This window comes from Streptomyces sp. NPDC047880, assembly GCF_040706515.1.
Classification (GTDB): Bacteria; Actinomycetota; Actinomycetes; order Streptomycetales; family Streptomycetaceae; genus Streptomyces.
In genome coordinates this window covers 57198-113136 of sequence record NZ_JBEZOK010000022.1, presented here as the reverse complement: position 1 = coordinate 113136, position 55939 = coordinate 57198, and the positions used below count along the sequence as shown (strand labels likewise).

The window sequence follows — 55939 nt, the reverse complement described above, 5'->3', positions numbered from 1 at the left end:
GAGAGCTCATGGATCTTCTCTGGAATCTGGGGCACCCCGTGAACCCTACCGAGTCCGTTGACACAGCCCCGGCGGCCGACCATGCTAAGCAGTCGCTTAGACATACGAGCACGCAGACTCCCTGGACATGAGAGGCCTGGAAGAACATGGCAGAGCCGAGGATCTTCACGTCCGTCGACGACCTGAGGGCGGCGGTGGGCGAACAGCTCGGGTACACCGACTGGCTCGACATCGACCAGAAGCGGATCGACCTCTTCGCGGAGGCCACCGGTGACCACCAGTGGATCCACGTCGACGCGGAGAAGGCCGCCGCCGGCCCCTTCGGCACCACCATCGCGCACGGCTATCTGACCCTGTCCCTGCTGCCTCTCTTCGGACCACAGCTGATCGCCGTCGAGGGCGTGAAGATGGGCGTCAACTACGGCACGAACAAGGTGCGTTTCCCCGCCCCCGTCCCGGTCGGCTCCCGGCTGCGCGCCACGGCGAGCATCAGCGCCGTCGACGAGGTGCCGGGCGGCGTCCAGGTGGCCGTGGCCTTCAGCGTCGAGCGCGAGGGCGGCGACAAGCCGGTCTGCGTCGCCGAGTCCGTGGCGCGCTACTACTTCTGAGGCCGGGGCACCCGGCTTCAGGCCGCCGGGTTCCGGGCCCCGACCATCCGCAGGACGAGGTCGGCGTACAGATCGCCGACCTCCTCCGGCGTCCGGGGCCCGCCGACGCTGAACCACCGTGCCACGTCGATGCAGAGGGAGAGCACGGCCAGCGTCGTGCCGTGCACGTCGATGACGTCGAACTCGCCCGACTCCACGCCCTCCTCGATGATCCCGCGCACCTCGCCGTCCACCTCCCGGCGCAGCGCCAGGATCTCGGCACGGGCGTCGGGTCCGAGCGAGTCGAGTTCGTACTGCACGACCCGCGCGGTGGTACGGCCGCCCGCGTGCCAGCGCACGAAGGAGCTGACCGCGTCGGCGAGCCGCTCGGTGGGGGTGCCCTCCCGCCGGGATGCCGTCCGCAGGATCTCCAGGGCCTTCTCGTGCCCGATCCTGCTGATGCGGTGCAGCAGCTCTTCCTTGGTCTTGTAGTGGATGTAGAGCGCGGCCGGGCTCATCCCGGCGCGGCCCGCGATGTCGCGGGTCGTCGTGGCGTGGTAGCCACGCTCGGCGAAGGCCTCCACCGCGGCCACCAGCAGCCGCCGCGCCGCATCGGGCGTGACCTCGCCCCACGCCTGCGCCTCGCCGCCGGCCGTCTCCTCCGCCGTACCCATCGCTCGCCCCTCTCCACTGGCAGGAGCAACACCATACCGCCGAAGGTGAGCGGGCGCTTAGTGCGCCCGCTCAGCGCTTCTCGAAGGGCGCGTACCCCGGGGCCGTCCCCTCCTGCCGGTCCCGGATCACCTTGGACAGGGTGAAGGAGGAGGTGACCAGGTACAGGACGGCGATGGCGAGGAAGGCCCGCACCCAGGCGTCGGCGCTCAGCTGGTAGATGCCGATGGCGGTGGCCGCCATGGCGACGGCGAAGGAGGCGACGGCCTGTCCGTAGAAGGCGGCCGTGTTCTGCTGCTTGCCCGGTGTGTCACTCATGGGGGAAAGCATCGGCGGACGTGGCCCGCGCCACATCCGCCGAGGTACTCAGGCAGGTACTCAGAAAGCCGACACGCCCGTCAGCGCCCGCCCGATGACCAGCTTCTGGATCTGGCTCGTGCCTTCGTAGAGGGTCATCACCCGGGCGTCCCGCAGCAGTTTGCCCGCCGGGTACTCGTCGATGTAGCCGTAGCCGCCGAAGACCTGGAGCGCGTTGTTCGCGGCGCGGACGGCGGCCTCGGAGGCGAACAGCTTGGCCTTGGACGACTCCACGGCGAAGGGCTGCCCCCGGTCGATCAGGTCGGCGACCCGCCAGGTCAGCAGCCGCGCGGCATCGACGTCCAGGGCGATGTCGCTGAGCAGCTCCTGCACGAGCTGGTGGTGAGCGATGGTCCTGCCGAACTGCTCCCGCTCCCCCGCGTACCGCACGGCCGCGTCGAGGGCGGCCTGCGCGATGCCGACACAGCCCGCGGCGACCGACATCCGGCCCTTGGCGAGGGCCGACATGGCGATCGAGAAGCCCTTGCCCTCCTCACCGAGCAGGGCGGAGGCCGGTACCCGCACGTCCTCCAGGACGAGTTCGGCGGTGGCCTGGCCGCGCAGCCCGAGCTTGCCGTGGATGGTGCGGCGGGTCAGGCCGGGCGTGTCGGTGGGGACGAGGAAGGCGGAGACGCCCTTGTGGCCGGGGGCGTCCGTGGAGCGGGCGAAGAGCAGGCCCACATCGGCCCAGGTGCCGTTGGTGATGAACGTCTTGGTGCCGTTGAGGACGTAGTCGTCGCCGTCCCGTGCCGCCCTGGTCGCCAGGTTGCCCGCGTCGGAGCCGGTGCCCGGCTCGGTCAGGCCGAAGCAGCCGACCGCCGCACCGGAGGTCAGACCGGGCAGCCAGCGCCGCTTCTGCTCCTCGCTGCCCCAGGCGGCGACCGTCTTGGCGACGAGCCCCAGGGAGACGGAGACGATGCCGCGCACGGACGAGTCGCCCCGCCCCAGTTCCTCCGTGACCAGGCAGTATGCGAGGTGGTCGCCGCCGGAGCCGCCGTACTCCTCGTCGATCGTCAGGCCGAGGAAGCCGACCTCGCCGAGCTTCTTGACGATGCCCCGGTCGACCTCCTCGGCACGGTCCCAGGCGACGACGTGCGGGGTGATCTCGCGCTCCACGAAGTCCCGCGCGAGCTGACGGACCGCGCTCTGCTCTTCGCTGAGCTCCAGATTCACCACAGGTCACCCCACTGAAAGCCAAAAGCTGTACGTTTAAATTAGCACTGCTAGTTTCTCCGTGCAGCCCTACTATGTGCGCCATGGCCCGACCGCGCAAGCCCTTGCTCAGCACCGACCGGATCGTCGAGACGGCCCGCGCGCTCGTCGACGCGGAGGGTCTGGCCGCCGTCTCCACGCGGCGGCTCGCCGCCGAACTGGGAGTCAGCGGGCCCTCGCTGTACAACCACTTCCGCACCAAGGACGAGATCCTGGAGGCGGTCGCCGACTCGGTGAGCGGCCAGGTGGACCTGTCGATGTTCCAGGACGGCCGGGACTGGCGGACCGCGCTGCACGACTGGGCCGTCTCCTACCGGGCCGCGCTGCGCGACCACCCGAACATCGTCCCGGTGCTGGCCCGCGGCCCCGGCCGCCGCCCGGCCGGACTGCGCCTCGCGGACGCCGTCTACGGCGCGATGGTCGCCGCCGGCTGGCCGCCGGCCCAGGCCACCTCCATCGGCGCGCTGATGCGGTACTTCGTGATGGGCTCCGCGCTCGGCTCCTTCGCCGGGGGCTTCGTGGACGACGCGAGCGCCTACGACCCGGCCGACTATCCGCACCTCCAGCAGGCCCACCGCCTCGCCGAACAGCAGGAGAAGATCGACGAGAGGGCCTTCGAGACCGGACTGACGGCACTGCTGGACGGGCTGGCGCGGCAGTACGAGCAGGTGCGGCGCACGGCCTAGCGACGCTTCGGCGCCGGCCGAACCGTCCGTGTCCGATGCTGGAGGCATGACCACGAGGGATCCGCAGGCGACGGCCCTGGCCCGGCTCGCCGCGCTGTTCGCGGACGAGACCCGGGCCGCGTGCCTGCTGGCGCTGCTCGACGGACGGGCCTGGACCGCCGGCGAGCTGGCGCGGCACGCGGGGGTCGCCGCGTCGACGCTGAGCGAGCATCTGAGCCGGCTCGTCGCGGGCGGGCTGCTCACCGAGGAGCGGCAGGGCCGGCACCGGTACGTCCGGCTGGCCGACGCCCGGGTCGCGCAACTGCTGGAGGACCTGGCCGCCCAGGTCACGCCGGACCGGGTGGAACGGCCGCGCACCCTGCGGGCGTCGAGCGCCGGCTCGGCGATGGCCCGCGGCCGCACCTGCTACGACCATCTCGCCGGGCGGCTGGGCATCGCGGTCACCGACGCGCTGACGGCACGCGGGCTGCTGGAGCAGGAGAGGGGGTTCGCGCTCACCGACGCGGGGCTGGCCTGGTTCGCGTCAGCGGGCATCGGCCTGGAGCGGCGGGGCCGGCGTCCGCTGGCCCGGGCCTGCCTCGACTGGACCGAACGCCGGCCCCACCTGGCGGGCATGGCGGGCGCCGCTCTGTGCCGGCACGCCCTGGACACGGGCTGGTGCGTGCGCATCGGCTCGGAGCGCGCCGTGAAGGTGACGGCGGCCGGTGAACGCGCCCTGTTCGACCTGCTGGGCGTGGAGTCGGCGGCGCTGCGGTAGCCACGCCCGGCACGGCGCCTCCAGCACGGCACAAACTCCAACCGCACACGGCACCCCGGCCGACCCGGCACGGCACAAACTCCAGCCGCGCACGGCACCCCGGCCGACCCGGCACGGCACAAACTCCAGCCGCACACGGTGCCTTCCCGGTTGCGTGCGGTGTCCCGTCCGAAATCCGCGAGCCTTCGGGCCCCTCCCCCTCCTAGCCTCTCCTCCTAGCCTCTGGAGCATGATGTCGAACTCCCCGTCCCGTCCCGGCCGCCGCGCGGAGCTGACGGCCGCCGGTGCGGCCGCGGTCACCGTCGTGCTGTGGGCGTCCGCCTTCGTGTCGATCCGCAGCGCCGGTGACGCCTACGCGCCGGGCGCCCTGGCCCTCGGGCGGCTGCTGGCCGGGGCACTGACGCTGGGGGTGATGTGTCTGCTGCGGCGGGAGGGGCTGCCACCGCGCTCGGCCTGGCGCGGGATCGCGATATCCGGCGTGCTGTGGTTCGGCTTCTACATGGTCGCCCTGAACTGGGGCGAGCAGCAGGTCGACGCGGGGACGGCCGCCCTGGTCGTGAACACCGGGCCGATCCTCATCGCGCTGCTCGGGGCCCGGCTGCTGGGCGACCCGATGCCGCCGCGGCTGCTGGCGGGGATGGCCGTGTCGTTCGCCGGTGCCGTGACGGTGGGTCTTTCGATGTCGGGCGAGGGCGGTTCGTCGGTGCTCGGGGTGGTGCTGTGCCTGCTGGCGGCGGTCGCGTACGCCGCGGGTGTCGTGGCGCAAAAGCCCGCGCTGGGCTCGGCGAGCCCCTTGCAGGTGACGACGTTCGGGTGCCTGGTCGGCGCGGTGCTGTGCCTGCCGTTCGCCGGGCAGCTTGTGCAGCAGGCCGCCGCGGCGCCCGTCCCGGCGACGCTCAACATGGTCTACCTGGGCGTCTTCCCGACCGCCCTCGCCTTCACGACGTGGGCGTACGCCCTGTCCCGGACGACCGCGAGCCGGATGGGCGCGACGACGTACGCGGCGCCCGCACTGGTCGTGCTGATGTCCTGGCTGTTCCTCGGCGAGGTGCCGGGGCTGCTCACCCTGGTGGGCGGTGTGCTGTGCCTGGCGGGCGTGGCGGTGTCCCGGTCGCGGTCGCGGGCGGCGGCCCGGGCGGTGGCTCCGGGAGCGGTTCCGGAGCCACTGCCCGAGGAGACCGGGGACTCAGCCCGCTGACTCGGCCTTCGTCTCGGATTCGGCCTTCGGCTCCGGTTCGGCCTTCGTCTCCGGTTCGGCCTTCGCCTGCGGCGCGTCCGGCGCTTCGGCGCCGCGCGCCCGGTCCGCGAGGATCTTGATCGACACCAGGGCGATCACCGAGAGCACGACGATGTAGCCGGACACGGCCATGGACGTGCCGGTGGCCTCCAGCAGCAGCACCATCATGAAGGGCGCGAGCCCGCCGCCCGCGACGGCCGCGATCTGGTAGCCGAGGGAGGCGCCGGTGTAGCGCATCTCGGGCGTGAACAGCTCGGCGAACAGGGCGGCCTGGGGCCCGTACATGATGCTCAGGAAGCAGCTTGCGACGAACGTGCCGACCGCGAGCCACAGCAGCGAGCCGGTGTCGATCAGCAGGAAGAGCGGTACGGCCCACAGGGCGATGCCGGCCGCCCCGAAGGCGTAGATCCGGATGCGGCCCACCCGGTCGGAGAGGGCTGCGGCGGCCGGGATCAGCACGAGCTGGGTGAGGCTGACACAGAGCGAGACCAGGAGCACCGAGCCCTTCTTCATGTCCAGTTCCCGGGTCGTGTAGTCGAGGACGCCGGTGATGAGGATGTAGAAGGTGGCGGTGTTCACGGCGAAGGAGCCGCCGGCCAGGAACACCGTGCCCAGGTGGCCGCGCAGGATGGTGCGCAGTGGCGAGCTCTGCTCGGTCTTCTCCTTCTCGGCGAGGGCCCGTTCGGCTTCCCGGAACGCCGGGGTCTCCTCGACGCGGGTGTGGATGTACCAGGCGAGGCCGAGCACCAGCAGACCGACCAGGAACGGCACGCGCCAGCCCCAGGCGGCGAACGCCGAGTCGGTGGTGAGAGCGCCGGCCAGCAGGAAGACGGTGTTGGCGGTGACCACGCCGATGGGGACGCCGAGTTGTACGACGCTGCCGTAGACACCGCGCTTGCCCTCCGGGGCGTACTCGGTGGCCAGGAGCATCGCGCCGCCCCACTGGGCGCCGACGGCGACGCCCTGCGCGACCCGGAGCAGGACGAGGAGGATCGGGGCGGCCACGCCGATCGTGTCGTACGTCGGCAGCAGGCCGATGGCGGTGGTCGACACGCCCATCAGGGTGAGCGCGAGGACCAGCATGGGCTTGCGGCCGCGCTTGTCACCGAGGTGGCCGGCGACGATGCCGCCGATGGGCCGGGCGAGGAAGCCGACGGCGAAGGTCGCGAACGAGGCGAGGACGCCGGCCGTGGCGCTGCCGGAGGGGAAGTAGAGGTCGCCGAGTACGAGGGCGGCCGCGATGCCGAAGACGAAGTAGTCGTACCACTCGACGGCCGAGGCGAGCGCCGCCGCGGTGGCCACCCGGCGGCGGTTGCCGACGGCGGGTGAGATTGTGACGGGCTGAGCGGAAGGTGCCGTGTCCATGCGGTGCACGCTCCGGGGGGTGCGGGGACGGAACGGGGGGTGGCTCGGGTTCCGGGAACGTACTGACCGGACGGTATGCCCGTCAACGGGTCGTGCACCAGGACTTTTACCTGTACGTGGCATCGACCGCGGGTCCGGGCATGCCACGGGCCCCGGCCTCGCGGGGAGGCCGGGGCGCCGGGGGCTCAGGGCTAGAAGACGACCAGGGCCCGGCCGCCCTTGCCCGCCAGCATGTTCTCGAAGGCCGCCGGAATGCCGTCCAGGGAGATGCGTTCCGTCACCAGCGCGCCCAGGTCGAGGCGGCCCGCCCGGATGTGGCCGGCCAGGACCGGGAGGTCCACCGCCGGGTCGGAGTTGCCGTAGACGCAGCCGGAGAGGGTGCGGCCCCAGTGGAAGATCTCCAGGGCGTTGAAGGTGACCTGCTGGTCCTTGCCGCCGATGCCGACGACGGTGGTGCGGCCGCCGCGGCGGGTGGAGTCCCAGGCCGCCCGGATGCTGACCGCGCGGCCGGCGCACTCCACGGCCACGTCCACGCCCTGCTTGCCGGTGAGGCCGCGGATGTCGCGGGCGGTGGTGCCGGAGGCGACGACGTAGTCGGTGGCACCGGCCGCCCTGGCCAGTTCCTCCTTCTCCGGGGACACGTCCACCGCGACGATCTGCGAGGCGCCCGCGATCCGGGCCGCCTGGAGGGCGGACAGGCCCACTCCCCCGACGCCGAACACCGCGACCGTCTCGCCCTGCCGGACCCGGGCCGAGTGGTGGACGGCGCCGTAACCGGTGAGGACGGCGCAGCCGAGGAGGGCGGCGTCGGTGAGCGGGACGCCGTCGGGGACCGGCAGCACGCAGGCCGCGGAGACGACCGTCTCCTCGGCGAACGCGGCGACGTTCAGGCCGGGGTGGAGGTCGGTGCCCCCGGCGGTTCGGGCGTAGACGTCGCCGGTGCCGCTGAGTGCCTTGGCGCACAGCCACACCTCGCCGAGCGAGCAGGCGTGGCATGCACCGCAGGACGGGGCCCAGTTGAGGACGACCCCGTCACCGGGTGCGACATGGGTGACGCCCTCACCGACGGCGACGACGGTGCCGGCGCCCTCGTGGCCGAGGACGGCGGGGACGGGCACGCGCATGGTGCCGTCGGACAGGGACAGGTCGGAGTGGCAGACCCCGGCGGCGGCGAGCCGGACGCGGACCTGGCCGGGTCCGGGGTCGGGCAGCTCAATGCCGGTGATCTCCAGCGGGGAGCCGACGGCGGGCAGGACGGCGGCGCGGACAGCCATGACGGTGGGAACTCCCTGGCTAGAACAGGCTGGAACTGGCTGGAACTGGCTAGAACTGGAGGGACTTGGTCTGGAGGTACTCGGCCAGGCCGTGCACGCCGAGTTCGCGGCCGACGCCGGAGTGCTTGTAGCCGCCGAAGGGCGCGAGGGGGTTGAAGCGGCCGCCGTTGATGTCGACCTGGCCGGTCTCCATGCGGCGCGCGAAGGCCACCGCCTCGGCATCGTCCCCGGCCCAGACGGCACCGGCCAGGCCGTAGACGGTGCCGTTGGCGATGCGCAGGGCGTCCTCCTCGTCCTCGTAGGCGAGGATCGACAGGACGGGGCCGAAGATCTCCTCCTGCGCGATGGTCATGTTCTCGGTGACATCGGCGAAGACGGTCGGGCTGACGAAGTAGCCGTTCTCGCGCGGGGCTTCGGGGCCGCCGGCGACCAGCCGGGCGCCTTCCGCCATGCCCTTCTCGATGTAGCCGCGCACCCGGGCCTGCTGCTTGGCGTTGACGACCGGGCCGATGCGGTCGCCGTACTTGGCGGCGGCCGCGGCGGCGAGCTCGACGGCCTCGTCGTACTGTTCGCGGTGGACCAGCATCCGCGTCCAGGCGCTGCACGTCTGGCCGGAGTTGGACATGACGTTGGCGACCCCGACGTTGACGGCCTTGGCCAGGTCGGCGCTCGGGAGGATGACGTTGGCGGACTTGCCGCCCAGCTCCAGCGCGACCTTCTTGATCTGCCCGGCGGCGATCGCGGCGATCTGCCGGCCGACGGCGGTGGAGCCGGTGAAGGAGACGAGGTCGACACCGGGGTGCTCGGCGAGGGCCTGGCCGGCGACCGGGCCGAGGCCGGTGACCAGGTTGAAGACACCGGCCGGGATGCCCGCCTCGTGCACGGCGTCGGCGAACAGGCGGGCGACCAGCGGGGTGTCCTCGGCGGGCTTCACCACGATCGTGCAGCCCGCCGCGAGGGCCGCGGCGACCTTCGCGACGATCTGGTGCAGGGGATAGTTCCAGGGCGTGATCGCGGCCACGACTCCGACCGGCTCCTGGTGCACGACCGAGTTGCCGGTCTTCTCCTCGAAGGCGTACGTCGCCGCCAGTTCGGCGTACGAGCCGGCCACCGCGATCGGCACACCCGCGTGGACGGCCTGCGAGAACTTCAGCGGCGAGCCGAGTTCGGCCGTCACGGTCTCGGCGATCTCGTCCGCGCGGGCCACGAGCACGTCCCGCAGAGCGGCCAGACGCGCCGCGCGCTCGGCGGGCGGGGTCGCGGCCCAGCCGGGCAGGGCGGCGCGAGCGGCCCGTACGGCAGTGTCGACGTCCTGGGCGGTGCCCGCCGGGACCGTGCCGATGACCTGCTCGTCGACCGGGTTCACGACCTCGATCACGTCCGGGCCGGCGGCGGGGCGCCAGGCGCCGTCGATGTACATGCCGTGGTGTGCCTTCATCGCGCTTCCTCCGGGGGCGGGGCGTCGTCGTCCGGCACATAAACTAGCGACGATAGTTTTCTGGCGCCAGACACCACCGGTCATCAGAGCACGCGGACGGTCACAGCCGGATGTGCCGCTCCTCACTCCCCCAGGTCGGGAAGACGGTCCGGGTGCGGACAGATCCGGTCGCCGTGCTGGTCGAAGACGAAGAGGTGGGCGAGGTCCACGAGGAGCGGTACCTGCATCCCGTGACGGAGGGCCAGGTCCGGGGTGGTGCGGACGATGAGATCGCCGGGCAGGCGCACGTCGGCGGTCGCGGGGGCGGCGGTCTCGGGACGGTCCACGGCGATCACGGGTCCGGCTCGCCCGGCCCCGGTCCGCTCCCGCAGCCGGGTGAGGACCGAGCCGTCGCGGCGCCGCCGCCGGGCGGGGCGGCCGGGGCGGGGGCGCGGGGCCTCCAGTTCGGGGACGACGGCCGGGCTGGATCCGGTGTTGAAGTGGACGAGGATCTCGTGCCCCTGGAACTCCACGTGCTCGACGAGGCCGGTGATCGGCACCTCGCCGGGGCGGGCCGCGCTGTGCTTGGCGATCCGGACGGCCTCCGAGCGCAGGCCGACGATGACCTCGCGGCCCTGCTGGACCCGCAGCAACTGGTGGTCGAGGGAGAGCGGCTCGGGCAGGCGCAGGAACTGCTTGCCCAGGCTGATGGTCATCGCCCCGTCCAGCGGGGCGCGCACCAGGCCGCGCAGCAGGTTGATGCGCGGGGTGCCGATGAACGCGGCGACGAAGACGTTGCCGGGCAGCGCGTAGACCACGCGGGGGGTGTCGACCTGCTGCAGCACGCCGCCGCGCAACACCGCGACCCGGTCACCGAGCGACATGGCCTCGGCCTGGTCGTGCGTGACGTAGATCGTCGTGACGCCCAGTTCCTGGGTGAGCCGGGAGATCTCGGCCCGCAGATGGGTGCGGAGCTTGGCGTCGAGGTTGGACAGCGGCTCGTCCATCAGGAAGGCGGAGGGGTGGCGGGCGATGGCCCGGCCCATGGCGACCCGCTGGCGTTCGCCGCCGGACAGCTGGCCGGGCAGGCGGTCGAGGAGGTCCTCGATGCCGAGCATGCGGGCGGTGGCGTCGACGCGGGGTCGGGGGTCAGCGCCCGGGGACTCGATGCGCAGCGGGAAGCCGATGTTGTCGCGGCCGGTCATGTTCGGGTAGAGGGCGAAGTTCTGGAAGACCATCGCCATGTCCCGGCCGGAGGGAGGCAGGTCGTTGGCGTATTCTCCGTCGAGCAGCAGCCGGCCTTCGTCGATCTCCTCCAGCCCGGCGATCATTCTGAGCACGGTCGACTTCCCGCAGCCGGACGGGCCGAGCAGCACGAGGAACTCGCCGGGCGTGATGTCCAGCGACAGCCGGTCGACCACGCGGGCACCCCGCGTGTAGGCCTTGCTCACGTCGTGCAGGGAGATGGCGCGTGTCATGAGGGGCCCCCGAGGGGTCATCAGGGCGCTGGTGCTCCGCGGTCGGAAGCCCCGTGCGGGTCGTACGGGGCTGTGGGTCACGGAAATTAACGGAATGTGTGCGGCCGGGGGAAGACACCGGACAGGATCGGGGGCTCCGGTCCATCTGGTGAGAAGGCGGACGGACCGGTTCGGCCGTCGGCGTGGACCGGTCCGGGTCGGCGGATGCCGGTGAGGTGGGCGAGGACGACCGGGTTCCGGAGCAGCCCCTCTTGCGGTCGTAGCCGCCGCAGGTGACCAGCCGCGGGTCGGGGCGGTCCCACCTCAGCGGCCGAAGAGGGCGCAGCACCGTCCTGCGACGCGTCAGATGTCGCTCTTCCGGCGCGGCGGCACCCCACGCGCAAGGCCCTTCCGCCCCGTACGTCTCCCCCCACCCGGGCCCTCCGGCCCGTCCGGCTCCTCCGGCTCCCGCGGCGTCCGGACCGCGACCCCGGACGACAGCAGCAACAGCACGCCCAGCATCACGAACGGCGCCGCCACACCCGCGACCCCGGCGATCAGACCGGCCGCGGCGGGCGCGGCGACCTGCCCGAGCCGGTTGCCGGTCAGACGCAGGGCCAGGGCGGTGGAACGGGCGTCGTCGGGCGCCGCCTGCACGACCGTCGTCATCGACAGCGGCTGACCGACCCCCAGGCAGAAGCCCAGCGCGACCAGCAGCAGTCCGAGCGCCCACACCGGCACCGGCACGGCGATGCCCGTGCACAGCAGGGCCGCCAGCAGACAGGTGAGCGTCAGCAGCAGGGTCCGGCCGAGCAGCCGCAGCAGGGGCGTCAGCACCAGGCGGCAGGCGATCGTGGCCGCCGCGCGCAGACTGAGCAGGACACCGATCACGGACGGCGCGATGCCGCGGTGCTCGCCGACCACCGGCAGGTAGGCGGTCAGGATGTCGGTCGCGGACAGCACGGCCAGGCTGATGAGGATGCCCGCCGGTACCCCGCGGGTGCGCAGGATGCCGCGGACGGGGACCCGGGCCCCCTTGCCCGCCCCGGACGCCGACGGCGTGCGGCGATCCTCGATGCGCCACAGCGAGGTGAACGCGACGGCCGCGGTCGCGCCCGCCACGACCAGGGCGAGCGCGCTGCTGCCGGCCATGTCCTCGCCACCGATCAGCGCACCCGCGGCGACCGGCCCGACCAGCTGGCCGAGGGCTGCGCCGATGGTGAAGTGGCCGAAGTTGCGGTCCTGTTCGTGCGGCGCGGACTGGCGGGCGACGAGGGACTGGGAGCCGATGACGAAGCACAGGTGCCCGAGGCCCATCACCCCGCTCCACAGGGCCATCGTCCACAGGGAGCCGGCCAGGCCGCTGAGGGCGCAGCCGCCGGATATGAGCACCACGCCGACCGGCAGCAGCGGCGCGCAGCGGCCGTGGTCGGTGCGCCGGCCCAGGGGCACGGCGGCGAACAGCGGCAGCAGCGCGTAGACACCGGCGATCACACCGACGGCGCGCTCGTCCGCGCCCAGCGCGAGGGCCCGGTAGGAGACGGCGGGCCGGGCCATCGACACCGCCCCCTGCGCGAAGGAGAAGGCGATGACGAGGCGGAGCAGCCAGCCGCGGTTCCCACCGGGCCTCACGATGACGTCCTCCATGAAGTGGCTCAGATGATCCCGAACAGCATGCCCGCGCCGAGGATGACCAGGCAGGTGAGGGCGGCCCACTTCACGACGAACCTGGTGTGGTCGCCGAACTCCACCTTGGCCATGCCGACCAGGACGTAGACGGCCGGGACGAGCGGGCTGGACATGTGCAGCGGCTGGCCGACCAGTGAGGCGCGGGCCATCTCCAGCGGGGTGACGCCGTGCGCGGCACCCGCCTCGGCGAGGACGGGCAGGACACCGAAGTAGAAGCCGTCGTTGGACATGAAGTAGGTGAGCGGCAGGCTCAGGATGCCGGTGACGAGGGCCATGTGCGGGCCCATGCTGCCGGGGATGACGTCCACCATCCACTTGGCCATGTGGTCGACCATGCCGGTGCCCTGGAGGACGCCGGTGAAGACGGCGGCGGCGAAGACCATGCCGGAGACGTTCAGGACGTTGTCGGCGTGGGCGGCCAGGCGGGCCTTCTGGTCGGGGATGTGAGGGAAGTTGACGGAGAGGACGAGCGCGGCGCCGATGAGGAACAGCACCGGGATCGGCAGCCATTCCATGATCATGGCGGTGAGCAGGCCGACCGTGAGCAGCGCGTTGAACCAGTACAGCTTGGGACGCAGGGTGGGACGGTTCGGGTCGAGGCCCTGGAAGCCGTCGTCGCCGGAGGCGGCGGAGGCGGCGCCGCCCGGGGCACCCGCGGGGGCGTCCGTGCCGGAGCCCGCGGCGGCCGTGCCGCCCTTGTACATGGAGACCTTGCTGTCACCGGAGGCACCGGAGCCGACGAGGACCGTCTCGGTCTCCTGCTCCTCCTCCAGCACCTCGTCCAGGGTCAGCACGCCCAGCCGGCGGCGCTCGCGCACACCGAGCACGTAGGACAGGACGAAGACGAAGAGCAGGCCGACCAGGAGCGCCGGGATCATCGGGACGAAGATGTCGCTGGCGTCGAGCTTCAGCGCGGTCGCGGCGCGGGCGGTCGGACCACCCCAGGGGAGGGTGTTCATCACGCCGTTGGCCATGGCGGCCACACCGGTCATCACGACCAGGCTCATCTTCAGGCGCTTGTACAGCGGGTACATCGCCGAGACGGTGATCATGAACGTGGTCGAGCCGTCGCCGTCCAGCGACACGATCGCGGCGAGCACGGCGGTGCCGACGACGATCCGCATCGGGTCGGCCTTACAGAATTTGAGGATGCCGCGGACGATCGGGTCGAAGAGACCGACGTCGATCATCACGCCGAAGTAGACGATCGCGAACATGAGCATCGCCGCGGTGGGGGCGAGGTCGGTCACGCCGTCGAGGACGTAGTCGCCGAGCTTGGCGCCCTTACCGACGAACACGCAGAAGAGCGCGGGAATCAGCACGAGCGCCGCGATCGGCGACATCTTCTTCATCATGATCAGGACCAGGAAGGTCGCGATCATGGCGAAGCCGAGGATGGTCAGCATGAGTGGATACCTAACGTTCGCCCTTGAACATCCCACCAGGGCCGGCGGTTCCCGAGACGTTAGGTCCCGTCAAGCAGCGTTAACAAGACGTTGACCTGCGAGCAATAAGCGCAAAACTGCTGGTCACAGCTTTGCTCAGGTCAGAGCGGTGAGCTTTTCGGTCATGGCGGCGGGTGCGGCGGAGCTCGCGGGGGCGACCTCGACGGGTACTCCGTTGAGGACCGCGTTGCCCGACAGCGGGTCGAGGAGACGGCCGTCGAGGAGCTGGTTGACGTTGACGCCTGGGTCCGTGGAGGCGTGCCGGAGACGGGTGCCGGAGCGGTTGTGGCCCCAGCCGTGCGGCAGGCTCACCACGCCCCGGCGGATCGCGTCCGTGACCTCGGCAGGTGCGACGACCTCTCCCCCGGCGCCCTTCACGCGCACGGCGGTCCCGTCCTCGACACCCAGGCGCTCGGCGTCCTCGGGGTGGATGTGCAGGGTGCAGCGGTTGGAGCCGCCGGTGAGGGCGGGCACGTTGTGCATCCAGCTGTTGTTGGAGCGCAGATGGCGGCGGCCGACCAGGACGAGTCCTTCCGGGCGTTCGGCGAGGGCGGCGCGCAGGCGGGGCAGGTCGTCCGCGATCGGGCCGGGCAGCAGCTCCACCTCGCCGCTGCGGGTCTTCAGGGGTTGCGGCAGGCGGGGCCGCAGCGGGCCGAGGTCGATGCCGTGCGGGTGCGCGAGCAGCTTCTCCAGGCTGAGCCCGTCCGGTCGTACGCCGAAGCCGTCGCCGTAGGGGCCGAGGCGCAGCATCATGTCGAGCCGGCGCTCGGGGCCGGTGTCGCCGGTGAGCCGGCCGGCGAGCTCGCGCGGATCGCCGCCGTGGACGGGTGAGTGCGGTTCCTCGACCGCCTTGCCGAGGGTCTGGTCGATGACCATGTGGTCGACCGCGGCGGGATCGGCTCCGTGCATACCGGTCACGGCCAGGGTCAGCCGGGCGAGGATCTCCGTCTCGGCCATGCGGCCGGGCTCCAGGGGGACCGCCGGACGGGTGTAGCGGACCTGGTTGCGTACGGCGAGCGTGTTGAAGGCGAAGTCGTGGTGGGGGCTCTGGGAGGGCGGGGGCGGGGGCAGGACGACGTCGGCGTGGCGGGAGGTCTCGTTGAGGTAGGGGTCGACACTGACCATGAAGTCGAGCGAGTCGAGGGCCTTGTCGAGCCGTTCGCCGTCGGGCGCGGACAGCACGGGGTTGGTGGCCACGGCGATCAGCGCCCGCACCGGCTCGCCCTCCTCGGTGGCGGTGTCGATCTCCTCCGCGAGGGCCGAGAGCGGCAGTTCGCCCTTGGCTTCGGGGTGTCCGCTCACCCGGGAGTGCCAGCGCCCGAGGGCGAAGCCGCGGCCGGGGCCCGCGGGCCGTGGCGTCTTGTCGGTGGCGGCCTGCGGGAAGAGGGCACCGCCGGGCCGGTCGAGGTTGCCGGTGAGGATGTTCAGGACGTCGACGAGCCAGCTGGCGAGGGTGCCGTGCGGGACGGTGCAGCTGCCGATACGGCCGTAGACGGCGGCGGTGGGGGCGGCGGCGAGTTCGCGGGCGAGGGTGCGGATGTCGCCGGCGTCGACGTCACAGGCCTCGGCGACGGCTTCGGGGGTGAACTCCTCCAGTTCCGCGGCCAGTTCCTCCACACCCCGCACGTGCGGTGTCGGCTCGACGAGGCCCTCGTCGTAGAGCACCCGTGCCATCGCCGCCAGCAGCAGGGCGTCGGTTCCGGGCCGGACGGCGATGTGCCGGTCGGCGAGCTTGGCGGTGCGGGTGCGCCGCGGGTCGATCACGACGAGGGTGCCGCCGCGGGCCTTGAGCGCCTTCAGCTTGCCGGGGAAGTCGGGGGCGGTGCACAGACTGCCGTTGGACTCCAGCGGGTTGGCGCCGATCAGGAGCAGGTGGTCGGTGTGGTCGAGGTCGGGCACCGGGATGGCGTTCGCGTCGCCGAAGAGCAGGCCGCTGGAGACGTGCTTGGGCATCTGGTCGACCGTGGAGGCGGTGAAGATGCTGCGGGTGCCGAGCCCGGCGAGCAGGACGGGCGGGTAGAGGGCGCCGGCCATGGTGTGCACGTTCGGGTTGCCGAGCACGACCCCGACGGTGTTCGGGCCGTGGCGCTCCACGAGCGGCCGGACACCGGCCGCGACCGCGTCGAAGGCCTCCTCCCAGGTGGCCTCGCGCAGCTCCCCGTCGCGGCGCACGAGCGGCGTGCGCAGCCGGTCGGGGTCGGCGTCGACCGCGCCGAAGGAAGCGCCCTTGGGGCAGATGAACCCCCGGCTGAACACGTCGTCGCGGTCCCCGCGGGCGTGGGTGACGCGCGTGCCCTCGATGGTGAGGGTCAGGCCGCACGTGGCCTCGCACAGGGGGCAGATACGCAGGGCGGTGCGGGGCACGGGTCCTCCCGGGGGCGGCGGCTACGGTGACGCGCTGACGCGCCCGAGCATACCGAGCGGTATGAACGGCGGGGAGGCCCTGACGGGATCGGGGTCGGCTGAGCACCCCCAGGAGGCCGGTCGAGGACCCCGCCGAGGGCGGCCGAGCACGCCGGTGAGGTCGGTCGGGATTGCCGGTGAGGCCGGTCGAGCACGCCGGTGAGGCCGGCCGGGGATGCCGGTGAGGGCGGTCGTGCACCCCGGTGAGGCCGGCCGAGCACGCCGGTGAGGCCGGTCGAGCATGCCGGTGAGGCCGGTCGGGATTGCCGGTGAGGGCGGTCGTGCACCCCGGTGAGGGCGGTCGAGCATGCCAATGAGGCCGGTCGGGGATGCCGGTGAGGGCGGTCGAGCACTCCAACGCGGCCGGCCGAGGGCCAGGGCGAAGTCAGTCGAGCACCCGGGCGAGATAGGCCCGCAGCATCTCCCGCGCCTCGTCGATGATCCGCTGGTCCCCCTCCGGGGCGACGCGGAACGCCAGGTGCACGAGGGTGTCCGCGGTCTCGACCGCTATGAGGAAGACGCGGCGCAGGTCCTCGTCGGGTTCACGGCCGAGGTGACCGGCGAGGAGTTCGGTGAGGCGGTCGGCGACGCGGTGGTTGGGTTCCGCCTGGCGGGCGCCGACCGGGATCTGGTTGCCGAAGTCGACGAGGGAGAAGCCGGGCGCGGTGCGCTTCATGTCCAGGTACTCGTCCAGGACGGCGTCCATGGCCGTACGCCAGCCCCCGTCCTCCCCGGCGTCCCGCAGGCGCTGCGTGACGCGCTCGGAGTACCGCTCGAGGTTGCGCTGGGCCAGGGCGTCGGCCATCTGGCGCTTGTTGCCGAAGAACCGGTAGACCGAGCCGATGGGGACCGAGGCCCGCTGGGCGACGGCTCGCGTGCTCAGGGCGTCGTAGCCGACCTCGTCGAGGAGGTCGGCGCAGGCGTCGAGGATCCTGGTCAGGCGTTCGGCACTGCGCCGCTGCACGGGCGCACGGCGGAGCGATGTCGCGTGGGGCACGGACTTCATGATGCCCCTCGGACGCGCTCCGGTGAACCTCGCCCCCCGGTCTGCGCGTCCTGCGTCCGGGCCTTGCGCCGGGAGGCGGCATCGGGGCTCATCCCCGGGCCCGGCTCCGACGCGGTGATGTCGGCCGTGCTCTCCACGGGTGTGCCGTCCACCGCCCACACGGTGCCGTCGTCGGCGTAGAGACGGGCCGTGACGCGGTGCGTGCCGCGCGGCACGAGGCGGGTGTCCAGCCGGTGCGCGGGGGTGCGGAGCCGGGCCACGGGGCGGCCGTCGACGAAGAGGCGCGCGAGGCCGCGCCCGGCCACCGGGCGGGCCGCCGCACCGGCCGGTGAGAAGCGGAAGTTGCGCAGGGTCAGGTGGACGTCCCAGCCACCGGCCGCGTCGGGCTGCACCTCGATCCCGACGCCGGGGGCGTCCTCGCGCTCCACCTCGCGGTAAGGCCGACCGTCCTGGTCCCGGTCCTGGAGGATCTTGCCGGCCGGTGCGGGCGACGCGCCGCCTCCCCGGGCGTCGTCGGAGCCGCAGCCCGCGGATCCGGTCACGAGCAGGACACCGGCCACGAGCGCGGCGCAGGGTCTCCGTGTCCACGACATGTTTGGGAGCGTAGAACACGCGTCCGGCCCCGCGGATCATTCTCAAGTCGGGTTCCGGTCATCCGTGAAGAGGAGGGCGCGTGCCCCTCTTGCGTCGGGGAAATCGCAATCCTACGGTGTCGCATAGGAATCGGATGAGCCTGTCACAGCCGCAAGGGAGCAGCGATCATGGGCGATGGGGGTACCACCCGCGCGAGCACGTTCGAGCGCGGGGAAGCACGGAAGACCGCCGAAGGGCTGGCCTACCTCTCCGGCTTCGGCAACGAGCACAGCTCGGAGGCTGTCCCGGGCGCGCTGCCCGAGGGCCGCAACTCACCCCAGCGGGCGCCCCTCGGGCTGTACGCGGAGCAGCTGAGCGGTACGGCGTTCACCGAGCCGCGGGCACACAACCGCCGCTCGTGGCTCTACCGCATCCGCCCCTCAGCCGCGCACCCGGCGTTCACCCGCACCGACAACGGCGCGATCCGCACCGCCCCCTTCACCCAGACCGTGCCCGACCCCAACCGCCTGCGCTGGAACCCGCTGCCCGACCCGGCGCCCGGGACCGACTTCCTGGCGGGCCTGTGGACCCTGGGCGGCAACGGGGACGCCACCCAGCGCACCGGCATCGCCGTGCACCTGTACGCGGCCGACACCTCCATGGGCAGGGTGTTCAGCGACGCCGACGGCGAGCTGCTGATCGTCCCGGAGCGCGGCGGGCTGCTGCTGCGCACGGAGTTCGGTCTGCTGCATGTGGAGCCGGGACATGTGGCGCTGATTCCGCGTGGTGTCCGCTTCCGTGTCGAACTGCTCGATGAATCCGCCCGCGGCTATGTGTGCGAGAACTACGGCGCGCCTTTCACGCTCCCCGACCTGGGGCCGATCGGCGCCAACGGGCTGGCCAACGCCCGGGACTTCCGCGCCCCCGTCGCCGCGTTCGAGGACGTGGAGGGGCCGGTGGAGGTGGTGAACAAGTTCTGCGGCAACCTGTGGACCGCCACCTACGACCACTCCCCCCTCGACGTGGTCGCCTGGCACGGCAACCATGTGCCGTACGTCTATGACCTGCGCCGCTTCAATGTGCTCGGCACCATCACCTACGACCACCCGGACCCGTCGATCTTCACGGTGCTGACGTCGCCGTCGGACACGCCGGGCCTGGCCGGCGTCGACTTCGTGGTGTTCGCGCCGCGCTGGCTGGTGGGCGAGGACACGTTCCGGCCGCCGTACTTCCACCGGAACGTGATGAGCGAGTACATGGGCCTGATCGAGGGCGCGTACGACGCGAAGGCGGAGGGCTTCGTGCCGGGCGGCGGCTCGCTGCACAACATGATGTCGGCGCACGGCCCGGACCGGGAGACCTTCGACCGGGCGAGCGCCGCCGAGCTGAAGCCTCAGAAGATCGACGACGGCCTGGCGTTCATGTTCGAGACCCGCTGGCCGCTCACCCTCACCCCGCACGCAGCCCGGGCGGAACACCTCCAGCAGCACTACGACGACGTCTGGCAGGGCCTCGAGCGGCACTTCCGCCCCTTGCACTGATCATTTCCTACCGGTACGGATGGCCCCGTGACCTCCTTCGCCCCGGACTCGATCGTCCTGAACCGCAAGCTGCCGCTCTGGTACCAGGTGTCACAGTCGCTGCGGGCTTCCATCCTCGGCCGCTCGCCGCAGGACCCGCTGCGGCTGCCCACCGAGGAGCAGCTCGCCGGGCACTACGGCGTGAGCGTGCTGACGATGCGGCAGGCGCTGAAGGAGCTGGAGGACGAGGGGCTGATCACGCGTCACCGCCGCCGGGGGACGTTCATCGAGCCGCACGCGCGCCGGGGTTCGCCGGTGCGTCTGCTCGGCTCGGTGGACGCGATCGTGGCCCAGCAGTCCGGCATGACGACCGAACTGCTGGAGCACGGCAGCGCACCCGTGCCCGGCGAACTCGCCGAGTACTTTCCGGACGTGCGGGTGGTCTCGACGTACCACCGGCTGCGGAGCGACGAGAAGACCGGTGAGCCGACCAACCACGCCCGCAACTACGTCCGTCCCGAACTGGCCGCGCGGCTCGACCCGGACGACCTCGTCCGGTGGCCCATGACCAAGGTGCTGCGGGACGTGGTGGGCGCGGACATCAGCCGCATCACGGACACGGTGGAGGCGCGGCTGGCCGACCCGGAGACCGCGAAGCTGCTCCAAGTCCCCCTGCTCAGCCCGATCCTGCACTACACGGGCGTGACGTACGACAGCGAGGGGCGGACGCTGGACGTGGCCGTCATCCAGTACCGGGGCGATCGGTTCGCCTTCACGGTGACGCTGGAGGCGTAGAGAGGGGCCGCGGGCCCTCGGGGGGCGGTAGCACCCACGGCGGAACCGTACAGGGCCCGGCCCCGCGCCCCTCGGGCGCGTCGTACGATGCCCGGCGTGACGCACGACGACGCTCCGCTGCTGGCGGACCTCATGCCGTGGTCCGTCGCACCGCCGCGGCTCGGCCGGGGCTGGCCGGCGGCGCCGGACGCGGCCTCCCTGAAAGCCCGCTGGGACGCCCTGGTGAAGGCCGAGGGGCCCGACCGCGAGTCCCTGTTCGAGCCGACCCGCTCGCGCACGCTGCACACGGCCGTCGGCCGGTTGCCCGGCCGGACCGGCAGCGGCACCGAGAAGCTGGTGCGCGCCTCGGGGCCCTGCCCGGAGCCGGTGCGCGTCCTGCTCGCCCCGTATGACGAGCAGTGGCTCATCCCCGACCAGCGGCTGATCGACGCGGCCCGCCCGGAGCTGTGGCGGGTGGCGGACGAGCGGCAGGTCTTCGTCGCGGAGGCGCCCGGGGCCGACCCGCCCCTGCTCGCCACCTCGCTGCTGCCGCTGCTGCGCCCCGGCCGGATCCGCCCGCTGTTCCGGCGCCCCGGCGGCCGCGAGCCGAACCTGGCCCCGGGCCTGCTGGAACACCTCGGCGCCCGCCTGGGCGGCGTCCCTGCGCCACTGGACGTCCTGGCCTGGATCACGGCCGCGGCCCGCCCTGACCTCACCGTCCCGCTCACCGGAGACGCCGCCGCGTGGGAGCGGGGTCTCGGACGGGGCCGCCGGCTGCTGTGGCTGATGCGCCGCGACGGCGACCGCCCGAAGCTCCCCGGCGGCCGCCGCCCCTACGTCCGCGCCCCGCTGCCCTCCCGGCCGGTGGCGCTGCACTACGACCGGGACGAGGAGGCCCTGCTCCTGGACGAGGGCCGCATCTCCCCGGTGCCGCCGGAGGCCTGGGACTTCGAGGTGGGAGGGGTCCGCGTCCTCCAGGAGTGGTTCGCCACCCGCGTCGCCGTCCCCGAGCCGGGCACGCTGGCGGCGATCCGTCCCGCCACCTGGCCGCAGGCCTGGACGTCGGAGCTGCTGGAGCTGATCACCGTCCTGGCGCTCCTGGCCGAGCTGCGCATACCGGAGGAGCCGGAGGTCCCCGACCCGGTCACGGTGACGGAGCTGTCCGAGGCGGGCGTCCTGCCGGTGCCGGGCGCGGCCCGCCGCCCGGCGTCGGTGCTGGAGGGGCCCGAGGAGGGCCCCGAGGGTCAACTGGCGCTGCTCTAGGCGCAGCAGGGCCTCCCTCCACCGCAGCTCCGGGTCCTCCGGAGCGACTCCCGGGCCTCTGGAGCGACTCCGGGGCCTCTAGCGCAGCTCCGGGTCGAAGGCGTCCAGGACGCGTTCGAGGGCCCGCCGGAACACCGCCTCCAGGTCGACCGGCCCGCTCTGCTCCGTGAACGCCGCGGCCAGCCGCGGATAGGCGCCGGTGGCGATCTGGCCGCCCAGGTAGGCCATGCGGACCGCGTTCTCCTCCTCGGCCGACCACGGCATGGAACGGGCGCGTTCGGCGGTCGCGATGTCGTTCCCGGTGTACGTCGTCACGACGCCGTTGAGCAGCGCGACCAGCTCCGTCTTCGTACCGGCCGGCACGTCGAGCGGTTCGAGACAGGCCAGACAGTGCTCCAGGTAGCGCAGGGTGTTGGGGCTGAAGCCGAACACCCCCGCCATCAGACGCGGCGCCCAGGTGTGGCGGTGCATGATGGCGCGCGTCTCCTCGGCGTTGCGCAGCATGTCGGCGCGCCAGTCGCCCGTGGGCTCGAACATCTCGTGCTCGGCACCGATGGCGTCGATCATCAGCTCGTACAGATCCTCCTTGCGGGGGACGTAGTTGTAGAGCGACATCGTGCCGCAGCCCAGCTCCGCGGCGACGTGCCGCATGGTGACCCCGTCCAGCCCGTCCGCGTCGGCGATCCGCACGGCCGCCGCCGCGATGTCGGCGCGGGTGAACGCCGGTTTCGGCCCACGGCCGGTGCGCTCGGGGCGCGCCCAGATCACTTCGGGTACGGCAGCTCGGCCCGCCATCGATCATCACCTCGGCCACCATCCTAGTTACGTACAGCGTACGTAGTGCGCTATGGTCATGCCATGACTTCTACGTACGCTGTACTTAGTGAAGGTCTGGAGAAGCGGTTCGGGCAGGTCCGTGCCCTGCGCGGGCTGGACCTCGCGGTCGCCGAAGGGACGGTCTGCGGGATCCTCGGGCCGAACGGGGCGGGGAAGACGACGGCCGTAGGGCTGTTGACCACACTGCTGCGGCCGGACGCCGGCTCCGCCCGCGTCGCGGGGCACGACCTCGTCCGCGAGGCCGCCGCCGTACGCAGGAGGATCAGCGTCACCGGGCAGGACACCTCGATCGACGGGGACCTCACCGGGCGTCAGAACCTCCGCCTGTTCGGCCGGCTGCACCGGGTGCGCGGTCCGGCCGACCGGAGCGCGGAACTCCTCGAGCGCTTCGGCCTGACCGAGGCCGCCGACCGCCCCGCGTCCACCTACTCCGGCGGGATGCGCCGCCGCCTGGACCTCGCGGCGAGCCTGATCCGCCGTCCCGACGTGCTGTTCCTGGACGAGCCGACGACCGGCCTCGACCCGGTCAGCCGCACCCTCATCTGGGACGTGGTGCGCGGCCTGGCCGACGAGGGCACGACCGTGCTGCTCACCACGCAGTACCTGGAGGAGGCCGACCGACTGGCCGACGACATCGCCCTGGTGGACCGGGGACGGGTCACGCAGACCGGGTCTCCGGCGCAGCTCAAGTCGCTGGTCGGGGCGCACGCCGAGGTCGTCGTGCCGGACGCCGGCGTCCTCGCGAAGGCGGCGGCCGTGCTCGACCGGCTGACCGGCGCGCAGCCGTCGCTCGACCACGAGCGCAACGCCGTCGGGGCGGTCAGCACGGACCCGACGCTCACGATCCCGCTGCTGGTGCGCGCCCTGGACACGGCGGGCGTGCCGCTGCTCGACGTGAGCCTGCGCCCGCCGACCCTCGACGACGTGTTCCTGCGCCTGACGGAGCCCACACCCGCGACGACAGAGAAGACAGGGAAGCCCGGGACGACCGGGAAGCACGGGACGACCGACGAGAGGGAGCGTGCCGCATGAGCATGCTGGCGTACGACGGGACCGCGATGCTGGGCCGCCAGCTGCTGCGGCTGCGCAACAACCCGGGCCTGCTGATCCTCACCCAGACGATGCCGATCAGCATGCTGCTGTTCTTCGGCTACGTCTTCGGCAGCGCGCTGGCGGTACCGGGCGAGGCGTACCGGTCGTTCCTCGTGCCGGGCCTGCTGGTGGCGACCGCTTCGGGCGGGATCATGGCCGGCATGTTCCAGGCGGCCCAGGACACGCACCGGGGGGTGACCGACCGCTTCCGTACGCTGCCGGTGAGCCGGGCGGCCGTACCACTGGGACAGGCCGCGGCGGACCTGGTGGCCACGGCCCTCGGGACGGTGCCGTTCGTGCTGGTGGGCCTGGCGGTGGGCTGGCGGGTCGAGGGGAGCCCGCTCGCAGCCGTGGGGGCGTTCGCGCTGCTGCTGCTGTTCCGCTTCGCGTGCACATGGGCCGGGATCTACCTCGGCCTGCTCACCCGGAACGAGGAGGCGGCCGGCCAGCTGGGCGGGGCGACGTTCCTGCTGCCGCTGCTGTCCAGCGCGTACATCCCCACGAGCGGGCTGCCGGGCTGGCTGCGGACGGTCGCCGAGTGGAATCCGATCAGCGCCGTGGCGACGGCCCTGCGGGAACTCTTCGGCAACGCACCGGTACCCGGCGGGGCGGCCTGGCCGGTGGCCCACCCCGTCGCGGGGTCGCTCGTGTGGTGCGCCGTGCTGCTCGGGGTGTTCGTACCGCTGGCCGTGCGTCAGTACGCGCACGGGGAGCGCTGAACGGGCGACCGCAGCCGCGGACACAGCCCCCGGTCGCTGCCGGGCGGGGAGTGGCACCGACAGGGGGCGTTCCGCGCTCGGGAAGACACCTGGCGCCGCTGCGTGCCGCGGGGATGACGGACGACGAGTGTCGCAGCGCCGGGGGCGGTGTGACCGCCCGAGCGCGGGCCCCTACCTGCTGCCGAACAGCGAGCGGCGCAGCCGGCGCAGCGGCGCGAAGAGCGAGACGCGACGAACGCGCGCACCCCTGCCACTGCGGTCGTGCGACTGACGCGCGGTCAGTTCCCGCATGAGCGAGGTCGCCTCGACCGTCTCCCGCTGGGGGACGGCGGGGCCGCCCAGCACCGAGAGGTGGCGGTCGAGGCGCGAACTGGTCGCGCTGCTCCCGCAGGTGATCGCAGGGACCCTGGCCCTGCTGCGCACTGTTATCTGTTCCATGTCACTCCCCACCCGTACGAGTCCACCCGGCCCGGGCAGGCTAACCCTATCGCCCCGTCCCGGCACTCGTGTATCGCGGTCACAGGATTCACCTTCCCCATAAGGGGGTTGACGATGTGTCTCCGTTCACTCTCCGAATCCAACAGATTTCAGGGCGAGTTGGACGAATGGCTGGGTAGTGGGCTGCGGCGAACCCCCGGCGGGCTCGACGGTGACGGCCAGTGACGTCGCGGAGGTGCCCAAACCCGTCGCGACCAGGGGCGCGTCTGCCTGGAAAAGGCCGAGGGAGCGTGGTTGCGCGCCAGGGCGCATGAGCCACAACTGATGCACGCGGCCGCCCCTCGGGGCTCCGTATCCGCCGAGGGTGACCACCGCGCTCCCCTCCGTGGCGGAAGCGATGACTCCGATCGTGCGGCCCCGACCGTCCCGGCCGGTGCTCGCGCGGGCGTCCGGAGCGGCCAGAACGTGGGCGATCTCACGTGACCGATCTTGCTCGGCGGTCAGCCGGTCCTCGGTGCGGTTCGCCTGCACGGCGAACAACGAGGCGACGACGAGGGCCGCGGCGGCGGTGGCCGTCGCGAAGGGCACGAACAGCGGGATGCGACGGCGTTGCCGCTGCCGCGGCGGCGGCTGGGCGCCCCACACGTGCGGGGGCAGCTGAGCGGCCCGCGCCCGCGCCGGCTCACGCACCGCCCCCTGCGGCGGCGGGTCCTGCGGAGTCGTCCGTACGGCGAGCATGACCCGCTCGCGCATCGCGGCCGGGGGCGGGGCGGCCGTGGACCAGGCGAGCCGTGCGGCGTCCTCGGCCAGGGCGCGCACCTCGGCGGCGCAGCGGTCGCAGTCCGCGAGGTGCCTCTCGAAGCGGACCCGCTCCGGCGGCTCCAGGGCGTCGAGCGCGTAGGGCGCGGCGAGCGAGTGCATGTCCTCGCGGCGGAAGAGGCTCATGCCACACCTCCGAGGCACTCACGCATACGGGTCAGCCCGTCCCGCATCCGGGTCTTGACGGTGCCCAGCGGCAGGGAGAGCCGCTCGGCCACCTCACGGTACGTGTAGCCCTCGTAGTAGGCGAGCGTGACCGACTGGCGCTGCAGGACGGTGAGCCGGTCGAGGCAGCGGCGCACCCATTCCCGTTCGAGTCCGGCCTCGACCTCCTCGATGACGTGGTCGAAGGCGGGCTGGTTCGCGCGCAGGGCCTCGCGCTGCTCGCGTTCACCGGCCGCGCGGGCGCTGCGCACCCGGTCGACGGCCCGGCGGTGGGCGAGGGTGAGGATCCACGACATCGCGCTGCCCCGGCCCGGGTCGAACTTCGCCGCCGAGCGCCACAGTTCGAGCAGCACCTCCTGGGCCACCTCCTCCGACTGGGCGGGGTCGCGCACCACACGCCGTACGAGTCCGAACACCGGACCGGACACGAGTCCGTACAACTCCTCGAAGGCTTTCTGGTCCCCCCCTGCCACGAGCAGCAGCAGCTCGTCCGCCTCCACTCGGTCCCCCTTCCCGAGGCCGCACCGGGCCTGTCCCCTCACACGAGGCATTCGCAACGCACACACCTCCGGATGGGGTTACGGATCAGCGCGCCGAAAACGCGGGTCACCCGGCGATGAAACAACTTTCCCGATCCGCCGTAAGAACGTTTGAGATTCGACCAATCCGCTTCGCCGACCGCTCCGAATGGCGTGTGTCAGGCAAGTTGGCACGGAGGACGGACGGCATGACACCTATCTCCAGGACCGGTGCGGGACGCGCGAGCATCGCGACCGTGATCTGTGGCGCGCTGGCCGCCGGCGGGCTCGCAGCCGCCGGTGTGACCGCGCTGGAACCTGAGGCGGCCTCCGCCTCCAGCCACCGCGAGGCCCCGCTGATCTCGGGTACCCCGCAGTACGACAACACCGACGTGTACGCGTTCGTCAGCCCGGACAAGCCGGACACGACGACCATTGTCGCGAACTGGATCCCCTTCGAGGAACCGGCCGGCGGGCCCAACTTCTTCACGTTCGCCGAGGACGCCCAGTACGACCTGCGCATCGACAGCAACGGTGACGCGCAGGAGGACCTGCTCTTCCGGTACACGTTCAAGACGCACACGAAGAACGACAAGACGTTCCTGTACAACACGGGCCCGGTCGAGAGCCTCGACGACCCCGACCTCAACATCACGCAGACCTACGACCTCGAGCTGATCAAGCTGAAGCACCTGAAGGCCGTGTCGAAGACCAAGGTCGCCGACGACGTGCCGGTCGCGCCGTCGAACGTGGGCAAGGCGTCGATGCCGGACTACGACACCCTGCGCAAGCAGGCGGTGCACAAACTCGCCGGGGGTGCCCAGACGTTCGCCGGTCAGGCCGACGACCCGTTCTTCCTGGACCTGCGCGTCTTCGACCTGCTGTACGGCGGGAACCTCTCCGAGGTCGGCAACGACACCCTCAAGGGCTACAACGTCAACTCGATAGCCCTGCAGGTCCCCAACAGCTTCATCACCGAGTCGCACGAGCAGCCCGTCGTCGGCATCTGGTCGACGACCCAGCGCAAGAACGCCAAGGGCTACTTCACGCAGGTCTCGCGCCTCGGCAACCCGCTGGTCAACGAGGTCGTCAACCCCATCAAGGACAAGGACACGTTCAACGCGTCCACCCCGCGCGACGACGCCCAGTTCCTGGAGAACGTCACCAACCCGGAGCTGCCGAAGCTCATCGAGGCGATCTACAAGATCCCGGCTCCGGCCGAGCCCCGCAACGACCTGGTCGACGTCTTCCTGAAGGGCGTGAAGGACCTCAACCAGCCGCCGCACGTGACGCCGTCGGAGCAGCTGCGGCTCAACACGTCCATCAAGCCGGCCGCCAAGCCCAAGCGGCTCGGTGTCCTGGACGGTGACAACGCGGGCTTCCCGAACGGCCGTCGCCTCACCGACGACGTGATCGACGCGTCGCTGCAGGTCGTCGAGGGCGAGCTGCTCGGTGCGAAGAACGACCTCGGTGACGCGGTCGACAAGAACGACAAGAAGTTCGAGAAGTACTTCCCGTACGTGGCTCTGCCGACGGAGGGCTCGCGCGGTCCGCTCGCCAAGGGCGTGGACGGCGGCAACGACGTCCGCAGCCAGCTGGGCGACGCGCTCCAGCCGGCCGGCGCGCAGGGTTCGGACGACACGGGTCTGATGGCCGCCTCCGCGGGGGCCGGGGCGGGCGGCGTCGTCCTGATCGGCGCGGCCCTGATGTGGTGGCGCCGTATGCGGAACCGGGCGTACTGACCCGCTCCGCTGTCACCGACTGGCGCGGCCCGTTCCACATCCCCCACGGCGCGGGCCGCGCCTCCGACTTCCGCACCACCCGCACATCCGACCGAGGAGTGGTCATGCCTCCGCGTACGACCGACAGCACACCGGGACACCCCGACGACGACCGATCGCCGTCGACGTCCCCGGTGCACCCGGAGCCCGAGGGGCGGCCCGGTGGTTCTGCCGCCGGGGCGGCGGCCGGCTCCGGCGGCGACAGCGACGGCACGTCCGGCGCCGGCCCCGGCGGGAGCGACTCCGGCTCCGGGCCCGACGTCGGCCGGCGGGTCGCCGCCGTGCGGCGGGCCGCCGACGGGGGGCGGCGGTGGCGGGCCCTGCACGTCACCGGGTGTGCGGTGCTGCTTGCAGTCGCGGTGACCGGTGGGGCCATCGCCCTCGGGGGTGCGCAGGACCGGGGGGCGGGGGTCGCCGCCGTGTCGGCGGCCGGGGCCCTGTCGCCCGGCGATCTCGCGCGGGGTGACCTCGACGCGGGCATCGCGTCCCTGCAGAAGCACCTGCGCGCCCAGCCGAGGGACTTCGGCAGTTGGGCCACCCTCGGGGTCGCCTACGTCGAGCAGGCCCGCACCAAGGGCGACCCGTCCCGGTACCCGCAGGCCGAGCGCGCCCTGAAGCGGTCCCTGGAACTGGAGCCGGGCAACGACCAGGCCCTGGCGGGCCGCGCCGCCCTCGCCGCCGCCCGGCACGACTTCCCCGGCGCCCTGTCCTACGCCGACCGGGCCCTGAAGCAGAACCCCTACAGCGAACGCGCCCTGTGCACCCGCATCGACGCCCTCGTCGAACTCGGCCGGTACGACGACGCCGCGAAGGCCGCCGACACCGCCGACGACCGGCGCCCGGGCGTCCCCGTCTTCACGCGGTACGCGTACGTGCACGAACTGCGCGGCGACGTCCGTACGGCGCGTGCCGTACTGGAGCGCGCCCTCGGTTCGGCGCACGCGCCCGGCGACGTCGCGTACGTCGCCACGGCCCTCGGCCAGCTCGCCTGGAACCAGGGCGAGTACAAGACGGCCCTCGGCCACTACGCCCGCGCCCTCGCCGCCGACGACGCCTATCTCCCCGCCCTGGAGGGCCGTGCCCGTGCCCAGGCGGCGAGCGGTGACCGGGCGGCGGCGGTGAAGGGGCTGGAGCAGGTCGTCGCCCGCTTCCCGCTGCCCGGCCCGCTCGTCGCCCTCGGCGAGCTGTACGAGGACCGCGGCGCCGACGGCGACCGTGCGAAGGCCGGCGACCAGTACGCCCTCGTCGACGCCTGGACGGCCCTGGCGCGCGCCGGCGGCGCCAACACCGACCTCGAGACGGCCATGGCCGCCGCCGACCACGGCGACAAGAAGGAAGCCCTGCGGGCCGCCCGCGCCGAGTGGGACCGCCGCCACAGCGTGCACACCGCCGACGCCCTCGCGTGGGCCCTGCACGTCAACGGCCGCGACGAGGAAGCTCTGCCGTACGCCCGGCGGGCGACCGCCACCGGCTACCGCAACTCCGTCTTCCTCTACCACCGCGGTGTCATCGAACGCGCCACCGGGGACGAGCGCGGGGCCCGCACCCGTCTGAAGTCCGCGCTGGACCTGAACCCCTGCTTCTCGCCCCTCGGCGCGCGTGAGGCCCGTACCGCACTCAAGGACCTGGAGGGGAACCGGTGACCCTGCGCCGGCTGTTCGCGTCCGGCGCCGCCGTCCTCACGGCCGCCTGCGCGCTCACCCTGCTGCCCGCCGCCACGGCGAGCGCCCACCCGCTGGGCAACTTCACCGTCAACCGTTACGACGGCCTCGTCGCCGCCCCCGGCGAACTGCGGGTCCATCACGTGGAGGACCTCGCGGAGATCCCGGCGACCCAGGCGGGGCCGGACATCGAACGGCTCGGCATCGCCATGTGGGCGCGCGAGCGGTGCGCCACGGCCGCCGAGGACAGCCGGGCGACCGTCGACGGCCGCCGGGTCGCCCTCACCGCCGAGCGCAGCCGCGCGCGCGTGCGGCCCGGGCAGGCGGGGCTCGACACCCTCCGGGTGGAGTGCGAGCTGACCGCCGCTCTTCCTTCGGACAACAAGACCCTGGCCCTGGGCTTCCGCGGCGCGGGCGCTTCCACCGGCCCGGGCTGGCGGGAGATCACGGCTCGGGGCGACCGTATGACGCTCGCCGCGTCGGACGTGCCCAAGAAGTCGATTTCGGACGAACTGACGCGCTACCCGGAGGAGTTGCTGTCGTCCCCGGCCGACACCGCGTCGGCCGCCCTGCGGGTCCGCCCCGGCGGCTCAACCCTGGCCGAGGAGGAGTCGGACGCCCCCGCGGCCTCGGTGCTCCCGCGCGGCGCGGACCGCTGGACGCGTGCCCTGGACGACCTGGTGGCCCGGCAGGACCTCAGCGCCGGCTTCGCCGCGCTGGCTCTGCTCATCGCCGTCGTCCTGGGGGCGATGCACGCGCTCGCCCCGGGCCACGGCAAGACCATCATGGCCGCCACGGCGGCGGCCCGGGGCGGGCAGGCCCGGATGAAGGACGTCCTGCCCATGGCCGCATCGGTGACCGTCACGCACACCCTCGGCGTGGTCGCCCTGGGCCTGCTGGTCACGGCCGGCTCGGCGGCGGCGCCCTCGGTGATCGCCTGGCTCGGTGTGGCCAGCGGTCTGCTGGTGACCCTGGCGGGCGCGAGCCTGGTCCGCCGCGCCCTGCGCAACCGCGCGCACATCCACCACCCGCACGGTCGTCATCACGGCCACGGAAGCCACACCCACGACCACGACGGCCACACCCACGATCACGACCATCACGGCAAGCACGACCACGACCACGACCACCCGCACGATCACGCCCACCCGCACTCCCACCCCCACACGGTCGAGCACACCCACGGCGGCTTCACTCACTCCCACCCTGTCGCACCCACCCTCCGCGGCACGATCCTCATGGGCTTCGCGGGCGGCCTCGTGCCCAGCCCGTCCGCCGTCGTGGTGCTGGTCGGCGCCGCCGCGCTCGGGCAGGCCTGGTTCGGTCTGCTGCTCGTCGTCGCGTACGGCGTCGGGCTGGCCCTCACCCTCACGGCCGCCGGGTACGCCGTCGTCAAGGCGGGCAGCGGCATGACCCGGCTGCTGGACCGGCGCCCCCGCTGGACGGCGGGCCCGACGGCGGCCCTGGTACGCCGGACCGCGCCGCTCGGCTCGGCCTTCGCCGTGCTGGTTCTCGGGGCCGGACTCGTGTTCAAGGGGGCGGCATCCGCACTCGGCTGAGTTACGTTCGTGAGGCATCGGACGTCAGGAGAAACAGCGGACGTCGTGAGGAAAACCGACCGCGTGGGGAAAACACACACCATGGAGATTTCGCCCGGCTGCGAATGGGGGCGCCGTGTTCGAAGAACCGGGCCATGAGCGTGTGATCGCGGGCCGCTACCGGCTCCTGGCACCGCTCGGCGAGGGCGGTATGGGCACCGTGTGGCGCGCCCGCGACGAGGTGCTGCACCGCGAGGTCGCCGTCAAGGAGGTGCGTGCCCCGTCCGGGCTGGCGGGCGACGACGTGCAGCGGATGTACGCGCGGCTGGAGCGCGAGGCGTGGGCGGCGGCCCGGGTCGCCAACCGCAACGTGGTGACGGTCTACGACGTGGCGACGGACGACGGCCGGCCGTGGATCGTCATGGAAGTGGTCCGCGGTCTGTCGCTGGCCGAGATCCTGGACGCCGAGGGCCCGATGGCACCGGAGCGTGCCGCGCACATCGGTGCCGAGGTGCTGGCCGCGCTGCGGGCCGCGCACGAGGCCGGGGTGCTGCACCGCGACGTGAAGCCGGCCAACGTGCTGATCTCGAACGACGGCCGGATCGTGCTCACCGACTTCGGCATCGCCATGGTCGAGGGAAGCTCCGCGCTGACCATGACCGGCGAGGTCATCGGCTCGCCCGAGTTCCTCGCCCCGGAGCGGGCGCTGGGCCGTACGCCCGGCCCGGAGTCGGACCTGTGGTCGCTCGGTGTGCTGCTGTACGCGGCGGTCGAGGGCCACTCCCCCTTCCGTCACGACACCCCGCTGAGCACGCTGCGGGCGATCGTCGACGAGGAGTTGCCGCCGCCGTACCGGGCCGGGCCGCTCGCCCCTGTGATCGAGGGGCTGTTGCGCAAGGACCCCGAGCAGCGGCTGCCGCCCGAGCGGGCCGAGGAGGATCTGCGGCTGGTCGCCGCGGGCGGGGCGCCGCGCCCCGGCACCACGCGGGCGGTTCCGTTCCCGCCGACGGTGGTGGGCCACCCCGAGCCGGCTCCCACACCTCCCATGGCCTTCCCGGATCAGTCGGCGGCGACCGGTTCGGGTGCGACCATGACGGACACGGGCCGGGACCGGGACCGCCGGTCCGGCCGGGTGCTGGTCGCGGGCGTGATCGCACTGGCGCTGGCGGTGGGCGGGCTGACGTACGCGCTGCTGAACGACGGGGACGGTTCCGGCGGTCAGGACCAGGGTGCCGGGAACAGTACGCCCACCGCGACCAAGAGCCCGCCCCGCAACACCGGGACCGAGAAGTCCAGCCCGTCGCCGACCCCGAGCGAGTCGCAGGAGAGCAATCCGCCGCCGCAGTCGGTGAAGGTGTCCCTCCAGGGCCGGCGCACGGACTACTCGGGCACCTGCCCGCCGCCCGCCGCCCAGGCGCCCGAGTTCACGGCGACGCTCGCGGTGGGGCGGCTGCCGGCCGAGGTCAGCTACCGCTGGGTGACACAGGACGGCCAGGTGCTCGACGGGGGCTGGAAGACCCTGTCGTTCCCGGAGGGCGGCGACCGCTCGAAGCAGGACACGGTGCGGGTGTCCACCCAGGCGCAGACCGGGACGTTCGAGAACGAGATCGGCGTCGAGGTGCGGGAGCCGGTGCGTACGACGTCCGAGTCGGTGCCCTTCTCGGTGACGTGCGAGACGGAGACCCCGACGGGCGGGGCCTCCCCTTCTCCCTCCGTGACGGATCCGGACGCGAACTCCGCATCGGGCTCCGGCTCCGGCCCGGACTCGGACGACGGCTGAGCGGTCAGTCGTTGCTGTTGAGCACGGACAGGTAGCCACCCGACTGGCCGGGGGCCTTCGGGTGGTACGACTCGCCGATGTTGAGCCAGCTGACGCTGTGCAGCCACGAGTCACCGGAGCAGATCTCGTGACCGGTGAAGGTGGTGCGTACGTCGCCGAAGGCGAAGCCGTGGTTCGCGGCCCGCTTGGCGATGGCGGTGTTGAGGTGGTCGGAGGCGTCGTTGATGGCCTTGCGCTTGGTCTCGGACAGACCGAGGCAACTGGTGCCGAGCTTGTAGAAGCGGGGGTAGCCGAGGACGACGACCTTGGCGGCGGGGGCCTTGGAGCGGATCGCCGAGTACACGCCGTCGAGCTTTCCGGGCAGCGTGGAGTCCACGTACGCCCGGGCGGTGTTGATGCGGGAGACGCAGGCGCTGTCGGACTGGGTCACACAGGTCGTCATGACGTCGGCGAAACCGGCGTCGTTGCCCCCGATGCTGATCGAGACGAGGGCGGTGGAGGCGCCGAGCGGGTCGAGCTGACTCGCCAGAACATCACCCGTTCGGGCGCCCGAGCAGGCGGTGAAGCCGAAGGTCGAGGGTGCGTGGGCGGCTGCCCAGAGGTAGGGGTAGGCCTTGGTGCTGCGCTTGCAGTCGCCGCTGGAGCTGATGTAGCTGCCGGCTCCGACTCCGGAGGAATAGGAGTCACCGAGGGCCACATAGCCGCCTGTTGCGGCGAGTGAGGACGCCTGCGCCGTCGCTGCCCCGGTGAGGGCGGTGCCGACGGCGAGGAGGAGCGAGCTCACGAGGAGGACAAGTCGGGAACGTCTCATGGAACCTCCCTTTAGCAGGATCTCTGCCACAACCGTCGTAGCAGCTACGCGTGTTGACAGGAAGTGTCCATGCCAAGTCTTTTCGACCTCTCCCCGGATTCCCGGCGCGTTCCCCACGTCTCCTGTCACACGTCGGACCTGTCTTGTTACGTGCTCATGACAGGTTTGTTGAGTGATCCTCAACTCCCTTGTTCTACATCGGTAGTTGGCAGACCCTTTACTCGGCCGGCAGCGGAACGCGACGCTCCCCGGCTCGTGTGCGCGAGCACGCGCACACCCCCCACATGACGCGCGCCTCACCCAGGCGCGCGCCGCTTGGAGGAGGACTCCCTCGTAATGGCACAACAGCGCAGCAAGAGACTCGGGTTCGCCGCACTCACCTCGCTGGCGACCGCCGCCCTCGTGGGCGGGCTCACCACGCTTCCCGCCCAGGCCGCACCCGCCGAGGGCCGGGTGCTCGCCGCGGGCTCCCCTACGGCGATCAAGGACAGCTACCTGGTCACGCTCAAGAAGAGCGCGGGCCTCAAGGCGTCCTCGGCCGCGGGCAAGGGCCTGGTGAAGGAGTACGGCGGCTCGGTCGACAAGACCTTCGGCACGGCGCTGAACGGCTACTCCGCCACCCTCTCCGCCACCGAGGCCCGGCGGCTCGCCGCGGACCCGGCGGTGGCCTCCGTCGAGCAGAACCAGCGCGTCACACTCGCCGCCACCCAGACCAACGCCCCGTGGGGCCTGGACCGCATCGACCAGGCCTCACTGCCGCTCTCCGGCACCTACACCTACCCGGACAGCGCGGGGAGCGGCGTGACGGTCTATGTGATCGACACCGGTGTTCGCATCACCCACCAGCAGATCAGCGGCCGCGCCTCGCACGGCTACGACGCCGTCGACGGCGACAACGACGCCTCGGACGGCAACGGCCACGGCACCCACGTGGCCACCACGATCGCCGGCACGACCTACGGCGTCGCCAAGAAGGCGAAGATCGTGGGAGTGCGCGTGCTGAACAACAGCGGTTCCGGCACCACGGCCGGCGTGATCGCGGGCATCGACTGGGTGACGAAGAACCACTCCGGCCCGTCGGTCGCCAACATGTCGCTCGGCGGCGGCGCCTCCGCCACCCTGGACACGGCCGTCCGCAACTCCATAGCCGGCGGTGTCACCTACGCCGTCGCCGCGGGCAACAGCAGCACCACGGCCTCCTCGTCCTCCCCCGCCCGGGTCGCCGAGGCCATCACGGTCGGCGCCACCACCAGCACCGACGCCAAGGCGAGCTACTCCAACTACGGCTCCGCCCTGGACATCTTCGCGCCCGGCTCGTCGATCACGGCCGGCTGGCACACCGGTGACACCGCGACCAACACCATCTCCGGCACCTCGATGGCGACCCCGCACGTGGCGGGCGCGGCGGCGGTCTACCTGGCGGGCCACACCTCGTCGACCCCGGCCCAGGTCGCGACGGCCCTGGTGAACGGCGCCGTCACCGGCAAGGTCACCGGCGCGGGATCCGGTTCGCCGAACCGCCTGCTGCAGATCGTCCCGTGACCTGCGTCCGCACCGGCATCTGAACACGCGTTCCCCGGAGGCCCTGATCGCCTCCGGGGAACGCGTGTTTATGGGACGGGAACGTGCAACTTGCGTCGCACGATCCGTCTCTCGCAACGACCAAACCAACAAAAACGTGAGAGGCCGTTCCAGGTCTTGCCATACGGGTTCAATCGTCAATACCGTCATACATCTCACCCGCATCGGTCCGTCAGTACGCGGCTCCAGGGGAGGGCTCAAGGACCGCGACGAACCGGCGCGGGGCGCGGTAGGGGGGTGCCGTGCTCGGTGACCGCAACTGTCTCCGGGCCGTGCCGCGCGGTCGGCTGCCGTTTTCGCGGCCGGCCAGCTTTGCCAGCTCACCCGGCGTGCCGGAGCGTCATCCCGGCATGCCTCGCCATCTCGGCGTGCCTCGGGTGAGAACCCCCCTTTCGAACCGGACTGGATCCGGACTGCCCTGGGGGGGCGGTCCACCGGACGAGAGGGACCAGACTCATGAGCTCAGTTCTGCAGCCGGCCGCGACGCAGCAGCGTCCGCCGACCGCCTCCACGTACCGGCCCGTCTCCTCTCACCTGGCCATCGCGCCACCGGTGAGCGTGGTGATCCCGGCCATGAACGAGGCGGAGAACCTGCCCTACGTCTTCAAGACCCTGCCCGACTGGATACATGAAGTAGTCCTGGTCGACGGCAACTCCACCGACAACACCGTCGAGGTGGCCCGCGAGCTGTGGCCCGAGGTGAAGGTCGTCGAACAGCGCGGCAAGGGCAAGGGCGACGCCCTGATCACCGGCTTCCAGGCCTGCACCGGCGACATCATCGTGATGGTCGACGCGGACGGCTCGGCGGACGGCGGGGAGATCCTCAGCTACGTCTCCGCCCTGGTCTCCGGCGCGGACTTCGCCAAGGGCTCCCGCTTCGCCAACGGCGGCGGCACCGACGACATGACCTTCATCCGCAAGATGGGCAACTGGGCGCTGTGCACGGCCGTCAACCGCAAGTTCGGCGCCCGCTACACCGACCTGTGCTACGGCTACAACGCGTTCTGGCGGCACTGCCTCGACAAGATCGACCTCGACTGCACCGGCTTCGAGGTCGAGACCCTGATGAACATCCGGGTGGTCAAGGCCGGGCTCAAGGTGCAGGAGATCCCGAGCCACGAGTACCTGCGCATCCACGGCGTCAGCAACCTGCGGGCCGTGCGGGACGGGCTGCGCGTGCTGAAGGTGATCCTCCAGGAGCGCTCCAACCGCCGGGCGCTGCGCCGCCGTTCGCCCCGGTCGTCGATGCCGGCCGGGATGCGGGGAGAGGTGTCTTGAGCGGTCCCGGCATCTCTGTCGTGATCTGCGCGTACACCGAGGACCGCTGGGAGGACATCCTCGCGGCGGTCTCCTCGGTCCGCGCGCAGTCACGGCCGGCCCTGGAGACGCTGCTGGTCGTCGATCACAACGAGACGCTGCGGGAGCGTCTGGCCAAGGAGTACAAGGAATACGAGGAGTACAAGGGGGCCGCCGGTGTGGTGCGGGTGCTCGCCAACGCGGGCCCCCGCGGCCTGTCCGCCGGCCGCAACACCGGCATCGCCGCGGCCCGGGGCGAGGTCGTGGCCTTCCTCGACGACGACGCCGTGGCCGAGCGCGACTGGCTGCGGCACTTCGCCGAGGCGTACACCGACCCGCGGGTGATGGCGGTCGGCGGGCGCACGGAGCCGGTCTGGGCGTCGGGGCGGCGGCCCGGCTGGTTCCCGGAGGAGTTCGACTGGGTGGTGGGCTGCACCTACCGGGGCCTGCCGCGCGGCCGGGTCCGGGTGCGCAACGTGCTCGGCGGCAACGCCTCGTTCCGCCGCAGCGCCTTCGACGCGGCGGGCGGCTTCGCCACCGGCATCGGCCGGGACGGCGACAAACGCCCGCTGGGCTGCGAGGAGACGGAACTGTGCATCCGTCTGTCCCGGGCCCGGCCCGACGCGGTGCTGCTGATCGACGACCGGGCGGTGATCCACCACCGGGTGCCCGAGGTCCGCGAGCACTTCCGCTACTTCCGCACCCGCGCCTACGCCGAGGGTCTGTCCAAGGCCCTGGTGGCCCGGAGCGTCGGGGCCGGCAAGGGCCTGGAGTCGGAGCGCCGGTACGCCACGCGGGTCCTGCCCGCCGGCGTGGCCCGGGGTCTGCGCGACGCCCTGCTGGCCCGGCCGGGCGGTGCGGGGCGGGCCGGCGCGATCGTGGCCGGGGTGCTGACGGCGGCGGGCGGTTACGTCGTCGGCAGCGTCCGGGCACGCCGGGGCGGGACCACGTTCCAGGTGCCCGGGGTGGAGGTGGCGGTCCGTGAGTGACGCGCGCGTACCGATCCTCATGTACCACGCGGTCGCGACCGACCCGAACGAGGCGACGCGCGCGCTGTCGGTGACCCCGGAGGCGTTCGCCGAACAGATGGCGGTGCTCGCCGACCGCGGGTTCAGGCCGCTCACCACGGGCGGGCTGGCGGCGTGCTGGCGCTCCGGCCGGGCCCTGCCCGAGCGGCCGGTGCTCATCACCTTCGACGACGGCTACGAGGGTGTGCACCGGCACGCCCTCCCCGCGCTCGCCAAGCACGGCTTCCCCGCCACCCTGTTCGTCTCGACCGGGTGGCTCAGGGGCCCGTACGACACCGGGGGCGGCCTGGACACCATGCTGGACTGGGACCAGGTCCGCGACCTCGCGGCGGCCGGTGTCGAGATCGGCGGGCACAGCCACAGCCACCCGCAGCTCGACCAGGTCTCGGAGGCCACGCTGCGGTTCGAACTGATCCACTGCAAGGAGATCGTCTCGGACCAACTGGGCTCCGCCCCTGCCTCGTTCGCCTATCCCTACGGCTACTCCAGCCGCCGGGTCCGGCAGGCCGTGCGCGAGACGGGCTACGCCCAGGCCCTCGCCGTCGGCAACGGTCTCGCGCGGCGCGCCCAGGGACCGTACGCGCTGCGGCGGGTGACGGTGCGGCGCGGCACGGGCATCGAGGAGTTCGAGCGGGTGGCCGAGGGCCGGGCGATCGCCCGTACGTTCGCCGCGGACCGGGCCCTGACCAAGGGGTACGCCGTGGTCCGCAGGGCCCGGCAGGCACGCCGGCTGGTCTCCCGCTCCGGGGGCTGACCTGCATGGGGACGACATGCCGTGGGCACCCGGAAACCGGGTGCACGCGGCGTCCCCGTGCCGGATCATGGCGGCATGTCTGGAAACCCGCACGAAGCGCTGCCGATCCGGCTCAACGTCGACGACTCCGACTCCCCGTCCGACGTCGTCGACGCGCTGTTCCTCGGCCGCTTCGCGACGGGCGAGCAGCCGTACTCCCACGCGGTGAACATCGACCGTGTGCGGTCCGGTGCGACGCTGGTGCCGCCGGGCGCCCGGGTGCTGCGCGTGGCCCGGGACGACGACCGCAGCGCGACCCTCGCCGAGGGCGACGGCTGGACGCTGCTGGTCTCCCGCTGGAACCGGGGCGCCGACGTCACCGTGACGGCGACCAGCGAGGAACTCGCGAAGAAGGTCCTCGACCAGGCCACGGACGGTGCGGCGGACGAACCCGAACCGCAGCCGGAGAACGTGACGATGGGCTTCTGGTACGTCTCCCCGCGGCGCGGCCCGCACCGCACCACCCGCCAGATCGCCGCGGGCACCTGGGACGAGGTCCGGCCCAACTACACCGCTCCCGTGGCGGACGCCATGGACCGCCTGATGAAGACGACCCCGGAGGACATCGCGGGCCGGCTCCTGCTGCTGCACGGGCCGCCCGGCACCGGCAAGACCTCGGCGCTGCGCACCCTGGCCCGGTCCTGGCGCGACTGGTGCCAGGTGGACTGCGTCCTGGACCCCGAGCGGCTCTTCTCCGACGTCGGCTACCTCATGGACATCGCCATCGGCGAGGAGGACGCGACGGGTAAGGGCCGCTGGCGGCTGCTGCTCCTGGAGGACTGCGACGAGCTGATCCGCGGCGAGGCCAAGCACACGGCGGGCCAGGCGCTGTCGAGGCTGCTGAACCTGACGGACGGCCTGCTCGGCCAGGGCCGCAATGTGCTGGTCGGCGTCACGACCAACGAGGACCTGGAGCGCCTGCACCCGGCCGTGGTCCGCCCCGGCCGCTGCCTCGCCCGCATCGAGGTCGGACCGCTGACCCGGCGGGAGGCGGTGAACTGGCTGGGACAGGAGGACGGCGTCGGCCGCGAGGGCGCGACGCTGGCGGAGCTGTACGCGCTGCGCCGGGGCACGTCCCCCACGGCCCTGCCCGAGCCGCGCGGGGGTGTCGACGCGGGCCTGTATCTGTAGGAGCCAGGCACCCGGCGGTGTTTTGATGGGCGTATGACCCTGTTCGTCGGCACCTCCGGATGGCAGTACAAGGACTGGCGGGACGTCCTGTACCCGTCCGGGCTGCCGATGCGGCTCTGGCTGGAGGAGTACACGGGGCACTTCGCCACCGTCGAGATCAACAACGCCTTCTACCGGCTGCCGGCCCGGGAGACGTTCGAGGACTGGCGGGGGCGGGTGCCCGGCGACTTCGTCGTCGCGGTCAAGGCGAGCCGCTATCTGACCCACATCAAGCGGCTGAAGGACCCCGAGGAGCCGGTGCACCGGCTGATGAGCCACGCGGCGGGCCTCGGCGACCGGCTCGGCCCGGTTCTGCTCCAGCTCCCGCCCACGCTGCGCGCCGACCCGGGCCTGCTGGACGCGTGCCTGGCCTGCTTCCCGGCCTCGAGCCGGGTCGCGGTCGAGCCGCGCCACGACTCGTGGTGGACGCCGCAGGTCCGGCGTGTCCTGGAGTCCCGGCGCGCCGCCCTGTGCTGGGCCGACGTGCTGGCCCGCCCGGCGACCCCGCTGTGGCGCACCGCCGACTGGGGCTACGTCCGCTTCCACCAGGGCCGCGCCAAGCCCTGGCCCCGCTACGGCCGTCGCTCGCTGGCCACCTGGCTCGACCGCATCGCCACGACCTGGACCGACGGCGAGGACGTCTACGCGTACTTCAACAACGACCCGGGCGGCGCGGCGGTGGAGGACGCGGTGGCGTTCGCACGGGCGGGACGGGCGGCGGGGCTGGACATCACACGAGCTCCGGAGCGACTGACACAGCCGTCGGGTTGAGGCCCGCGCCGTGCCCTCTGCCCGCCGCATGCCGTCGGGCAGAGGGCACGGCGTCCCCCACCCGCGGTGTTCCCCACCCATCGGCCGCCGTCCGGTCAGGGCCCGCGCCGCCCGCTATCCGCCGTACGCGGCCCGCAGGGCGTCCCGTACCGCGGCGAGTGCGTCGTCCTCGCCCAGTCCGAGCCTTCTGGCCCGCTCCACATAGGCCTGTGCGGCCGAGGCCAGTTCGCGGTCCGCCGCCGCGCCGGCGGCGGCGACGAACGTGCCGTGGCGGCCCCGCGTCTCGATCACCCCGTCCGCCTCCAGCGCCCGGTACGCCTTGGCGACCGTGTTCGCGGCGAGGCCCAGCGACTCGGCCAGCCCCCGCACGGTCGGCAGCCGGTAGCCCACCGGCAGCGCGCCCGACCGTGCCTGCTCGGAGATCCGTGCCCGCACCTGCTCGTAGGGCGGAGCACTGTCGTCGATGTCGATCTTCAAGGTCACAGGCCCGATTGTCGCGCACCCGCCGGAAAATGAGAGGCACCCGGACGGGTCCACGCGTAGCGTGCGCCCCCATGACCGTGATCGTGCGCGACCTGCGTCCCGACGTCCGAGCCGACGCCGAGGGGTTCTCCGACACCCGCCGCCTCGCCCTGCCGTACATGCTGTCCACGCCGGAGTCCGTGCTGCACACCCTGACGCGCAGCCACCCCGACGCCCACTTCGCGCAGCTCGTCGCCGAGGAGGACGGCGAGATCATCGGTACCGCCCAGGTCGGCGTCGCCCACGAGAGCCCGGAACCCGGCCAGGGCTCCGCCAACATCTACGTACGTCCCGACCGCAGGACCCGCGGCGCCGGGTCGCTGCTGCTGCGCACCGCACAGGAGCGTCTGGGGCGACTGGGTGTCACGAAACTGTTCGCCTGGGTCCTGGACGAACCGGACAACCGCGCCTTCGCCGAGCGGCACGGCTTCCGGGCCAGCCGTTCGGCCTTCTTCCTGCGCCTGGACCTGGCGGGCGGCACGCTCCCGCCCCGCCAGGAGCCGCCGGCCGGCGTCGTCCTGCGCACCGCCGCGGACTTCGAGGACGACCCGCGCCCCCTGTTCGAACTGGACGCGGCGACTGCGGCGGACGAACCGGGTGACATCGACGTGGAGTTCACGGACTACGGGGCCTGGTTCGAGGAGCACTGGAAGCACCCGCTGCTGAACCGCGAGCTCACCACCGTCGCCCTCGTCGACGGCCGCCCCGCCGCCTTCAGCGTGGCGCACACCGACGGTGGCTCCCGCTACGGCACCGCGATGACCGGCACCGCCCGGGAGTTCCGCGGCCGGGGTCTGGCGAAACTCGCCAAGAACGACTCGCTGCACCGCGCCCGCGCGGCGGGGTGCACGGAGGCGTTCACCGGCAACGACACCGGGAACGAGCCGATGATCGCCATCAACAAGTGGTTCGGCTACGAGATCTGTGCGAAGGAAGTGCGCCATGTCCGCGAACTCGGCTGACGGGGCCCCGCAGCTGGACGTCGTGCTCGTCAAGGCGGGCCGTACGAAGATCCGTTACCGGGGCGAGCTGCTGTCGGACGACGGCACGCGGGTCGCCGTCCGCGCCCCGTGGGCGGGCTCCGGCGTGCGCGACTTCGGCTTCGTCCGTTTCGAGTCCGGGGACGTCTTCACGGAGTACTACTGGCGCGACCGCTGGTACGCGATCAAGGAGGTGCGCTCCGCGACGGGCGCGCTGAAGGGCTGGTACTGCGACGTCACCCGCCCCGCCCGGCGCTCCGGACCGGAGCTGGTCGTGGAGGACCTCGACCTCGACCTGTGGCGCTCCGCGGACGGCACGGACATACGGCGCCTGGACGAGGACGAGTTCGCCGAGAGCGGCCTCGCGGAGTCGGACCCGGAAGCGGCGCGGGCCGCGCTGGCCGCGCTCGACGAACTGGAGTCACTCGCCCGCGGCGGTGACTTCACCGCGCTCCTGGCCTGAGCCACCGCTCGGCGCGACGACCGCGTACCGCTCGTCGGTCACCGGGCCGCCCCACAGCCGGGGATCGTCCGAGAGCCGCTGCACCCGCACTCGCCCGGCGATCGGGGCGAGCAGAGCGGTGAGCCGCTCGGCGGGTATGCCGACCGGCTCGACGCTTCCCCACACGCCCTCGACCAGCACAAGCCGCCCGCCCGGCCGCAGCAGCCCATACCAGTGACGCAGGGCGCGGCCGGGGCAGGGCAGGGCCCACAGAACGTGCCGGACGAGCACGGCGTCGAAGCGCTGCTCCCCGACCGGCGGTGCCGCCGCGTCACCGCGGAGGAACACGGCGTCGCGCCCGGCGAGCTTCTCCCGGGCGAGGGCCACCATCGCCGGCGACGCGTCCACGCCCGTCACGCGGTGGCCCTGCTCGGACGCGAGGAGTGACAGGCTGCCCGTGCCGCAGCCGAGGTCGAGCACATCGCCCGGGCGCCCCGGCAGCCAGTCCCGCAGCCGTCCGGCCCAGGCACGGCGCACCTCGGGGTCTTGCAGGCCGTGATCCGGCTCCTCGTCGAAGGAGGCGGCCTCGGCGTCCCAGTCCACGTCGCTCATGGCACCAGGGTGACACCCACCACTGACACTCGAATCGTGACTGCCGCCACTGACAGACCAGGAGCGATGAGTAACCCTCCCCCGAAAGGTCTACCTCCGTGAGAACGCGGAACCCGGTAGACCCTTAAGGAGGCAGCCATGCGCCGTGTGACCGTGCAGAAGCCCCTGAAGAAGTCCGATGTCCGCCGGGTCCTCGAGGAGGCCGACGAGCGCCCCGCCGGGCGCCCGGAGGTCCGCAAGGACATCGCACGCACCTGGTGGCCGGACGCCTGAGCGGCCGGTGCCGGTCATGAGACGCAACGCTCAGAGCAGCCGCTTGAGGTAGTGGACGCGGTCGTAGGGCCCGTCCACGCGGCGTTCCACGCGTTCGTAGCCGTACTTCGGATAGATCTGCTGGTTCTCCCACATCAGGGCGTTCGTGCAGAGCCTGATCTCGGGCAGGCCGAGCGTCCGCGCGTGCGCGTCGACGAACCGGAGCAGTCGCCGCCCCACTCCCCGGCCGTGCGCGGCGGGGTGGACGGCGATGGTGTCGAGGAAGAGGTGGTCGTCGAACGCCTCGATCACCACGAGCCCGGTCACGGGATCGCCCGTCACGAACACCTTGCCCGCGGCCACGTTCGCAGCGTGGTCCTCCTCCATGGGCCGGGGCACCCGCCCGATGCGCTCGACGTAGGGGCGGAAGGCCGCGTCGACCACCTCCGCGACGACCGGTACGTCGGCGGCCCGGGCCGGCCGGATCTCCTCGTCTGCCATGCCGTGACGGTACCTACCTGATGCCAGTCCGAACACTCCCTTAAGCGGGCCATAAGGATCTCCTCCACCCGCTCCCAGCAGGCGATTTCACGGTTCTCCGGGGCTAACTTCGAACCACCCCACGGGATTCGGCCCCACTCGGGCCCGGATCTACCCCATGCACCGTTTCGAGGAGTTCCCGCATGCCCGCACGCCGCACGGCCGCCGCCGTCACCGCCCTCGGCGGCCTCCCGCTCGCCCTGACCGCGCTGACCGCCGCCCCGGCCGCCGCGCACGGTTCGATGGGCGACCCGGTCAGCCGGGTCTCGCAGTGCTACGCCGAGGGCCCCGAGAGCCCGAAGTCGGCCGCCTGCAAGGCGGCGGTCGCGGCGGGCGGCACCCAGGCCCTCTACGACTGGAACGGCATCCGCATCGGCGACGCGGGCGGCCGGCACCGCCAGCTCATACCGGACGGCAAACTCTGCAGCGCCAACAACGCGGAGTTCAAGGGGCTCGACCTCCCCCGCGCGGACTGGCCCGCGACCGGCGTCCGCAGCGGCCCGCACACCTTCAAGTACCGCGTGACCGCCCCGCACAAGGGCACGTTCAAGGTGTACATCACCAAGCCCGGCTACAACCCGGCCAAGCCGCTCGCCTGGAAGGACCTGGATCTCGCGAAGCCGGTCGCGACGTCCACCGACCCGGCCGCCGCCGGCGGTTTCTACACCTTCTCCGGCAAGCTGCCCAAGCGGTCCGGCAAGCACCTGCTGTACGCGGTCTGGCAGCGGTCGGACAGCCCGGAGGCGTTCTACTCCTGCTCGGACGTACGCTTCGGCGGCGCGGCGGGCGGCGCCGCGGCTCCTGCCCCGTCCGCCTCGGCTCCCAGCGAGAAGCAGATCAAGGACGGCAACGCCAAGTCGACCATCGAGCACCACGGGCACGGCGACAACGACCCCCGCACCTCGGCGGCACCGGCCGCGGCCCCCGAGAAGAAGACCACGCCGGACCGGCCGAAGGCGGCCGCACCCGCGCCCAACCGGCCGAAGGCGGCCGGTGGTACGGAGAACCTCGCCGAGACCGGCGGGGACGGCACCACCCCGTACGTCGCGATCGGCGGCGCGGCGGCACTGGCACTGGGCGCCTCGGCCCTGTTCCTCTCGGCCCGGCGCCGGGCGGTGAGCGGCGGCCGGCACGGCCGCTGACCCCCACCACCGCCCCATGACTCGGGGCCTGTCCGGCGGCTCAGGCCGGACAGGCCCCGAAACGTTTCCCTGACACGTGTCAACGAGCGACACGCCAACGGGTGACACGTGTCATTCGAAGGCCGACAGACAGGTGGTGGGTGTGGCGCGCCCCGGATCGAGGGCGTTGGCCACCTCGTGGAAGACGACCCGGTCGAGCAGCCCGGCGGCCACGTGCTCGGACAGGTCGACGGGGCACAGGTCCTGGAGCAGGACGTTGCGCACGTCCGGCCCGCTCAGGTACTGGCTGCGCCACGGCGTGACCACCTCGTCGTACCGGGTCGCGATGACGGTGTAGCGCACGCCGGGCACGGTGTCGCCGCCCGCGTTCAGTCTGGTGAGGAAGGCGGAGCCGGTGACCTGGTCGGCGAGGGCGGGGGTGTTCTTCGAGAGCAGGTCCGCCGCACCCGGGAAGTAGGGCAGCAGCTCGGTGAAGCCGTTCAGGTCGGTGCCGTGGTTGCTGGGCGCGATGCCGACCAGGGCGTGCACCTGGTCGGCTCCGCCGAGGAACTTGAGGTAGTAGCGGGGCATCATGCCGCCCTGCGAGTGTCCGACGACGTCGGTCTCGGCGGCGCCGGTGGCCGCGAGCACCTTGTCCACGAAGTCCTTCAGCTGTCCGGCGGACTTTTCGACGGGTCCGAGGCCGTGGAAGAAGGGGACTCCTTCGAGTTGGCCGTAGTCGAGGGAGAAGACGCAGTAGCCGCGGACCTTCAGGTAGGGGGCGAGGCCCAGCCAGTTGTCGACGGAGTTCCCCAGGGTGCCGTGGACCAGGACGACGGGGCGGGGGTGGGCGGCGGACGGCTTGCAGGAGTAGTCGTTCCAGCCGGAGCCCGGGGCACCGGCGGCCTGGGCGGTGGTGGCGGGGACGGTGACGGCGGCGGCGGTGAGGAGCAGCGCGGCGAGGGGTCCGAGCACGCGTTTCCAGGGCAGCATCGGGTGATCTCCTTGCGGATCGGGGGAGGTGCGACGGCACGGGGCCCTGTGATCCGGATCACGGGATGCTGTTCATTCGTCAAGTTACGGGCGAGTAGCCAAACTGGGAAGTTACGCGTCAGTAAAAACTTGCGGGGGCAACCGGCTCCCGGAGCGCAGACTGACGCCCCTTCACCAGGCGGGCCGTATGGGCCCACGCGGGGCGATCCGCAGCAACTGCTCCGCCAGCGTCCGCACTTCCCGCTCCCCCAGCAGGTCCGTCCACTCCCGCACCGCTTCCGCGGCCACCTCCTCCGCGGCCCGCGTGCAGCTCCACCCTCGCTCGGTCATCACGACCAGCCGCGCCCGCGCGTCCCGGGGATGCGGCCGCCGCTCGGCGTACCCCTTGCGCACCATCTCGTCGACGAGCTGGCTCGCGGCCTGCTTGGTCACCCCGAGATGGACGGCGAGGTCGGTGACTGTGGCACCGTCCGGGGCGAGCCGGGTGAAGGCGAAGCCGTGCGCGGGCCGCACCCCTTCGAAACCGCGGGCGATCACACCCTCGTTGATGCGTTGCGTGAGCCCGCCGGCGACGGCGAGCAGGGCGGCGGACAGGGCCATGGCCTCGGAGTTCTGCACACGGGCATTGAAACACCCTTGACGCGATGGTCAAGCTGCTTGACTATATGGTCAAGCAGCTTGACCACTTGGAGGCCTCATGCCCGTCGTCCGATCGTCCGAAGCCGTCATCCACGAGATCCACGGCGCCCGTTTCGTCTCGTACGCCACTCCCCGCAGCGGCAGCAAGGAGCTGTGCGCCTGGCGCGGCGAGATCCCGGCCGGCCTCAAGGCACCCGCGCACACGGTCAGCCGGGAGGAGATCTTCCACCTGCTCGACGGCGAGCTGCTGATCACCCTCGACGGCCGCACCGAGCGGATCGCGGCCGGCGACACGGTGATCATCAATCCCGGCGCCACCCTGACCGTCGAGAACCCGACCGGCCGGACCGCGCACTCCTGGGTCACCACCTCGATCGGCCTGGAGGCGCGGCTGGCCGACGGCACCCGCATCGTGCCGCCGTGGGCCAACTGACGTCAGGACGTCCGGTCAGGCGACATGGAACGTCACCGCTCCCGCCGGCCGCACCACCTCGGCGCCGAACCGGTCCCGGGCGCGATCGGCGGCGGCCTCGACGCGGCGCGCCTTCTCGTCGGCCGGCTCGAAGAGCAGCTGGCGGGAGGCCCGTTCGGCGGCGATCAGGTTCTCCGCCCGCAGAGAGACCGTACGGACGCGGGCCCGCTGCAGAGCGAGCCGGTCGTGGAGGCCGTAGGCGAGTGCCGTCAGAGAACGGGTGTGGGCGGTGGGCTCGTGCAGCGTGCGGGTGCGGGTGGTCGTGGAGCGGTCCGCGTAGCGGATGGTGAGGGTGAGGGCGCAGGCCACCTGGGACTCGCCGCGCAGCCTTAGACCGAGGCGGTCGGTGAGGGCGAGCAGGGCGGCGCGCTGCCGGTCCCGGTCCAGCTCGTCCTGGGCGAAGCGGTGTTCGACGCTCATCGAGCGGGGCGGGGCCGAGGGAACCACCGGTGTCGGGTCGAGTCCGCGGGCCGCGTCATGGAGCCGGCGTCCGGCGGTGGCGCCCAGGATGCGCTGCAGCGTACCGAGTGGTGCGGCGGCGATCCTGCCGACACTGTCCAGGCCGTACGAGGACAGGGTGCGGGCCGTCGCCGGTCCCACGCCCTGCAGGGCGGCGGAGGGTTTCTCCGCGAGGAAGGCGGCGACCGCGCCGACGTCGTCGGGCAGGGTGCGGACCGCCGAGGGCGGGCCGCCGGCGGCGACCATGCGGGCGAGCAGCGGGTTCGCCGCGACACCGACCGTCGAACGGAGCCCGTACAGCCCGCCCGTGCGCGCTCGGATGCGCTCGGCCAGCGCCGTGGCGTCCGTGCCGAAGTAGCGCAGGCTGCCGGAGACATCGGCCAGCGCGGCATCCGGGGGCAGTGCCTGCACCAGGGGGGTGTACTCGGCCAGCAGGGCGAGAAGACGGCCGTAGAGCTGCTCGTCCGACAGGTCGTGGAAGTGGATGTAAAGGATGTTCACCCTGCGCTCCCGGGACTCTGGTGCCACAGCTTGCGGCTCTGTTTGACGGACTCGCCGGGCGGCTGCAGATCCGCCCAGGGATGCAGTGCGTAACCGGTCTCCAGCCGGAGGCTCCGGCTGTCCGCGGCTCTGCCCGGTGACGCATCGGCTCGGGTGAGGCGTTCCGTCACCGTCGACAGGCCACCCTCGCGGCGCAGCTCGGCCAGTTCGGTGAGGTCCCAGGCGGCGGAGCCGGTCACCGACAGCGCCTTTCCGCTGCCCCCTCCCCGGCGCTGCACCACTCCGCGCACGAGCAGCAGCCAGGAATGGAAGACGGTGTGCGCGCAGGCCTCGTGGCTGTCCTCGAAGAACGCGCAGTCCACCAGGCCTGTCGCGTCGTCGAGCGTGGTGAAGATGACGCGCTTGCCGGAGCGGACCGGCGGGGTCTGAACGGCTCCCTTCGCCCCTGCGACCAGCACCACCTGACCGTGCGGCAGGTCTTGCAGCCGCTTCGCGGAGATGACGCCGAGCTCTTCCAGCAACTCCCGGTGATCACCCATGAGGTGGCGGGAGGCGTCCATGCCGAGCACCCCGAGCTCGGCTCCGAGCCGCTCGGCATCGTTCAGGTCGGGCAGACCGGCGGGGGCGACCGTGCCGTGGGCCCCACCGGCCTCCCCCAGCGTCAACTGGCCCCGCGCAGAGCTCCGCCCACCGCGGTGCAGCTCGGCGAGGTGCAGGAGCAGGTCGCGGCGGTTGCGGCCGAAGGCGTCCAGCGCACCGACCTGCGCGAGGCGTTCGGCGACGGGCCGGGAGGGCCGGGCCCGAGAGGCGAAGTCCTGGAGCGAGCTGTAGTGGCGCCCTGCCGCGATGCGCGCCGCCTCGCTCTCGCTCATCCCGCGCACGTCACACAGAGCGAGCCGGATCCCGTGAACAGGCCGACCCCCCTTCGCATCAGACACCAGTTCGATTCGATAGGCGGCATCCGACGCATTCACATCCAGCGGCAGGATCGGCACACCCCGCCGCCGGGCGTCCGCGAGCAACAGCCGCTTCGGGTACATCCCCGGGTCGTGCGTGAGGAGTCCCGCGTAGAAGGCGGCCGGATGATGGGTCTTCAGCCACGCCGACTGGTACGAGGGCACCGCGAAGGCCACCGCGTGCGCCTTGCAGAAGCCGTACGCCCCGAACGCCTCGACGATCTCCCAGGTCCGCTCGACGACCTCCTCCTCGTACCCCCGCCCGCGGGCCTCCTGCGCGAACCACGCCCGTACTCGTCCGACCTGGTCGGCGTTGGACAGCGCCCGCCGCGTGTAGTCGCCGAAGGCCGGGGTGCAGCCGGTCATGACCGACAGGATCCGGATGATCTGTTCGTGGAAGACCACCACGCCGTACGTCTCCCGCAGCGCGGGCTCCAGGTCGGGGTGGGGGCAGCGGGGGGCCTGGCGCCCGTGCCGGGACTTGATGAACGGATCGACCATGTTGGCCGCGACAGGTCCCGGCCTGAACAACGAGATGTCGACGACGAGATCGTGGAAGGTCTCGGGCTGCAACCGGGCGATGAGGTCGCGCTGGCCGGGCGACTCGGTCTGGAAACACCCCAGGGTCTGCGAGGACTTGATCAGCTGGAACGTCTTCGGGTCGTCCGGCGGCACCTGGGCTGCGTCGTCCAGGTCGATGCGATGGCCGGTGGCCCGTTCGACCTCGGCGACGGCGTGCGCCATGGCGGACTGCATGCGTACGCCGAGCACGTCGAGCTTGAGCAGCCCGAGATCCTCCACGTCCTCCTTGTCGAACTGGGACATGGGGAAGCCCTCGCCGCTGGTCGGCATGACCGGGGTGCGGTGCAGCAGCGTCGCGTCGGAGAGCAGGACACCGCACGGGTGCATGGCGATGCCGCGCGGGAGCGCGTCCAGAGCCTCGACCAGGTCCCACATCTGCGGACCGTACGACTCCGGATCGATGCCGCGCAGTTCCGGCAGTTCCTGCAGGGCGGCCCTGGCATCCCGGGCCCGAATGTGAGGAAACGATTTTGCAAGCCTGTCCACGTCGGCTGGAGCCAGACCGAGGGCGAGGCCGACATCGCGTACGGCATGCCGCACCCGGTAGGTCTCCGGCATGGACACGGTGGCCACCCGTTCCGGGCCGAAGCGGCCGATGATCGCCCGGTAGACCTCCAGACGCCGGGCGGATTCCACGTCGATGTCGATGTCGGGCAGCTCCGTCCGCCGGTCGGACAGGAAACGCTCCATGAGCAGACCGTGTTCCACGGGGTCGGCGGTGGCGATCCCGAGGAGATGATTGACCAGGGAACCCGCGCCGGAGCCGCGGGCGGCGACCCGGATGCCGAGGTCGCGGGTGTCGGCGACGACCTGGGCGACGGTGAGGAAGTACGAGGCGTATCCGAGTTTCTCGATCAGGCGCAGTTCGTCCTCGAGCCGCGCCCAGCGGCGGCGGTCACGATCGTAGCCGCGCAGCACCATCGCGGCGGCACACTTCGAACGCAGCACCCGCTCGGGGGTGCGACGGTGACCGCCGACGAGTTCCGGCTCGGGGAAGTGCACACGGCCGAGCCCCAGGCCGTCCTCGGGGTCGACACGGCATGCGGCGGCGGTCTCCTCGGTGACCTCGAGCAGCCGGCGGGCGGTGTCCGCGCGGTATCCGGCGGCTTCGGCGACCTGCCCGGCGATACGGGCCATGTCCGCCGCCGGCTTCAGCCACCGCTCGCCGCAGTCGCGCTCACCGCGCGGATCGATCGGCACCAGGCGGCGCGCGGAGTCCAGGACGTCCGCGACCGGGCCCTGGCCGGGGTCGGCATAGCGCACGGCGTTGCTCAGGACGGGTGTGATCCTCTGGTCCGCGGCGAAGCCGAGGGCACGGGCCGCGAGCCGGAGCGAACCGGTGCCCGTACCGCTGCGGCCGTGGCAGACGACCTCGACGCGCAGCGCCGCGTCCTCGAACCGCTCCCGCCAGGGCGCGAGCAGCTGGGCGGCGCGGTCCGGCCGCCCGGCGGCCAGGGCACGGCCGACGTCCGAGGCGGGGCCGAGCAGCACGGTGAGGTGGTCCCCGCCGAGGGCCTCCCAGGGCAGCAGGGGGCGCCGGTCTCCGGCGGTGTCCGCATGCGCCGCGCTCACCAGCCGGCACAGCTCGCTCCAGCCTCGGGCCCCGTCCCGGGCAAGGAAAACCACGCGCTGGGCCGACTCGTCGACGAAGGCGCCGCCGCGGGCCGGTGTGCGTCGCCGCTCCGTGCGTCCAGCCGCCTCGGGAGGCGCCTGCACCGCGAGATCCACTCCGAACAGCGGTCGGACACCGGCCTGACCTGCGGCCTTGGCGAACCGGACGGCCCCGCCGAGGGTGTCCCGGTCGGTCAGGGCGACCGCGTCCATCCCCCGCTCGACGGTCCGCTCCACAAGCTGCTCGGGGTGCGAGGCGCCGTACCGCAGGGAGAACCCGGAGACGGCGTGCAGATGCGTAAAACCGCGCATCCGGACCACCTCGCCACTGCCTGCCCCCTGTCTCCACGTTGCCACTCCGGCCCCTCCGGGGTGATGACACCACCCTAGACCAGCATCGAACGTTTATGCGATTCGAGAGAGGGGTGCCATCCGTGTCACGGAACGTGACGACGAAAGGCCGGCGGCGAGATATCCGCCCACTTCACGGCAATGAAATGTTGCGGGGGAGGCATGGCGGGAATGCAACGATCCCGAACGAGTGACGGCCCAGCGCGGGATTCCGCCGGCAAGGAGGTGGCGACACATGCTCGGACGTGTGGGCATGCTGCGTCGCTACCCCGTGAAATCGATGCTCGGGCAGGACGTGTCCGACGTGCACGTCGGCGCACGCGGCCTCTCCCGCGATCGCGGCTACGGCCTGGTCGACCGGCGCACGGGCAAGGTGGCCAGCGTGAAGTACCCCCGGCTGTGGCGGGTACTGCTGACCATGACGGCCGAGGTCCGGGGTGATGCCGTCGCGATGACCGCGCCGGACGGCAGGACCTTTTGGTCCACGGACCCCCGCGTCGATGACCTCCTCTCGGAACTGGTCGGCCGCCCCGTCACCCTCGCGCGCACCGCGCCGCCCGAGGCGGAACTGGAGCGTTCGGATCCGCAGGAAGTGCTCCGCGCCGGCCTGGACGCCGAGTCGGAGGTCACGACCGGCCGTCCGGGCCGGGAAGCTCCCCCCGGGACGTTCTTCGACTTCGCGCCGCTGCATCTGCTCACGACGTCCACGCTCGACGCCCTCGCCCTGCTCGCTTCTCCCGGCGCCGCCGGGCCGCCGCGATACCGGCCGAACATCCTCATCGACAGCGAGCGGACGGGGTTCGTGGAGAACGACTGGGTCGGGCGCGTTCTGCGCATCGGAGTCGAAGTCACCGTGCGCGTCATCGCCCGCACCCCCCGGTGCGTGGTTCCCACACTCCCCCACGGCCGTCTCCGACGAGACCCGTCCGTCCTCCGCGTCCTGGCGGACAACAACCGGGTCACCCCTTTGGACTCCCTGGCCCCGCAACCGTGCGCCGGCGCGTACGCGCATGTACTGCAGCCCGGTCAGGTCCGGACAGGGGACCAGATCTCCTTGCGATGAACGGCAGCACACGAGACTCGTCGAATACGTGCGCGACACCCGTTCGACCCACCCCACCTGCGGAAACACCGCACACTCCCCGACCGTGGAGGCATGCACCGCTCGTTCCCGGCCGAGATGAGAGACGCCGTCACCCCGCGGGCCGTCCTGCTCATCGTCGGCGTGATCGCGCTCCAGCTGCTGTTCATCGCCTCGTACGTGGGAGCGCTGCACGACCCGAAACCCAAGGACGTGCCCTTCGGCGTGGTCGCCCCACAGGCCGCGGCCGGCCAGGCGGTCAGCCGTCTTGAGCAGCTCCCCGGCGCTCCCCTGGATCCCCGCGCGCTGCCGAACGAGGCAGCGGCCCGGACCCGGCTCGCCCAGCGCGACATCGACGCTGCGCTGATCATCGACCCCAGAGGCGGCACCGACACCCTCCTGGTCGCCTCGGGCGGCGGCAGGATCCTCTCCACCACGCTGACGGCCCTGGTCACCACCCTGGAGAAGTCCGAGCGGCGCACCATCCGGACGGTCGACGTGATCCCGGCCGCGCCCCACGACCCCAACGGGCTCTCGTCCTTCTACCTGGTGATCGGCTGGTGCGTCGGCGGTTACCTGGGCGCCGCGGCCCTCGCCATCAGCGCCGGGGCGAAACCCTCCAACCCCACCCGCGCCGCGATCCGCCTGGCGGTCATGGCCCTGGTCGCGATCATCGGCGGCCTCGGCGGAGCCCTCATCACCGGCCCCGTGCTGGACGCCCTGCCGGGCAGCACCGCGGCCCTCTGGGGCCTGGGCACCCTGATCATCTTCGCCGTGGGCGCGGCCACCCTCGCCCTCCAGGGCGTCTTCGGCACGATCGGCATCGGCCTGGTCATCCTGCTGGTGGTCATCCTCGGCAACCCCAGCGCGGGCGGCGCCCTGCCCCCACCTCTCCTCCCACCCTTCTGGAAGGCGATCGGCCCGGCCCTGCCCCCGGGCGCGGGCACATGGTCGACGCGCTCCATCGCCTACTTCGACGACAACGCGATGACCGGCCCCCTCCTGGTCCTGTCGGCCTGGGCGGTGGCAGGAGCCGCGATCACCCTGGCGGCAGCCGCCCTACGCAGACGGACACCCCCGAGGCCGTAACCACAGCTGGCCCGCACTCGCGTACGGCACCCCCGACCCGCACCCTGCGAAAGGCGAAGGCACGCACCCCCGCTCACTCGTGGCCGCACACACGCGAAAGCCCCGCCCCTCGCACAAGGGGCGGGACTCCGCACACTCACCGCGTCAGCCGATCTGCGTCCCGGTAGCCGACAGCGCCTCGGTCACCGGCTGGAAGAACGTCTCCCCGCCCGAGGTGCAGTCACCGCTGCCGCCGGACGTGAGCCCGACCGCCTTGTCCCCGGCGAACAGCGATCCGCCGCTGTCCCCCGGCTCCGCGCACACGTCGGTCTGGATCAGCCCGTTCACGATGTCGCCGTTGCCGTAGTTCACGGTGGCGTCCAGCCCCGTGACCTTGCCGTCGTGCACCTGCGTGGTCGACCCGCTCCGGGTGACCGCCATGCCGACGGTCGCCTCCGCGGCGCCCGAGATCTTCTGGGTGGACCCGTTGTACAGGTTCACCTCGCTCGGGTGGTCGACCTCCGCGGTGTACTTGACCAACCCGTAGTCGTTCTCCGGGAACTGCGAGTCCGCGTTGGTGCCGATCTCCTTGCCGCTGGAGTCCGACCACGTGGAGATGCCCTCGGTGCAGTGACCGGCGGTCAGGAAGAACGGCTCGCCGCCCTTGACCACGTTGAAGCCCAGCGAGCAGCGCCCGCTGCCACCGGTGATCGCGTCGCCACCGGCGATGAAGGGCTTGTACTCGCCCTTGGACCGCTTGAGTTCGGCCTTCGCTCCGAGCCCGTCCACGACCTTCGTCAGCGTCGCCCACTCGGCCTTCGAGACCGTGCGGTCGGCGGTCACGACGACCTTGTTCGTCGTCGGGTCCGTCACCCAGGCGGTACCCGGGATCGTCGCGTCCTGCTTCAGTGTGCTGCGGGCACTCTTGAGTTCGGCGAGCGAGTTCGCCACGACTCTCGCCTTGGCGCCCGCCTTCTCCACGGCCTGCGCGGCACTCTCGTCGAGCACGTTCACCGTGAGGCTCTTGCTCTTGGTGTCGTAGTACGTCCCGGCCGCGTCGCCACCCAGGTCCTCGGCCAGCGACGAGGCGAGCTTTCCGGCCGCTGTGAGCGACAGGGTCCGGGGTGCGGACGCCTCAGGGGTCTCACTGGCGTTCGCGGTCTGGAACGTCACCCCCGCGGCGACCAGCGCGGCGATGCCCGCACCTGCCACGGCTGCACGCCGCTTGGGTATGCGTCGGTGCTTCAACTTTCGTCCTCCTGTGGGGGGTCGGCACGGGAGGTTGTGGGGACCCCCACGAGCCGGAAGGCTTCGTTGACGAGCGCCCACTATTCCGAGGCCGCAGGGGGGCACACAAGAGTGAGTTCGAGACGCGCGTAGACAGCGCTTCGCGCGCCCCTCATTTTGACCGTCCGCGATCAAATCGGACCCAACTCCCTTGCGTTCACAGTGCAAACATTACGCGTGAGTAATGTGTGCCCACTCTGTGACGTCTGGCAGTGGCTGAATCTCGCCCATCCCAAAGCCGGTTGAGAGGGAAGCCCACGGACAACACGAAGCCCCCGCGCAACGCGGAGAGCCCGCCCCTGCGCACGCGGAAGCCCCCGCACGACACGTGCGGGGGCTTCGAAGTGCTGCGAACTGCCGCCGGGGGCCTAGTAGACGCTGAGGCCGTAGGCGCTCAGGGCCTCCGTGACGGGCTGGAAGAAGGTCGTACCGCCGGAGGAGCAGTTGCCGCTGCCGCCCGAGGTCAGACCGTACGCCGTGCCGTTGCTGCCGTAGAGCGAACCGCCGGAGTCACCGGGCTCGGCGCAGACGGTGGTCTGGATCAGGCCGGAGACGATGTCACCGCCGCCGTAGTTGACGGTGGCGTTGAGGGCGGTGACACGGCCGCTGTGCGTACCGGTCGTGGAGCCGTCGCGGATGACGGTGGTGCCCACGCTCGGGGTGGCCGCGCGCGTGATGTCCACGCCGTTCGCGGTGCCGGGACGGCTGACGGACCCGCTGTAGCGCACGAGGCCGTAGTCGTTGCCCGGGAAGCTGGAGCCGGCGGTCGAGCCGATGACCGTGGTGCGGCCCGAGTTGGAGTACCAGGTACCCGCGCCGTCGGTGCAGTGACCGGCGGTCAGGAAGAACTGCTGACCGCTGCTGTTCTGGACGTTGAAGCCGAGGGAGCAGCGCCAGCTACTCGCATAGATGGCGTCGCCGCCCTGGATCAGCTTGCTGAACTTGCCGGGGGTGCGCTTGATCGTGAGCGCGTCGGCG

The 55939-nt window shown here is 72.2% G+C and carries 53 protein-coding genes (2 of these 53 only partly in view); 26 read left to right on the top strand and 27 right to left on the bottom strand.

What is annotated here, in order from left to right; all coding sequences use genetic code 11:
- Positions 1-35: the 5' portion of a redox-sensitive transcriptional activator SoxR gene (gene soxR, locus AB0937_RS28360; protein WP_366715406.1), read on the bottom strand. Its footprint begins 439 nt before the window's first position; only the first 35 of its 474 coding nucleotides appear in the window; its start codon is at positions 33-35; its stop codon lies off the left edge, out of view.
- Positions 36-146: 111 nt separating this feature from the next.
- On the opposite strand from soxR, the gene AB0937_RS28355 reads away from it, so the two are divergent.
- On the top strand, positions 147-608 hold the full coding sequence (locus AB0937_RS28355) for a MaoC family dehydratase (protein WP_366715404.1): 462 nt from the start codon (positions 147-149) through the stop codon (positions 606-608).
- 17 nt (positions 609-625) lie between these two features.
- Here the strand turns inward: AB0937_RS28355 and AB0937_RS28350 are convergent, their stop codons facing one another.
- The 3 genes from AB0937_RS28350 to AB0937_RS28340 form a co-directional block, all read right to left on the bottom strand.
- Entirely contained in the window at positions 626-1261 is a 636-nt protein-coding gene (locus tag AB0937_RS28350) for a TetR/AcrR family transcriptional regulator (RefSeq protein WP_366715402.1), read from the bottom strand.
- Between the two features lie 70 nt (positions 1262-1331).
- Positions 1332-1577, bottom strand: coding sequence for a YiaA/YiaB family inner membrane protein (locus AB0937_RS28345; RefSeq protein ID WP_366715400.1), 246 nt, complete (start codon positions 1575-1577; stop codon positions 1332-1334).
- A 60-nt stretch (positions 1578-1637) separates the two neighbouring features.
- Positions 1638-2789, bottom strand: a complete 1152-nt coding sequence (locus AB0937_RS28340; RefSeq protein ID WP_366715399.1) for an acyl-CoA dehydrogenase family protein — start codon at positions 2787-2789, stop codon at positions 1638-1640.
- A 74-nt stretch (positions 2790-2863) separates the two neighbouring features.
- Between AB0937_RS28340 and AB0937_RS28335 the strand changes: the two genes are divergently transcribed.
- The 3 genes from AB0937_RS28335 (at position 2864) to AB0937_RS28325 (ending at position 5469) form a co-directional block, all read left to right on the top strand.
- Positions 2864-3514, top strand: coding sequence for a TetR/AcrR family transcriptional regulator (locus AB0937_RS28335; RefSeq protein WP_184844357.1), 651 nt, complete (start codon positions 2864-2866; stop codon positions 3512-3514).
- 46 nt (positions 3515-3560) lie between these two features.
- The gene (locus AB0937_RS28330; protein ID WP_366715398.1) at positions 3561-4271 is read left to right on the top strand and encodes a winged helix-turn-helix domain-containing protein; all 711 of its coding nucleotides are present in this window, start codon (positions 3561-3563) and stop codon (positions 4269-4271) included.
- Positions 4272-4503: 232 nt separating this feature from the next.
- A complete protein-coding gene (locus AB0937_RS28325; protein ID WP_366715478.1) occupies positions 4504-5469 on the top strand; it encodes a DMT family transporter in 966 nt (321 codons plus the stop codon).
- Here the strand turns inward: AB0937_RS28325 and AB0937_RS28320 are convergent.
- From AB0937_RS28320 to AB0937_RS28280, 9 genes are all read right to left on the bottom strand, one after another.
- Entirely contained in the window at positions 5458-6873 is a 1416-nt protein-coding gene (locus tag AB0937_RS28320) for an MFS transporter (RefSeq protein WP_366715396.1), read from the bottom strand. The two genes, AB0937_RS28325 and AB0937_RS28320, sit on opposite strands and share 12 nt — an antisense overlap.
- Positions 6874-7064: 191 nt before the next feature.
- Entirely contained in the window at positions 7065-8147 is a 1083-nt protein-coding gene (locus tag AB0937_RS28315) for a Zn-dependent alcohol dehydrogenase (RefSeq protein ID WP_366715394.1), read from the bottom strand.
- A gap of 49 nt (positions 8148-8196) precedes the next feature.
- Positions 8197-9585, bottom strand: a complete 1389-nt coding sequence (locus tag AB0937_RS28310; RefSeq protein WP_366715392.1) for an aldehyde dehydrogenase family protein — start codon at positions 9583-9585, stop codon at positions 8197-8199.
- A 122-nt stretch (positions 9586-9707) separates the two neighbouring features.
- Positions 9708-11042: an ABC transporter ATP-binding protein gene (locus tag AB0937_RS28305; RefSeq protein ID WP_366715390.1), complete on the bottom strand. Its 1335-nt coding sequence runs from the start codon at positions 11040-11042 to the stop codon at positions 9708-9710.
- A gap of 342 nt (positions 11043-11384) precedes the next feature.
- Positions 11385-12653, bottom strand: a complete 1269-nt coding sequence (locus tag AB0937_RS28300; RefSeq protein WP_366715388.1) for an MFS transporter — start codon at positions 12651-12653, stop codon at positions 11385-11387.
- Between the two features lie 23 nt (positions 12654-12676).
- The gene (locus tag AB0937_RS28295) at positions 12677-14152 is read right to left on the bottom strand and encodes a citrate:proton symporter (RefSeq protein WP_366715386.1); all 1476 of its coding nucleotides are present in this window, start codon (positions 14150-14152) and stop codon (positions 12677-12679) included.
- Between the two features lie 99 nt (positions 14153-14251).
- Positions 14252-16519: a molybdopterin oxidoreductase family protein gene (locus tag AB0937_RS28290; RefSeq protein ID WP_366715384.1), complete on the bottom strand. Its 2268-nt coding sequence runs from the start codon at positions 16517-16519 to the stop codon at positions 14252-14254.
- A 424-nt stretch (positions 16520-16943) separates the two neighbouring features.
- Positions 16944-17564 (bottom strand): TetR/AcrR family transcriptional regulator, encoded by a 621-nt coding sequence (locus tag AB0937_RS28285; RefSeq protein ID WP_366715382.1) that lies wholly within the window; start codon positions 17562-17564, stop codon positions 16944-16946.
- Positions 17561-18157 carry a hypothetical protein gene (locus tag AB0937_RS28280; RefSeq protein ID WP_366715380.1) on the bottom strand — a complete coding sequence of 199 codons (597 nt, stop codon included), beginning with the start codon at positions 18155-18157 and terminating at the stop codon, positions 17561-17563. The genes AB0937_RS28285 and AB0937_RS28280 overlap by 4 nt, the downstream gene beginning before the upstream one ends.
- Before the next feature lie 168 nt (positions 18158-18325).
- Here AB0937_RS28280 and hmgA point away from each other — a divergent pair, with 168 nt between their 5' ends.
- The 3 genes from hmgA to AB0937_RS28265 all read left to right on the top strand — a co-directional run bounded on the left by hmgA (position 18326) and on the right by AB0937_RS28265 (position 21694).
- On the top strand, positions 18326-19678 hold the full coding sequence (gene hmgA, locus AB0937_RS28275) for a homogentisate 1,2-dioxygenase (RefSeq protein WP_366715378.1): 1353 nt from the start codon (positions 18326-18328) through the stop codon (positions 19676-19678).
- A gap of 27 nt (positions 19679-19705) precedes the next feature.
- Positions 19706-20452 carry a GntR family transcriptional regulator gene (locus tag AB0937_RS28270; protein ID WP_366715376.1) on the top strand — a complete coding sequence of 249 codons (747 nt, stop codon included), beginning with the start codon at positions 19706-19708 and terminating at the stop codon, positions 20450-20452.
- An 87-nt stretch (positions 20453-20539) separates the two neighbouring features.
- Complete coding sequence (locus tag AB0937_RS28265; RefSeq protein WP_366715374.1) at positions 20540-21694, top strand: type ISP restriction/modification enzyme; 1155 nt, start codon at positions 20540-20542, stop codon at positions 21692-21694.
- A gap of 78 nt (positions 21695-21772) precedes the next feature.
- Here AB0937_RS28265 and AB0937_RS28260 read toward each other — a convergent pair whose 3' ends face one another.
- Positions 21773-22489: a TetR/AcrR family transcriptional regulator C-terminal domain-containing protein gene (locus AB0937_RS28260; protein ID WP_366715372.1), complete on the bottom strand. Its 717-nt coding sequence runs from the start codon at positions 22487-22489 to the stop codon at positions 21773-21775.
- 63 nt (positions 22490-22552) lie between these two features.
- Between AB0937_RS28260 and AB0937_RS28255 the strand changes: the two genes are divergently transcribed.
- Entirely contained in the window at positions 22553-23563 is a 1011-nt protein-coding gene (locus tag AB0937_RS28255) for an ATP-binding cassette domain-containing protein (RefSeq protein ID WP_366715370.1), read from the top strand.
- The gene (locus AB0937_RS28250; RefSeq protein ID WP_366715368.1) at positions 23560-24342 is read left to right on the top strand and encodes an ABC transporter permease; all 783 of its coding nucleotides are present in this window, start codon (positions 23560-23562) and stop codon (positions 24340-24342) included. The genes AB0937_RS28255 and AB0937_RS28250 overlap by 4 nt, the downstream gene beginning before the upstream one ends.
- 171 nt (positions 24343-24513) lie before the next feature.
- On the opposite strand, the gene AB0937_RS28245 is transcribed toward AB0937_RS28250, so the two are convergent.
- The 3 genes from AB0937_RS28245 to AB0937_RS28235 all read right to left on the bottom strand — a co-directional run bounded on the left by AB0937_RS28245 (position 24514) and on the right by AB0937_RS28235 (position 26264).
- On the bottom strand, positions 24514-24780 hold the full coding sequence (locus tag AB0937_RS28245; RefSeq protein ID WP_234848210.1) for a hypothetical protein: 267 nt from the start codon (positions 24778-24780) through the stop codon (positions 24514-24516).
- Between the two features lie 126 nt (positions 24781-24906).
- Positions 24907-25725 carry an anti-sigma factor gene (locus tag AB0937_RS28240; RefSeq protein ID WP_366715366.1) on the bottom strand — a complete coding sequence of 273 codons (819 nt, stop codon included), beginning with the start codon at positions 25723-25725 and terminating at the stop codon, positions 24907-24909.
- Positions 25722-26264, bottom strand: coding sequence for a sigma-70 family RNA polymerase sigma factor (locus tag AB0937_RS28235; RefSeq protein ID WP_366715365.1), 543 nt, complete (start codon positions 26262-26264; stop codon positions 25722-25724). The genes AB0937_RS28240 and AB0937_RS28235 overlap by 4 nt, the downstream gene beginning before the upstream one ends.
- 227 nt (positions 26265-26491) lie before the next feature.
- On the opposite strand from AB0937_RS28235, the gene AB0937_RS28230 reads away from it, so the two are divergent.
- The 4 genes from AB0937_RS28230 (at position 26492) to AB0937_RS28215 (ending at position 33042) form a co-directional block, all read left to right on the top strand.
- Positions 26492-28024 (top strand): DUF4331 domain-containing protein, encoded by a 1533-nt coding sequence (locus AB0937_RS28230; RefSeq protein ID WP_366715363.1) that lies wholly within the window; start codon positions 26492-26494, stop codon positions 28022-28024.
- A 104-nt stretch (positions 28025-28128) separates the two neighbouring features.
- Entirely contained in the window at positions 28129-29706 is a 1578-nt protein-coding gene (locus AB0937_RS28225) for a tetratricopeptide repeat protein (protein ID WP_366715361.1), read from the top strand.
- The gene (locus tag AB0937_RS28220; RefSeq protein WP_366715360.1) at positions 29703-31283 is read left to right on the top strand and encodes a nickel transporter; all 1581 of its coding nucleotides are present in this window, start codon (positions 29703-29705) and stop codon (positions 31281-31283) included. The genes AB0937_RS28225 and AB0937_RS28220 overlap by 4 nt, the downstream gene beginning before the upstream one ends.
- 115 nt (positions 31284-31398) lie before the next feature.
- Entirely contained in the window at positions 31399-33042 is a 1644-nt protein-coding gene (locus AB0937_RS28215; protein WP_366715358.1) for a serine/threonine-protein kinase, read from the top strand.
- 4 nt (positions 33043-33046) lie between these two features.
- On the opposite strand, the gene AB0937_RS28210 is transcribed toward AB0937_RS28215, so the two are convergent.
- Complete coding sequence (locus AB0937_RS28210; RefSeq protein WP_366715356.1) at positions 33047-33853, bottom strand: SGNH/GDSL hydrolase family protein; 807 nt, start codon at positions 33851-33853, stop codon at positions 33047-33049.
- A gap of 336 nt (positions 33854-34189) precedes the next feature.
- On the opposite strand from AB0937_RS28210, the gene AB0937_RS28205 reads away from it, so the two are divergent.
- The 6 genes from AB0937_RS28205 (at position 34190) to AB0937_RS28180 (ending at position 40492) form a co-directional block, all read left to right on the top strand.
- Complete coding sequence (locus AB0937_RS28205) at positions 34190-35395, top strand: S8 family peptidase (RefSeq protein ID WP_366715354.1); 1206 nt, start codon at positions 34190-34192, stop codon at positions 35393-35395.
- A gap of 495 nt (positions 35396-35890) precedes the next feature.
- Positions 35891-36712 (top strand): glycosyltransferase family 2 protein, encoded by an 822-nt coding sequence (locus AB0937_RS28200; RefSeq protein ID WP_366715352.1) that lies wholly within the window; start codon positions 35891-35893, stop codon positions 36710-36712.
- Positions 36709-37719 (top strand): glycosyltransferase family 2 protein, encoded by a 1011-nt coding sequence (locus AB0937_RS28195; RefSeq protein ID WP_366715350.1) that lies wholly within the window; start codon positions 36709-36711, stop codon positions 37717-37719. Before AB0937_RS28200 ends, AB0937_RS28195 begins: the two co-directional genes overlap by 4 nt.
- On the top strand, positions 37712-38512 hold the full coding sequence (locus AB0937_RS28190; protein ID WP_366715349.1) for a polysaccharide deacetylase family protein: 801 nt from the start codon (positions 37712-37714) through the stop codon (positions 38510-38512). Before AB0937_RS28195 ends, AB0937_RS28190 begins: the two co-directional genes overlap by 8 nt.
- Before the next feature lie 75 nt (positions 38513-38587).
- Positions 38588-39682, top strand: coding sequence for a DUF5925 domain-containing protein (locus AB0937_RS28185; protein WP_366715347.1), 1095 nt, complete (start codon positions 38588-38590; stop codon positions 39680-39682).
- Between the two features lie 33 nt (positions 39683-39715).
- Positions 39716-40492, top strand: coding sequence for a DUF72 domain-containing protein (locus AB0937_RS28180; RefSeq protein ID WP_366715345.1), 777 nt, complete (start codon positions 39716-39718; stop codon positions 40490-40492).
- Between the two features lie 114 nt (positions 40493-40606).
- On the opposite strand, the gene AB0937_RS28175 is transcribed toward AB0937_RS28180, so the two are convergent.
- Positions 40607-40975: a GntR family transcriptional regulator gene (locus AB0937_RS28175; protein ID WP_366715344.1), complete on the bottom strand. Its 369-nt coding sequence runs from the start codon at positions 40973-40975 to the stop codon at positions 40607-40609.
- A 71-nt stretch (positions 40976-41046) separates the two neighbouring features.
- On the opposite strand from AB0937_RS28175, the gene AB0937_RS28170 reads away from it, so the two are divergent.
- Positions 41047-41976: a GNAT family N-acetyltransferase gene (locus AB0937_RS28170; RefSeq protein WP_366715342.1), complete on the top strand. Its 930-nt coding sequence runs from the start codon at positions 41047-41049 to the stop codon at positions 41974-41976.
- Positions 41957-42457, top strand: coding sequence for a DUF402 domain-containing protein (locus AB0937_RS28165; RefSeq protein ID WP_366715340.1), 501 nt, complete (start codon positions 41957-41959; stop codon positions 42455-42457). Before AB0937_RS28170 ends, AB0937_RS28165 begins: the two co-directional genes overlap by 20 nt.
- Here the strand turns inward: AB0937_RS28165 and AB0937_RS28160 are convergent.
- Complete coding sequence (locus AB0937_RS28160) at positions 42416-43048, bottom strand: class I SAM-dependent methyltransferase (protein ID WP_366715338.1); 633 nt, start codon at positions 43046-43048, stop codon at positions 42416-42418. The two genes, AB0937_RS28165 and AB0937_RS28160, sit on opposite strands and share 42 nt — an antisense overlap.
- A gap of 138 nt (positions 43049-43186) precedes the next feature.
- On the opposite strand from AB0937_RS28160, the gene AB0937_RS28155 reads away from it, so the two are divergent.
- Positions 43187-43321 (top strand): hypothetical protein, encoded by a 135-nt coding sequence (locus AB0937_RS28155; RefSeq protein ID WP_268839330.1) that lies wholly within the window; start codon positions 43187-43189, stop codon positions 43319-43321.
- Between the two features lie 30 nt (positions 43322-43351).
- Here AB0937_RS28155 and AB0937_RS28150 read toward each other — a convergent pair whose 3' ends face one another.
- Positions 43352-43801, bottom strand: coding sequence for a GNAT family N-acetyltransferase (locus tag AB0937_RS28150; protein WP_366715336.1), 450 nt, complete (start codon positions 43799-43801; stop codon positions 43352-43354).
- Between the two features lie 182 nt (positions 43802-43983).
- Between AB0937_RS28150 and AB0937_RS28145 the strand changes: the two genes are divergently transcribed.
- Positions 43984-44982, top strand: coding sequence for a lytic polysaccharide monooxygenase (locus tag AB0937_RS28145; RefSeq protein WP_366715334.1), 999 nt, complete (start codon positions 43984-43986; stop codon positions 44980-44982).
- Between the two features lie 111 nt (positions 44983-45093).
- On the opposite strand, the gene AB0937_RS28140 is transcribed toward AB0937_RS28145, so the two are convergent.
- On the bottom strand, positions 45094-45954 hold the full coding sequence (locus AB0937_RS28140) for an alpha/beta fold hydrolase (RefSeq protein WP_366715332.1): 861 nt from the start codon (positions 45952-45954) through the stop codon (positions 45094-45096).
- A gap of 171 nt (positions 45955-46125) precedes the next feature.
- Positions 46126-46572, bottom strand: coding sequence for a MarR family transcriptional regulator (locus AB0937_RS28135; RefSeq protein WP_366715331.1), 447 nt, complete (start codon positions 46570-46572; stop codon positions 46126-46128).
- Between the two features lie 79 nt (positions 46573-46651).
- On the opposite strand from AB0937_RS28135, the gene AB0937_RS28130 reads away from it, so the two are divergent.
- A complete protein-coding gene (locus AB0937_RS28130) occupies positions 46652-47026 on the top strand; it encodes a cupin domain-containing protein (protein ID WP_366715329.1) in 375 nt (124 codons plus the stop codon).
- A 15-nt stretch (positions 47027-47041) separates the two neighbouring features.
- On the opposite strand, the gene AB0937_RS28125 is transcribed toward AB0937_RS28130, so the two are convergent.
- Positions 47042-48025, bottom strand: a complete 984-nt coding sequence (locus AB0937_RS28125) for a hypothetical protein (RefSeq protein WP_366715327.1) — start codon at positions 48023-48025, stop codon at positions 47042-47044.
- Positions 48022-51486 carry a DNA polymerase III subunit alpha gene (locus tag AB0937_RS28120; protein WP_366715325.1) on the bottom strand — a complete coding sequence of 1155 codons (3465 nt, stop codon included), beginning with the start codon at positions 51484-51486 and terminating at the stop codon, positions 48022-48024. Before AB0937_RS28120 ends, AB0937_RS28125 begins: the two co-directional genes overlap by 4 nt.
- A gap of 274 nt (positions 51487-51760) precedes the next feature.
- Here AB0937_RS28120 and AB0937_RS28115 point away from each other — a divergent pair, with 274 nt between their 5' ends.
- Positions 51761-52588 (top strand): MOSC N-terminal beta barrel domain-containing protein, encoded by an 828-nt coding sequence (locus tag AB0937_RS28115; protein ID WP_366715323.1) that lies wholly within the window; start codon positions 51761-51763, stop codon positions 52586-52588.
- Positions 52589-52681: 93 nt separating this feature from the next.
- Complete coding sequence (locus AB0937_RS28110) at positions 52682-53695, top strand: DUF3533 domain-containing protein (RefSeq protein ID WP_366715322.1); 1014 nt, start codon at positions 52682-52684, stop codon at positions 53693-53695.
- A 144-nt stretch (positions 53696-53839) separates the two neighbouring features.
- On the opposite strand, the gene AB0937_RS28105 is transcribed toward AB0937_RS28110, so the two are convergent.
- A complete protein-coding gene (locus AB0937_RS28105) occupies positions 53840-54922 on the bottom strand; it encodes a S1 family peptidase (protein WP_366715320.1) in 1083 nt (360 codons plus the stop codon).
- A gap of 407 nt (positions 54923-55329) precedes the next feature.
- Positions 55330-55939 carry the 3' portion of a S1 family peptidase gene (locus tag AB0937_RS28100; protein ID WP_366715318.1) on the bottom strand. 296 nt of this gene lie beyond the right edge of the window, so 610 of the gene's 906 nt are visible here — the last part of the coding sequence; the start codon falls outside the window, past its right edge — the gene reads right to left on this strand; its stop codon occupies positions 55330-55332.

Excerpts from the sequence above, each read along its gene's own strand:
- AB0937_RS28140 (WP_366715332.1), bottom strand. The coding sequence starts at position 45,954 with ATGCTGCCCTGGAAACGCGTGCTCGGACCCCTCGCCGCGCTGCTCCTC.
- AB0937_RS28280 (WP_366715380.1), bottom strand. The coding sequence starts at position 18,157 with ATGTCGTGGACACGGAGACCCTGCGCCGCGCTCGTGGCCGGTGTCCTG.
- AB0937_RS28250 (WP_366715368.1), top strand. The coding sequence starts at position 23,560 with ATGAGCATGCTGGCGTACGACGGGACCGCGATGCTGGGCCGCCAGCTG.
- AB0937_RS28170 (WP_366715342.1), top strand. The coding sequence starts at position 41,047 with ATGACCGTGATCGTGCGCGACCTGCGTCCCGACGTCCGAGCCGACGCC.
- AB0937_RS28210 (WP_366715356.1), bottom strand. The coding sequence starts at position 33,853 with ATGAGACGTTCCCGACTTGTCCTCCTCGTGAGCTCGCTCCTCCTCGCC.
- AB0937_RS28150 (WP_366715336.1), bottom strand. The coding sequence starts at position 43,801 with ATGGCAGACGAGGAGATCCGGCCGGCCCGGGCCGCCGACGTACCGGTC.
- AB0937_RS28240 (WP_366715366.1), bottom strand. The coding sequence starts at position 25,725 with ATGAGCCTCTTCCGCCGCGAGGACATGCACTCGCTCGCCGCGCCCTAC.
- AB0937_RS28310 (WP_366715392.1), bottom strand. The coding sequence starts at position 9,585 with ATGAAGGCACACCACGGCATGTACATCGACGGCGCCTGGCGCCCCGCC.
- AB0937_RS28230 (WP_366715363.1), top strand. The coding sequence starts at position 26,492 with ATGACACCTATCTCCAGGACCGGTGCGGGACGCGCGAGCATCGCGACC.
- AB0937_RS28245 (WP_234848210.1), bottom strand. The coding sequence starts at position 24,780 with ATGGAACAGATAACAGTGCGCAGCAGGGCCAGGGTCCCTGCGATCACC.
- AB0937_RS28155 (WP_268839330.1), top strand. The coding sequence starts at position 43,187 with ATGCGCCGTGTGACCGTGCAGAAGCCCCTGAAGAAGTCCGATGTCCGC.
- AB0937_RS28225 (WP_366715361.1), top strand. The coding sequence starts at position 28,129 with ATGCCTCCGCGTACGACCGACAGCACACCGGGACACCCCGACGACGAC.
- AB0937_RS28325 (WP_366715478.1), top strand. The coding sequence starts at position 4,504 with ATGTCGAACTCCCCGTCCCGTCCCGGCCGCCGCGCGGAGCTGACGGCC.
- AB0937_RS28315 (WP_366715394.1), bottom strand. The coding sequence starts at position 8,147 with ATGGCTGTCCGCGCCGCCGTCCTGCCCGCCGTCGGCTCCCCGCTGGAG.
- AB0937_RS28335 (WP_184844357.1), top strand. The coding sequence starts at position 2,864 with ATGTGCGCCATGGCCCGACCGCGCAAGCCCTTGCTCAGCACCGACCGG.
- AB0937_RS28165 (WP_366715340.1), top strand. The coding sequence starts at position 41,957 with ATGTCCGCGAACTCGGCTGACGGGGCCCCGCAGCTGGACGTCGTGCTC.
- AB0937_RS28320 (WP_366715396.1), bottom strand. The coding sequence starts at position 6,873 with ATGGACACGGCACCTTCCGCTCAGCCCGTCACAATCTCACCCGCCGTC.
- AB0937_RS28205 (WP_366715354.1), top strand. The coding sequence starts at position 34,190 with ATGGCACAACAGCGCAGCAAGAGACTCGGGTTCGCCGCACTCACCTCG.
- AB0937_RS28110 (WP_366715322.1), top strand. The coding sequence starts at position 52,682 with ATGCACCGCTCGTTCCCGGCCGAGATGAGAGACGCCGTCACCCCGCGG.
- AB0937_RS28345 (WP_366715400.1), bottom strand. The coding sequence starts at position 1,577 with ATGAGTGACACACCGGGCAAGCAGCAGAACACGGCCGCCTTCTACGGA.
- AB0937_RS28200 (WP_366715352.1), top strand. The coding sequence starts at position 35,891 with ATGAGCTCAGTTCTGCAGCCGGCCGCGACGCAGCAGCGTCCGCCGACC.
- AB0937_RS28265 (WP_366715374.1), top strand. The coding sequence starts at position 20,540 with ATGCCCGGCGTGACGCACGACGACGCTCCGCTGCTGGCGGACCTCATG.
- AB0937_RS28355 (WP_366715404.1), top strand. The coding sequence starts at position 147 with ATGGCAGAGCCGAGGATCTTCACGTCCGTCGACGACCTGAGGGCGGCG.
- AB0937_RS28350 (WP_366715402.1), bottom strand. The coding sequence starts at position 1,261 with ATGGGTACGGCGGAGGAGACGGCCGGCGGCGAGGCGCAGGCGTGGGGC.
- AB0937_RS28260 (WP_366715372.1), bottom strand. The coding sequence starts at position 22,489 with ATGGCGGGCCGAGCTGCCGTACCCGAAGTGATCTGGGCGCGCCCCGAG.
- AB0937_RS28130 (WP_366715329.1), top strand. The coding sequence starts at position 46,652 with ATGCCCGTCGTCCGATCGTCCGAAGCCGTCATCCACGAGATCCACGGC.
- AB0937_RS28305 (WP_366715390.1), bottom strand. The coding sequence starts at position 11,042 with ATGACACGCGCCATCTCCCTGCACGACGTGAGCAAGGCCTACACGCGG.
- AB0937_RS28285 (WP_366715382.1), bottom strand. The coding sequence starts at position 17,564 with ATGAAGTCCGTGCCCCACGCGACATCGCTCCGCCGTGCGCCCGTGCAG.
- hmgA (WP_366715378.1), top strand. The coding sequence starts at position 18,326 with ATGGGCGATGGGGGTACCACCCGCGCGAGCACGTTCGAGCGCGGGGAA.
- AB0937_RS28120 (WP_366715325.1), bottom strand. The coding sequence starts at position 51,486 with ATGCGCGGTTTTACGCATCTGCACGCCGTCTCCGGGTTCTCCCTGCGG.
- AB0937_RS28160 (WP_366715338.1), bottom strand. The coding sequence starts at position 43,048 with ATGAGCGACGTGGACTGGGACGCCGAGGCCGCCTCCTTCGACGAGGAG.
- AB0937_RS28180 (WP_366715345.1), top strand. The coding sequence starts at position 39,716 with ATGACCCTGTTCGTCGGCACCTCCGGATGGCAGTACAAGGACTGGCGG.
- AB0937_RS28185 (WP_366715347.1), top strand. The coding sequence starts at position 38,588 with ATGTCTGGAAACCCGCACGAAGCGCTGCCGATCCGGCTCAACGTCGAC.
- AB0937_RS28255 (WP_366715370.1), top strand. The coding sequence starts at position 22,553 with ATGACTTCTACGTACGCTGTACTTAGTGAAGGTCTGGAGAAGCGGTTC.
- AB0937_RS28330 (WP_366715398.1), top strand. The coding sequence starts at position 3,561 with ATGACCACGAGGGATCCGCAGGCGACGGCCCTGGCCCGGCTCGCCGCG.
- AB0937_RS28115 (WP_366715323.1), top strand. The coding sequence starts at position 51,761 with ATGCTCGGACGTGTGGGCATGCTGCGTCGCTACCCCGTGAAATCGATG.
- AB0937_RS28145 (WP_366715334.1), top strand. The coding sequence starts at position 43,984 with ATGCCCGCACGCCGCACGGCCGCCGCCGTCACCGCCCTCGGCGGCCTC.